The sequence below is a fragment of the Paraburkholderia sp. BR10937 genome, from assembly GCF_040965695.1.
Classification (GTDB): Bacteria; Pseudomonadota; Gammaproteobacteria; order Burkholderiales; family Burkholderiaceae; genus Paraburkholderia.
In genome coordinates, this window is record NZ_JBFRCL010000070.1 from 1 (window position 1) to 46,262 (window position 46,262).

At 59.6% G+C, this 46,262-nt stretch carries 34 protein-coding genes and 12 pseudogenes; 28 read left to right on the forward strand and 18 right to left on the reverse strand.

All coding sequences use genetic code 11. The annotated features are described in order from the left end of the window. The first annotated feature begins 244 nt into the window (after positions 1–244). On the forward strand, positions 245–529 hold the full coding sequence (locus tag AB4Y44_RS36545; RefSeq protein ID WP_342925222.1) for a type II toxin-antitoxin system Phd/YefM family antitoxin: 285 nt from the start codon (positions 245–247) through the stop codon (positions 527–529). Then, the gene (locus AB4Y44_RS36550; protein ID WP_083245687.1) at positions 529–867 is read left to right on the forward strand and encodes a type II toxin-antitoxin system RelE/ParE family toxin; all 339 of its coding nucleotides are present in this window, start codon (positions 529–531) and stop codon (positions 865–867) included. Before AB4Y44_RS36545 ends, AB4Y44_RS36550 begins: the two co-directional genes overlap by 1 nt. A 287-nt stretch (positions 868–1,154) precedes the next feature. Here AB4Y44_RS36550 and AB4Y44_RS36555 read toward each other — a convergent pair whose 3' ends face one another. From AB4Y44_RS36555 to AB4Y44_RS36565, 3 genes are all read right to left on the reverse strand, one after another. Beyond that, positions 1,155–1,433 carry a hypothetical protein gene (locus tag AB4Y44_RS36555; protein ID WP_368661876.1) on the reverse strand — a complete coding sequence of 93 codons (279 nt, stop codon included), beginning with the start codon at positions 1,431–1,433 and terminating at the stop codon, positions 1,155–1,157. A gap of 856 nt (positions 1,434–2,289) precedes the next feature. Further along, positions 2,290–2,628: an integration host factor subunit alpha gene (locus AB4Y44_RS36560; RefSeq protein ID WP_069269036.1), complete on the reverse strand. Its 339-nt coding sequence runs from the start codon at positions 2,626–2,628 to the stop codon at positions 2,290–2,292. A gap of 132 nt (positions 2,629–2,760) precedes the next feature. Beyond that, positions 2,761–3,189, reverse strand: a complete 429-nt coding sequence (locus tag AB4Y44_RS36565) for a hypothetical protein (protein WP_368661877.1) — start codon at positions 3,187–3,189, stop codon at positions 2,761–2,763. Positions 3,190–3,539: 350 nt separating this feature from the next. Between AB4Y44_RS36565 and AB4Y44_RS36570 the strand changes: the two are divergent. Continuing rightward, positions 3,540–3,991 (forward strand): annotated as a pseudogene (locus AB4Y44_RS36570) (IS6 family transposase); the annotation flags it as partial. Between the two features lie 12 nt (positions 3,992–4,003). Then, positions 4,004–4,714: pseudogene (locus AB4Y44_RS36575) on the forward strand (nucleoside transporter C-terminal domain-containing protein); the annotation flags it as partial. A 10-nt stretch (positions 4,715–4,724) separates the two neighbouring features. Here AB4Y44_RS36575 and AB4Y44_RS36580 read toward each other — a convergent pair. Next, positions 4,725–4,883 (reverse strand): annotated as a pseudogene (locus AB4Y44_RS36580) (IS630 family transposase); the annotation flags it as partial. Positions 4,884–5,075: 192 nt separating this feature from the next. Between AB4Y44_RS36580 and AB4Y44_RS36585 the strand changes: the two are divergent. From AB4Y44_RS36585 to AB4Y44_RS36595, 3 genes and pseudogenes are all read left to right on the forward strand, one after another. After that, a pseudogene (locus tag AB4Y44_RS36585) lies at positions 5,076–6,165 on the forward strand (IS5 family transposase). Between the two features lie 725 nt (positions 6,166–6,890). After that, complete coding sequence (locus AB4Y44_RS36590) at positions 6,891–12,332, forward strand: AAA family ATPase (RefSeq protein WP_368661895.1); 5,442 nt, start codon at positions 6,891–6,893, stop codon at positions 12,330–12,332. Positions 12,333–13,096: 764 nt separating this feature from the next. After that, a pseudogene (locus AB4Y44_RS36595) lies at positions 13,097–13,616 on the forward strand (IS6 family transposase); the annotation flags it as partial. Between the two features lie 642 nt (positions 13,617–14,258). On the opposite strand, the gene AB4Y44_RS36600 reads toward AB4Y44_RS36595, so the two are convergent. Beyond that, entirely contained in the window at positions 14,259–14,747 is a 489-nt protein-coding gene (locus AB4Y44_RS36600) for an Lrp/AsnC family transcriptional regulator (RefSeq protein WP_368661878.1), read from the reverse strand. 159 nt (positions 14,748–14,906) lie between these two features. Here AB4Y44_RS36600 and AB4Y44_RS36605 point away from each other — a divergent pair, with 159 nt between their 5' ends. The 4 genes and pseudogenes from AB4Y44_RS36605 (at position 14,907) to AB4Y44_RS36620 (ending at position 19,981) form a co-directional block, all read left to right on the forward strand. Then, positions 14,907–16,043, forward strand: coding sequence for a branched-chain amino acid ABC transporter substrate-binding protein (locus tag AB4Y44_RS36605; protein WP_342950017.1), 1,137 nt, complete (start codon positions 14,907–14,909; stop codon positions 16,041–16,043). A 197-nt stretch (positions 16,044–16,240) separates the two neighbouring features. Continuing rightward, positions 16,241–17,470: a diaminopropionate ammonia-lyase gene (locus AB4Y44_RS36610; RefSeq protein ID WP_368661879.1), complete on the forward strand. Its 1,230-nt coding sequence runs from the start codon at positions 16,241–16,243 to the stop codon at positions 17,468–17,470. A 34-nt stretch (positions 17,471–17,504) separates the two neighbouring features. Beyond that, positions 17,505–18,668, forward strand: coding sequence for a M20 aminoacylase family protein (locus tag AB4Y44_RS36615; protein ID WP_368661880.1), 1,164 nt, complete (start codon positions 17,505–17,507; stop codon positions 18,666–18,668). A 290-nt stretch (positions 18,669–18,958) separates the two neighbouring features. Continuing rightward, positions 18,959–19,981: pseudogene (locus AB4Y44_RS36620) on the forward strand (IS110 family transposase). A 481-nt stretch (positions 19,982–20,462) separates the two neighbouring features. On the opposite strand, the gene AB4Y44_RS36625 reads toward AB4Y44_RS36620, so the two are convergent. From AB4Y44_RS36625 to AB4Y44_RS36670, 10 genes and pseudogenes are all read right to left on the reverse strand, one after another. After that, positions 20,463–21,461, reverse strand: coding sequence for an AraC family transcriptional regulator (locus AB4Y44_RS36625; RefSeq protein ID WP_342950019.1), 999 nt, complete (start codon positions 21,459–21,461; stop codon positions 20,463–20,465). A 121-nt stretch (positions 21,462–21,582) separates the two neighbouring features. Next, a complete protein-coding gene (locus AB4Y44_RS36630; protein ID WP_368661881.1) occupies positions 21,583–21,876 on the reverse strand; it encodes a hypothetical protein in 294 nt (97 codons plus the stop codon). 30 nt (positions 21,877–21,906) lie between these two features. Continuing rightward, positions 21,907–22,056 carry a hypothetical protein gene (locus AB4Y44_RS36635; RefSeq protein WP_368661882.1) on the reverse strand — a complete coding sequence of 50 codons (150 nt, stop codon included), beginning with the start codon at positions 22,054–22,056 and terminating at the stop codon, positions 21,907–21,909. Next, positions 22,010–22,597 (reverse strand): 2Fe-2S iron-sulfur cluster-binding protein, encoded by a 588-nt coding sequence (locus AB4Y44_RS36640; RefSeq protein WP_368661896.1) that lies wholly within the window; start codon positions 22,595–22,597, stop codon positions 22,010–22,012. The genes AB4Y44_RS36635 and AB4Y44_RS36640 overlap by 47 nt, the downstream gene beginning before the upstream one ends. An 18-nt stretch (positions 22,598–22,615) precedes the next feature. Further along, positions 22,616–23,111: pseudogene (gene antB / locus AB4Y44_RS36645) on the reverse strand (anthranilate 1,2-dioxygenase small subunit); the annotation flags it as partial. A gap of 7 nt (positions 23,112–23,118) precedes the next feature. Next, positions 23,119–23,631: pseudogene (locus tag AB4Y44_RS36650) on the reverse strand (anthranilate 1,2-dioxygenase large subunit); the annotation flags it as partial. Positions 23,632–24,007: 376 nt separating this feature from the next. Further along, positions 24,008–25,120 carry a cupin domain-containing protein gene (locus AB4Y44_RS36655; protein WP_368661883.1) on the reverse strand — a complete coding sequence of 371 codons (1,113 nt, stop codon included), beginning with the start codon at positions 25,118–25,120 and terminating at the stop codon, positions 24,008–24,010. A gap of 140 nt (positions 25,121–25,260) precedes the next feature. Further along, positions 25,261–26,406 (reverse strand): aminotransferase class V-fold PLP-dependent enzyme, encoded by a 1,146-nt coding sequence (locus AB4Y44_RS36660; RefSeq protein ID WP_368661884.1) that lies wholly within the window; start codon positions 26,404–26,406, stop codon positions 25,261–25,263. 19 nt (positions 26,407–26,425) lie between these two features. Further along, positions 26,426–27,712, reverse strand: coding sequence for an MFS transporter (locus tag AB4Y44_RS36665; RefSeq protein ID WP_342922293.1), 1,287 nt, complete (start codon positions 27,710–27,712; stop codon positions 26,426–26,428). 48 nt (positions 27,713–27,760) lie between these two features. Further along, positions 27,761–29,173: a M20 family metallopeptidase gene (locus tag AB4Y44_RS36670; RefSeq protein WP_368661885.1), complete on the reverse strand. Its 1,413-nt coding sequence runs from the start codon at positions 29,171–29,173 to the stop codon at positions 27,761–27,763. A 20-nt stretch (positions 29,174–29,193) separates the two neighbouring features. On the opposite strand from AB4Y44_RS36670, the gene AB4Y44_RS36675 reads away from it, so the two are divergent. From AB4Y44_RS36675 to kynU, 4 genes are all read left to right on the forward strand, one after another. Continuing rightward, positions 29,194–30,216 (forward strand): LysR family transcriptional regulator, encoded by a 1,023-nt coding sequence (locus AB4Y44_RS36675; protein ID WP_368661886.1) that lies wholly within the window; start codon positions 29,194–29,196, stop codon positions 30,214–30,216. Positions 30,217–30,360: 144 nt separating this feature from the next. Further along, positions 30,361–31,515: a porin gene (locus AB4Y44_RS36680; RefSeq protein WP_368661887.1), complete on the forward strand. Its 1,155-nt coding sequence runs from the start codon at positions 30,361–30,363 to the stop codon at positions 31,513–31,515. A gap of 95 nt (positions 31,516–31,610) precedes the next feature. Next, on the forward strand, positions 31,611–33,170 hold the full coding sequence (locus AB4Y44_RS36685; RefSeq protein WP_368661888.1) for a methyl-accepting chemotaxis protein: 1,560 nt from the start codon (positions 31,611–31,613) through the stop codon (positions 33,168–33,170). 128 nt (positions 33,171–33,298) lie between these two features. Next, the gene (gene kynU / locus AB4Y44_RS36690) at positions 33,299–34,549 is read left to right on the forward strand and encodes a kynureninase (RefSeq protein ID WP_368661889.1); all 1,251 of its coding nucleotides are present in this window, start codon (positions 33,299–33,301) and stop codon (positions 34,547–34,549) included. Positions 34,550–34,642: 93 nt separating this feature from the next. Here the strand turns inward: kynU and AB4Y44_RS36695 are convergent. Next, positions 34,643–34,866, reverse strand: a pseudogene (locus AB4Y44_RS36695) (IS3 family transposase); the annotation flags it as partial. A 256-nt stretch (positions 34,867–35,122) separates the two neighbouring features. Between AB4Y44_RS36695 and AB4Y44_RS36700 the strand changes: the two are divergent. Beyond that, positions 35,123–35,494 carry a hypothetical protein gene (locus AB4Y44_RS36700; protein ID WP_368661890.1) on the forward strand — a complete coding sequence of 124 codons (372 nt, stop codon included), beginning with the start codon at positions 35,123–35,125 and terminating at the stop codon, positions 35,492–35,494. Positions 35,495–36,165: 671 nt separating this feature from the next. On the opposite strand, the pseudogene AB4Y44_RS36705 reads toward AB4Y44_RS36700, so the two are convergent. Then, positions 36,166–36,617, reverse strand: a pseudogene (locus AB4Y44_RS36705) (IS110 family transposase); the annotation flags it as partial. A 266-nt stretch (positions 36,618–36,883) separates the two neighbouring features. On the opposite strand from AB4Y44_RS36705, the gene AB4Y44_RS36710 reads away from it, so the two are divergent. The 3 genes and pseudogenes from AB4Y44_RS36710 to AB4Y44_RS36720 form a co-directional block, all read left to right on the forward strand. Continuing rightward, the gene (locus AB4Y44_RS36710) at positions 36,884–37,165 is read left to right on the forward strand and encodes a hypothetical protein (protein WP_342922286.1); all 282 of its coding nucleotides are present in this window, start codon (positions 36,884–36,886) and stop codon (positions 37,163–37,165) included. Between the two features lie 397 nt (positions 37,166–37,562). Beyond that, positions 37,563–38,498: a hypothetical protein gene (locus tag AB4Y44_RS36715; protein WP_368661891.1), complete on the forward strand. Its 936-nt coding sequence runs from the start codon at positions 37,563–37,565 to the stop codon at positions 38,496–38,498. Between the two features lie 405 nt (positions 38,499–38,903). After that, positions 38,904–39,103, forward strand: a pseudogene (locus tag AB4Y44_RS36720) (DDE-type integrase/transposase/recombinase); the annotation flags it as partial. Here AB4Y44_RS36720 and AB4Y44_RS36725 read toward each other — a convergent pair. Continuing rightward, positions 39,061–39,312: a hypothetical protein gene (locus AB4Y44_RS36725; protein ID WP_368661899.1), complete on the reverse strand. Its 252-nt coding sequence runs from the start codon at positions 39,310–39,312 to the stop codon at positions 39,061–39,063. The pseudogene AB4Y44_RS36720 and the gene AB4Y44_RS36725 sit on opposite strands and share 43 nt — an antisense overlap. Before the next feature lie 121 nt (positions 39,313–39,433). On the opposite strand from AB4Y44_RS36725, the gene AB4Y44_RS36730 reads away from it, so the two are divergent. From AB4Y44_RS36730 to AB4Y44_RS36770, 9 genes and pseudogenes are all read left to right on the forward strand, one after another. Beyond that, positions 39,434–40,561: a phosphoribosyltransferase domain-containing protein gene (locus AB4Y44_RS36730; protein WP_069269012.1), complete on the forward strand. Its 1,128-nt coding sequence runs from the start codon at positions 39,434–39,436 to the stop codon at positions 40,559–40,561. Further along, positions 40,551–41,309, forward strand: a complete 759-nt coding sequence (locus tag AB4Y44_RS36735) for a trehalose phosphatase (RefSeq protein WP_368661892.1) — start codon at positions 40,551–40,553, stop codon at positions 41,307–41,309. Before AB4Y44_RS36730 ends, AB4Y44_RS36735 begins: the two co-directional genes overlap by 11 nt. Next, a complete protein-coding gene (locus AB4Y44_RS36740) occupies positions 41,302–42,396 on the forward strand; it encodes a cysteine protease StiP domain-containing protein (RefSeq protein ID WP_368661893.1) in 1,095 nt (364 codons plus the stop codon). Before AB4Y44_RS36735 ends, AB4Y44_RS36740 begins: the two co-directional genes overlap by 8 nt. Before the next feature lie 130 nt (positions 42,397–42,526). Then, positions 42,527–42,796, forward strand: a pseudogene (locus AB4Y44_RS36745) (IS21 family transposase); the annotation flags it as partial. 180 nt (positions 42,797–42,976) lie between these two features. After that, positions 42,977–43,138 (forward strand): hypothetical protein, encoded by a 162-nt coding sequence (locus AB4Y44_RS36750; protein WP_368661897.1) that lies wholly within the window; start codon positions 42,977–42,979, stop codon positions 43,136–43,138. 16 nt (positions 43,139–43,154) lie between these two features. Next, complete coding sequence (locus tag AB4Y44_RS36755; protein ID WP_305120855.1) at positions 43,155–43,508, forward strand: ATP-binding protein; 354 nt, start codon at positions 43,155–43,157, stop codon at positions 43,506–43,508. 390 nt (positions 43,509–43,898) lie between these two features. Continuing rightward, on the forward strand, positions 43,899–44,564 hold the full coding sequence (locus AB4Y44_RS36760; RefSeq protein WP_368661898.1) for a tyrosine-type recombinase/integrase: 666 nt from the start codon (positions 43,899–43,901) through the stop codon (positions 44,562–44,564). A gap of 80 nt (positions 44,565–44,644) precedes the next feature. Beyond that, a complete protein-coding gene (locus AB4Y44_RS36765) occupies positions 44,645–45,229 on the forward strand; it encodes a tyrosine-type recombinase/integrase (protein WP_368661894.1) in 585 nt (194 codons plus the stop codon). Positions 45,230–45,271: 42 nt separating this feature from the next. Continuing rightward, the coding region (locus tag AB4Y44_RS36770) for an IS110 family transposase (RefSeq protein ID WP_368702239.1) at positions 45,272–46,262 on the forward strand (991 nt) is incomplete at its 3' end.

The window sequence follows — 46,262 nt, forward strand, 5'->3', positions numbered from 1 at the left end:
TCACCAGCGTCGTGTCCGGCTTCATGGCAGGCCCCGCAGCGGTTGCAGCAGTCTGCCAGCTTGCCAGCGCTCAAAAACACGACATCTGTAAATAGCCAGAACACGACATTAGGACGTAGCCCCCACACATAAAACTGCGATAATGTTAATTATGTTAAATACGCCGGCTGCCAGCCTCGTAACCGGTTGCGATGTGACCGATAACGGTCTATATTTAGTCCTATTAGACCCAACGGAGCGCCCCATGCACCTCGCCGATCACGTCAAGCCGATCAGCTACCTCAAAAGCGAAGCCGCCCAGATCGTCAAGGACCTCACCGACTCGGGAGAGCCGCTCATCATCACGCAGAACGGTGAAGCAAAACTCGTGGTCCAGGACGTGCGAACCTACGACGCGACCCAGCAGACCATCGCGCTGCTGAAGCTCCTGGCCATCGGCCAGAAGCATATCGAGCGCGACGACCATGTCGACGGCGACGAATTCTTCGGGGAGCTCAACGAACTCGACCGCCAGGAAAAACTTCGCTGATGCCGGCCTCGCCGCTGAAGTACCGCGTCCTGCCGACCGCGCGGATCGGCATCGACGAGCTGAGAAGTTACATTGTCCGAACCTTCGGATGGGAGACCTGGCGTCAGACATCGGCGCAGATTCAGGAAACCATCACGCAGATTCGCCAGTATCCCAACAGTGGCCATATTCCTGCCGAACTCGAAGGCTTCGTCGATGAGCGTTTCCGGCAGGCCCTATGCGGCAGGAACCGGATCATCTACCAGGTGCGGGACGACACGGTTTTCATTCACCTCGTGGTCGATACACGACGCGACCTGCCGGCCCTGCTCCAGAGGATCGTCCTTCGACTCATGTGAGCGTCAGGATGACGCAGCAATTATCCGCCGGTGACGGCAATGACGACATCTTCGTCCTCCTGCCTTCCTGTAGATTATTGTGACCGTATCGGAATGCGGGAGCCCGGCCAGCGAGCCGGGGTTGTAGCGCAGTAATGCCCGGGCGGACGCGGGATTCCTAATGGCCGTCGTTATCCTTAGTTATCCTCTTTGCCGCGGTGCAGCCCAGCGCCCTATTTTCGTTGCCTTTTCTTGCACCTGATATGCGCGACTGCCGTCGCGGTAGTCGTCATTCGGGACACCAGTATTCAGCCTCCGTCTTGCGGCATTGCGGAATCCGTCGCGGCGAACACTGGCTTGGGAACTCCGTCCCTGGCATCGCCGCCTGCGTTAGCCCCGGGTGCGCGATTTCGCCGCTCAACGCTGTCCGGATGCAGCACGTCGAGGACTGGCCGCCCCCTTTCCGTCAGGTGCGCGCGACGCCTGCCCACGGAGCCGTGTTCCAGCATCGCCAGTTGCCGTTCGAGGAGCGCGTCCAGTTCGGCGCGGTTCATGTCGAGCTGATCCGCTGCGTGGCGAACCAGCATCAGGGTTGCAAATTCGTGTGGACTGAGCGTTGACCTCTCCCGTCAAGAATGGAACCGTGAACCGGGGCACGGTGCGGAAAAACGAAACGTGCTGAATAGCCGACGCGGGCATTGCTACCCTGCAGAGGGGCGTCTTCACCCGGATGATTCCTGTCGCCTCGTTGATCTCCTTGCCCGTCGCCGGATTGCGGGCCAATTCCATCCGCTGGGCGATCAAAACAACGGGACTGGTTGACTGAGCCCCGTCCCTCAAAGGCTGTCTCGCGCCGCCGTCAGGGTGCCTTGCCTGTTTTCCCACCGACTTCTCCCCCGTTTTTATGAGGGCTCTCCATCTTCCCTTCGTGCGCCTCCACTTGAAAACGTCACGTTCCTGTCCTGTGGCCGAAAACCGGCCGGGATGTACTTGCCTGTCCTGACAGGGGCGGTGCAATACGTTCGCATTTCTGGGGGGAGTTTCACGCGCCGAAGCAGTGGCGATCAGTCTTCAGTGCCCCTGCCGGGTCATGCCTTCAGCCAAGGGCGGCGTTGCGCGTGCGCGCCACCTCCGCTGCCTTGCTGGGTAAGACCCGATGGCCTCAGGCGTGCTGACGCCCAGCATCACCGAAGCGAACGTGCCGTCGCGGTACACCATGAGTGCGTGCGCTGTGGCACCCGGCCTGCCCGGTACGCTTCCACGAGCCCAAGGTAGCGCTCAAGCGTGGCGCCGAGCTCAGACGGGTTTCGTCCGGCTGCCAGTCATTGATGCTGCCCCACCACCGGGTCGTTGCACCGTCAATGAACGCGATCACCCACACAACTGTTCGCCTCAGCACGGGCTGCCCGAATCAGCGCGACCTGGGGGGGGATCTTTCATTCTTCATGCGTCATCCCGCTCCACGCGCGCCTGCAGCTGCGCGCTGGCGCGAAACTTTACGATGCGGCGTGCCGCAATGGGCGCAGCGACGCCGGTCTGCGGATTGCGTCCGGGGCGCGGTGGCTTGTCACGCAACGCAAAGACCCCGAACCCGGCAAGCTTGACCGTTTCGCCGGCAGCCAGCGTGGCGCGTAGGGTCTCGAAAAACGCCTCGATCATTTCAGTCGCCTCCTCCCGGCTTAGCCCCGCACGATCACACAGCGCCGCGATCAGATCAGCTTTCCTGAACGTGCGAGTGCGCGCCGCGTCGGCCGTCCGCATGACGGGCCAGTCGCGCTTCATCGACTTGCTTCGGACTTGAGTTGGCCCGGCCGCGCCGGACGGCTCATTCGCTCCGGCTCGGGCTGAGCGAGCAGTGGATTGGCTGCATGCCCGGGGCGACTTGAAGACAAAACCCCGCGGAACCCATCGCTGCTACTTCGTGCCTGCACTGCAGCAATAGGCGAGCAGGAATGTAGGAATCCCGGGCGTCTCTGCCACGATCGCGCGGATGTCCTTGTTGAGCTTGGCCATCGCTGCGGACACATAGTCGGGAGCCGGCAATTTGTTCGTATTGAAGTCGTGGACAGCCACAACAATGGCCTTGTTGTCTGCCGTCATGGGGTGGGCAAGAGCCCGATCTTGTTCCGAAAACCTTTGCTCGCGCATTGCGACAGCACCGACTCGCCCCACGCAACAGCCGTGGGTGCCCGACATCACGTGAATTGTATGCCCGTCGCCCTTTAGCCCCGCAGCGATCTCCTCAAGAGCCGCCGCGACGTCCCTTACATTGCATTCTCCATGGAACCCCCAAATTTGCACAGCACCAAGGGTGTCATCGGTAATTTTTGCGAGCTCTGCCATATAAATTTACGAAGGAGATATTGGAAACGCGATGTGATGCACCGCCTAACATCAGCAAGGTGCCGAACCATTCCCGAGCAGCTAGTGGCTCAACGACCATACCTGATCCTACTGATTTAAGAGGTGCCGCCCACTACTCTGAATCAATCTTTCAACCATTGGCGAGCCCACTTGGTTACCGCACACTGCCCGCGCGAGATAAAGTTTCGCCTCCTGGGAGGAGAGACACAAGACAATTAACATCAAAATAATTGATATGTAGTTCAGCCAGAACAAACTGTGTGGGGCAGCAGTTTTTTCATGCGGCCCAGTGCAAACATTTCCACTGGCCGCCCCGGCAAGAGCTGGCGGTGGACGAGACGTACGCCAAGGTGCGTGGCCAGTGGAAACACCTTTATCGCGCTGGGGACAAGGCCGGAAAGACGGTGGATTTCCTGCTTCGAGCCCATCGTGACAAGGCTGCCGCCCGTCGCTATTTCGAGAAAGCCATCGACCAGAACGGCGAGTCGGAGACGATCACTATGGATAAGAGCGGCGCCAATCTGGATGCCCTGCACGCCATCAACGCCGAACGGGAAGCGCCCATCAAGATCCGCAAGGTCAAATACCTGAACAACGTTGTCGAACAGAACCATCGCTCCATCAAACGGATTGTCAAACCCATGATGGGCTTCAAGGATTTTCGTTGCGCCCGCATCATCCTGTCGGGCATCGAGTGATGCATATGATCAGGAAGGGGCAGATGAAAGCCGCTGGGATCCAGTTGACTACTGCCGAGCAATTTTATTCGCTGGCCATGTAAGTAATCCTCATTATATCGGGGCTTTCTCGTCCCGCCAACCTGATCGTGACAGAGCCTCTGATCGCGGCGTCTTTCATGACGGGACCGGGCGGTATCCTTTTCGGGAAGATAATCTGCCCGGTTACCGAGATGAATCACAATGAAGTCGACTCACTGGAGTTCAATGAGAAGCTAGCTGCCAACGTCATCGATGCAGTTGCCGCGGGCGGTTCTGTTGGCGTGAAGATCGCAATGCACGTGGCGGCGATGCTGATCACTTTCATTGGTCTCATTGCCCTGCTCAATAACATGGTCTCAGGCATCGCAACCTTCATCGGGTTCCACGATGTAACCTTGCAGTCGCTGCTTGGGCTACTCTTCTCACCACTTGCGTGGGTGATCGGCGTACCTTGACACGACGCATCGATCGCCGGAAACTTCATTGGCGTGAAATTGATCTTGAACGAGTATGTTGCTTATACAGGTTTGGCACCGTACCTGCAAACTACAGCTCAGGTTGCCGCAAGCGGGCTGCAAATCTTGACGCCCAAAACATTGGCGATTGTCTCATTCGCATTGTGCGGGTTCGCCAATTTTTCCTCGATCGCAATCTTGACTGGTAGCTTCGGCGCGATCAACCCGGACATCCGCGGACGCGTCGGCCGATATGGTCTGCGGGCGCTGACTGCGGTCACTTTGTCGAACCTGATGAGCGCGACCATTGCTGGCCTTTTCGTCTCGCTAGTCAACTGCGTCATTGAAATGGCACTGGTCGAATTCGCCGCGATGGATCGTCGTACTTCCATTTAATCGGCTTGGGATTCTTGTTGTGCTCGCGGATACAGCGCATCAGCTTGCGCTCCAGAGCCTTTACCGTGGTGAAGATGCCTCACGCAATCGTGTCGCGCTGGATGACTAGTGAGTCGCGCGATCACGTCGTAGGCCTTGGGTTCGTCAGTCGTGGCGGCCTCACGCGACAAAGTGATGGAGCGCTCGAGACAGGTGGATCAGTTTATAGCTTCCCTAACAGGCTGTTGAATTTGGATCCCGTGTAAAGGGACGAGCGTTATGGATATCGTGTTCATAATCTTTGGTAGCGGATGCGATGCGCGGAATGGATGAGATGCAGGGTCAAGCTGGAGGACTTCGTCCCGGCAGATCACCCATTGCGACCGATCCGGTTGCTGGTGAATGATGCGTTGAAACGACTCAACGGGCTGTTCAGCGTCATCTATGCGGACACCGGCCGTGTCTCGATTGCGCCTGAGAAGCTGATGCGGGCGCTGCTGTTGCAGGTGTTCTACTCGGTGCGCAGCGAGCGCATGCTGATGGAGCAGATGCGCTACAAACTGCTGTTCCGCTGGTTTGTCGGGCTAGCGATTGAGGACGCCGTGTGGGACCACTCGGTGTTCTCGAAGAACCGCGACCGGCTGCTGGAGCATGAAGTCGTGGAAGCGTTCTTCACCGAAGTCATGAGCCTGGCGGACAAGCAGGGCTTGCTGTCGAGAGACCATTTCTCGGTGGACGGCACGCTGATTCAGGCGTGGGCCAGTCACAAGAGCTTCCGCAGCAAGGACGGCCCGGACGATGGTCCGCCGGCCGGCGGTGGCCGCAACGCCAACACTGACTGGAAAGGCGGGCGACGTAGGAATGCCACGCACGAGTCGACTACTGATCCGGAGGCGCGATTGTTCAAGAAGAGCCACAAGAGCCCTGCCATCCTGTGCTACCACGGGCACATCCTGATGGAGAATCGCTCGGGGCTGGTGGTCGGCGCCGTGGTCAGTCACGCAGATGGTTTCGCCGAGCGGGCCAGCGCGTTGCAATTGCTCGATTGCGTGCCAGGCGCTCATGCGAAGACAGTTGGTGCCGACAAGGCGTATGACACCCGCGAATTCGTGAACGATTGCCGCGCTCGCAACGTGACACCGCATGTCGCGCGCAACGATGAGCGTTGGAGCGGCAGCGCAATCGACGGTCGCACTTCGCGGCATGCGGGCTACCGGATTAGCCAGATCATCCGCAAACGAATCGAAGAGCATTTCGGCTGGGGCAAGACCATCGGACGGATCCGGCAGACGGTCTATCGCGGCATCAAGCGCGTCGACCAGCACTTCATGCTGACGATGGTTGCGAGCAATCTGACCCGCATGGCCCGAATGCCAGGGGTGGTGCCGCAAGGAGCGACGCGATGAGCCGACACGGCGCGAAGATTGCGCGCCACAAGGGTTGCATGCGTGCGCATGCCCCGCGCAGATTGCGCGGCGAACCGGTAATTCAGCGGGAAATCACACGCGCAAGCCTCCTGAACATGGCTTCGGTCGTCATGACGGGGCGCTTTTCAACAGCCTGCTAAAGAAGAAAGCCCGTTCTGGCCGCCGATTTTGCCAACATTTTCGGATCAAGGTCGACAAACCTAGCGAGGCCGAATCGTCCACCTTGTACTCGTGCCGCGCCGCTGCCCTCTTGATCCGAGTCCACATGTAACAACGTAGTCCGTCGACGTCGCCGGGGCTGACGCGCCTCGGTGCGTTACCGTGCTACGCGCCGCCGGGTACTGGTCTTTCTCAATCAGAAGCCGGTCGACGCCGTAGACGTGAACGACTTGATACCGGGGCCGGCGGCGACGTAGTCGATAGCCCTCATCGAGCCCCTTCAGGTTCCGCCGTTGGAAGGGACGGCTGTGTCGACCAAGGCCGCGCCACATGGGCTAGCCAGCCAATAAATGAAAGTACTGATTCGGCTCCAGCACGGCCGATTGAGGCGGTTCTAGAGAAGAACGCCTGGCTCTACACGCGTTGCTGACTCCACAGATGTTGCCGTGTAGTGTGCTTGAAGGGCACGTCCGCCGCTGTATGAGCAGACGAATGAGTTGCCTCTCTTGATTGACGGGCACGAGCGCGACGATAAACTACGTCAGATGGACTCCCTACACGGTACCGACGTAAATCGCAGCGCCAGCATACTGCGCGAGGATGGCGAGTTCACGCTCTACCGGGTCCAGCCCACCGGCAGCACCGGCAGTGTGCTGGTGGTACGTCCCGCCGACGAACATCCCCCAACCGCCCTTCTCGAACGCCTCGCTCACGAGTTCGCGCTGAAGGACGTACTCAACAGTCAGTGGGCAGCGCGCCCTTTGAAGCTGGTGCGCGATGACGCACGGATGGTACTAGTGCTCGAGGATCCGCTTGGCGAACTGCTCGAGCGGCAAATCGGCGGACCTGGCGAGGTGGGACATGTGTTGTCCCTCGCTGTGGGCATTGCAGCGGCGCTGGGTAAAGTCCATCAGCACGGCCTCGTGCATAAGGACATCAAACCTGCGCATATTCTGGTGGACTGCGTCGACGGCCACGTGCGGCTCACTGGCTTTGGAAGCGCCTCTCGACGCACGTATGAACGGCAATCGCCGGAACCGCCGGAAACGATCGTCGGTACCCTCGCCTATATGGCGCCTGAGCAGACTGGGCGGATGAACCGCTCGATCGATTCGCGCAGCGACCTCTACGCATTCGGAGTCACGCTCTATCAGATGCTCACAGGGACCCTGCCGTTCACCGCGGCCGATCCGATGGAGTGGGTACATTGCCATGTTGCACGCAACCCGGTACCGCCCGGCGCGCGGGTAGCAAGTGTGCCGGCTGTCGTCTCGGAACTTGTCATGAAGCTGCTCGCCAAGACTCCCGAGGAACGCTATCAGACTGCGGCCGGTGTCGAGCATGATCTGCGGCGGTGCCTGTCCGATTGGCAGCGCCAGCACCACATCGATGCCTTCGTGCTGGGTGAACGTGATACATCCGACAAGCTTCGCATCCCCGAGAAGCTTTACGGGCGTGAGCGCGCGATAGAGGCCATGGTCGCTGCGTTCGAGCGCGTCGTCACGAGCGGCACGCCTGGGCTGGTGCTGGTGTCCGGCTATTCCGGCATCGGCAAGTCCGCAGTCGTCAACCAATTGCACAGGGCGCTTGTACCGCCGCGGGGGCTGTTCGCGTCGGGCAAGTTCGACCAGTACAAATGCGACATACCCTACTCGACACTGGTGCAAGCCTTTCAGGGGCTGGTGCGACCGCTCCTTGGCAAGCACGACAGGGAACTGGCCATCTGGCGCGACACGTTGATCGGGGCACTAGGGCCGAATGCGCGCCTTATGACCGAACTGATCCCGGAACTGAAGCTCATCATCGGCGATCCGCCACCCGTCCCGGAACTCGAACCTCACGAGGAGCGACGCCGCTTCAAGCTCGTTTTCCGGCGCTTCATCGGTGTCTTCGCCCAACGTGAACATCCGCTGGCCCTGTTTCTCGATGACCTGCAATGGCTCGACGCCGCGACGCTGGACCTGCTGGAAGATCTCCTCATCCGCCCAGACCAGCGATACCTGATGCTGATCGGCGCCTACCGCGCAAATGAAGTTGATGCTGAGCATCCACTAATGCGCAAACTTCAAACCGTCAGGACCACAGGCGCAAGGCTTGACGAAATTGCCCTTGAGCCGCTCGCCCGCGAGCACGTGGAGCAACTGATTGCCGAAACACTTTGCTGCGAGCGTGAACGCGCCGCACCGCTTGCCGCGCTCGTGCATGAGAAAACGGCCGGCAATCCGTTTTTTGTGATCCAGTTCGTGCACACGCTTGCTGATGTCGATCTGGTCACCTTCGACCATGACGCGACCTGCTGGCGCTGGGATCTGCCCAGCATTCACAGCAAGGGATATACCGACAACGTAGTGGACCTGATGGTCGCGAAGCTCGCGCGCTTGCCCATCGAAACGCAGCGCGCGTTGCAACAGCTCGCCTGCCTTGGCAACGCCGCCCCCGTCGCGATGTTACCGAAGGTTTTGGGGGTCTCCAGGCAGGCGGTCCGGGCGCTACTGCAGCCAGCGGTCGATCAAGGGCTGGTCGAGCAACTGGAACTTGCCTACCGGTTCGCACACGACCGCGTACAGGAAGCGGCGTATTCATTGATCCCGGAGCACTCGCGCGCCGGCGCCCACCTGCGTATCGGACGCCTGCTCGCGGCGCTAACGCCCGCTGACAAACGTGAAGCGGCGATCTTCGAGATCGTTACACAACTGAACCGTGGCGCAGCGCTGGTGACCTCCCGGCAAGAGCGTGAGCAGCTGGCCGGGTTCAACCTGAGCGCCGGCCAGCGGGCAAAAGCGTCAACAGCCTATGCATCGGCGCTCACCTATCTGAGCGCCGGTGCGGACCTCATGCGGGACGATTGTTGGGAACGCAGGCGCGATCTGGTCTTTGCGCTGCAGTTGAACCTTGCCGAATGCGAATTCCTCACCGGCCGGTTATCGGTCGCGCAAGAGCGACTAGCCGTGCTATCAAGCCGTGCCAGGACCACGGTCGAACAGGCGCAGGTCACGTGTCTGCAAATGGATGTCTATCTGACCCTCGACCAAAGTGGTCACGCAGTCGACGTCTGTCTCGAGCATCTCCGGCGCGTTGGTATCGACTGGTTAGCGCATCCGGAAGAGAGCGACGTACAACAGGAGTACGAAAGCATCCGGTCACGGCTCGGCGGCAGGACGATCGGGACGCTCATCGATCTGCCTCTGATGAAGGACCTGCCGTCTCTCGCGACCGCCAACGTGCTGAGCAAGCTCCAGAGGCCGGCCTGGTTCTTTGACGCGAACCTGGCTTCCCTGGCCATATGCAAGCTGATCAGCCTTAGCCTGGAGCATGGCAACTGCGATGCGTCGTGTTTTGCGTATGTCATGTTCCCGCGGATTGCTGGACCACGCTTTGGCGATTACCACGCTGGAATCCAGTTCGGCCAGCTTGGCTTCGATCTGGTCGAGCGCCGTGGGCTCAAACGCTTCGAGGCGGTGACATATCTCTGCTTCGCCCTCTATGTCGTGCGCTGGACAAAACATGTGTGCGTTAGTAGCGAGGTGCTGCGCCGCGCATTCGAAGCAGCGAGCCGGATCGGGGACGTCCCGTCTGGCGCCTATACGTGCTGCCATATCGTATCAGACCTGCTTTTCGCCGGTGCACCATTGGTCGAGGTCGAGCGCGAAGCCGAACAGGGCCTCGCGTTCGCCAGCAAGGCGCGTTTCGGTCTTGTCGTAGATAACATCACTACGCAACTCGCGCTGATCCGGATGCTCCGGGGCTCGACGCTGAAATTCGGTCACTTCGACGACGAATTTAACGAACTTCGTATGGAACAGCATTTGTCCGGAAACCCCGCGCTCGCAACGGCCGCGTGCTGGTACTGGATCCGGAAACTGCAGGGACGATTCCTTGCAGGCCACCATGTGGCCGCCATCAACGCGGCGTTGATTGCGCAGCAGCTACTGTGGAGTTCGTCATCGCACCTGGAGGAAAGCGAATACCATTTCTTCGGTGCACTGGCACGGGCCGCACATTGTGACCGTGCCCCGGCCGCGGAGCGACAGCAGCACCACGACGCGATCGCCGCACATCACCGGCAGTTGGAGATCTGGGCAGAGAACTGTCCGGAGAATTTTGCAACCCGTGCGGCGCTGGTGGGCGCCGAGTTGGCTCGCCTGAACGGCTGCGATGTCGAAGCAATGCGTCTCTACGAAGAGGCCATGCGCTCGGCGCGTACACATGGCTTCGTACACAACGAAGCACTTGCCAATGAACTCGCGTCAGGCTTCTACGCGGCGCGAGGCTTCGACAGGATTGCCCGCGTGTATTTGCAGGACGCACGCCGGGGCTACCAACGCTGGGGTGCCGAAGGCAAGGTACGCCAACTTGAAGCGCTGTATCCGCTTCTCGGGGACGAAGAGCGAGCGCCCGGCCCGGGCAGCACGATCGGCACCCCCGTTGAACACCTCGACCTTGCTACTGTCATCAAGGTGTCGCAGGCCGTTTCCGGAGAGATCGTCCTGGACAAGCTAATCGATATGGTCATGCGCACTGCGATCGAACAGGCGGGCGCCGAGCGAGGATTGCTGATTCTTCCAGACGCGGGCGGACAAAGGATAGTCGCGGAAGCCAAAATCGCGGGGGACACACTCCGCGTGCAACTACGCGATGACCCCGCGAGCCCCAACGTGATACCCGAGTCGGTCCTCTATCATGTGTTGCGAACGGGCCAGAGCGTCATTCTCGACGATGCCACACGCTCGTCCGCGTTCGCTGCAGATGCCTACATCCTCCAGCATCGAGCCCGCTCAATTGTGTGTCTGCCCCTGACGAATCAGGCCAGGCTTATCGGCGCCCTGTACCTCGAAAACAACCTAGTCACCCGTGCCTTCTCGCCAGCGCGAATTGGCGTGCTGCGGCTGCTCGCGTCGCAAGCGGCAACCTCGATCGAGAATACCCGACTGTACCGCGACCTGAAGGAGCGCGAGGCCCGGATCCGGCGACTCGTCGACGCCAATATCATCGGCATCATTGTGTGGAACGCAGAGGGCGACATCCTTGAGGCCAATGAGGCATTCCTGCGCATGGTGGGATATGACCGCGAGGATCTTGTTTCAGGTCGTCTGCCCTGGCGAGACCTGACCCCAGTGGAGTGGCGCGAAAGCAGCGAACGGGCTCTCGCGCAGATCGGGCACCAGGGAGACATTCAGCCGACCGAAAAAGAATACTTCAGGAAGGATGGCAGTCGTGTGCCCGTCCTGGTCGGCCGCGCGGCATTCGACGGCAGTGGGAAGGAAGGCGTCGCGTTCGTGATCGATCTGACGGTGCTCAAGGAGGCGGAGCGCCGCCTGCGCGAGTCCTATGAGATGCTGCGGGAACTCACGTCACATCGCGAAATGGCTCGCGAGGAAGAGCGCAAGCACATCGCGCGTGAAATGCACGACGAACTTGGACAGCACCTCACCGCGCTTCGCCTGCAGGCGTCGGCATTACGTATGCGACTGGGCAACGATCGCCCGGAACTGGTCGAGCAGACGCAGGCGCTGATTGCGCTGGTGGACAAAACCATGCAGGTCGTCAGGGGCGTCATCGCGGCGCTGCGCCCTGCGGCACTCGACACCGGCATTGCAGCGGGGCTCGAGTGGCTTGCGGCCGAGTTCAACCGAAACGGTCGCACGGTATGCCGCCTGCACTTGCCCGACGAGAATATCGTCGTGAGCGAGCCCTGCGCTGTCGTGCTGTTCCGCCTCGTTCAGGAAGCGCTGACCAATGTCGCCCGCCACGCAGCGGCGCCCCATGTGGTCATCATGCTGGAGCGGACAGGGGACTGCTGCCTGCTCGAAGTGCGCGACGACGGTCGAGGATTCGATGTTCAGCCGGCCAAAAAGGGTTCATTCGGACTCGCGGGCATGGAAGAACGCGTTCTGATGCTGGGCGGTCAGATCAACGTTATCAGTTCGCCGGGAGCCGGCACGACAATCAAGGTGAAACTTCCGGACCATCCGGCCTCATCGACATAGCCGTGGCATCGTGGACGCGTATTCGACATGCACCCTTCCACGACCGACAACCCGGAGCGGCCATGTCTACACGGTCGCACGGGCACTCCCCCCGCACGCACGCCGTCGTGCCCGGGCGCGCGAGTCGCCCGTCTCGGACATCGCCGGTATCAGGCCAACGGCAAAGTCGTCTTGATCGAAGTGTCGGCCGCAACCGATTAGTCGAACCCGAATCCGGCCGCGCAGACGATCCTGCTGCAATCGCGTACCCGCGCGCTGCCCCCGGTCGCAGCGAACCTGTGGACAATCAAGGCGCCCGCTCGGTACGGTGGAGGGAGGCAAGGCCTGGTTTTCGCGAAATTGCTTTGCTTTCCACGAAGTATGCACTGCAAAACGCAAGCTCGCAATTTTCGGCGATAATTCGCGCTTCGCGGTTTGCAATCTGGACGACGCAGTTTTCTCCCACTGCTCACGCACCGATGCAAGCCACTGGCGTTGTCTGCGTGTGAGATAGAACGGCCAGAGATCCCGCCTGTCCCCGTTGGGCTGTTGTCGAAAGCGAAAGGCCACCTCGCATCTCTTCGTCATGTGTTCCCGTCCCGCCATTGGCAATGAGGGGTTTGTGCGACCGGGACCCTCGTCAGAGTAGCCGACAGACCACGTTCGCCTTTAGTCCCGCATCGGCTATCCTTTCTGCCACGCCGGACATTTGTTATTCCTTTCGGTTCTATTGCAATAGCAGAGGCTGGTATGCTGCGGGACCTTACCGAATGCTGTGAACGACAATGAAAGCCCTGAGTCCGGCGGTAGCCAAAGTGCTGCAGCGGTTGCACTATCCGCTCGAGATAATGTTGGTGTGCGTGCGTTGGTACGTGGCCTACCCGCTGAGCTTGCGCAATCTTCAGGAGATGAGGGCCGAGCGCGGGATCGCGGTCGATCATTCGACCGTGCACCGGCGGTGCCATCAAGCTTCTGCCGGTACTTGAAAAGGCGTTCCGCCGCTGCAAGCGCCCGGTCGGCAAGAGCTGGCGGGTGGACGAGACGTACGCCAAGGTGCGTGGCCAGTGGAAATACCTTTATCGCGCTGGGGACAAGGCCGGAAAGACGGTGGATTTCCTGCTTCGAGCCCATCGTGACAAGGCTGCCGCCCGTCGCTATTTCGAGAAAGCCATCGACCAGAACGGCGAGCCGGAGACGATCACTATGGATAAGAGCGGCGCCAATCTGGATGCCCTGCACGCCATCAACGCCGAACGGGAAGCGCCCATCAAGATCCGCCAGATCAAATACCTGAACAACGTTGTCCGAACTTATCGCGACAGAGCCTTGGCGCCTACCGCCGCATGCCTCCTGTCGAACTTCGTCCGGCGTGTCAACGTGCTCTTTTCACGTGGTGAATTGCGAGGTATGAGCCATGGACCGCGATCTGGAGGAGTTCTTCATGGGCTCCGCACGACGCTCTTTCGGGGGCCTGGCGGCCAATGAGTCGGACAACAATGAGCCGGACAATTCCGCAGACATCCGCATGCTTGCGAGAGCACTCAACGAGGCCACGTACCGGTAGCTCACGTAACAGGTAGTCCTGCCTATGGCACAGGGATATGTTGACGCCTCGCGTGTAGTTGAGCGGCACGTACCGAGCGAGAGGTACTTAATTCTTCAATCAATCTTTTTTCAAACTTCGTCGGCCGCCTGCGTAAGCGCGTTTGGAAATCTGGTTGCATGGATAGCGCGTTGAACATCGCGTACACGCGGGAGCAGAAGCACCGTCACACCGTCTACGGACGCAAGACTAAGGGTATCGGCCAACTCAGTGTGCCAAGTGGTTGGTCGTATTGCCGAAGCTCGTGCAGTTCGTGTTGACGGGCCTATTCGTTGCGTAGATAGCGTACCTTGAAGAAGAGATGTGCACTTCTGGGCGGGTGGTTGAGCAACCGGGAGACAGGCCTACTGCGCCCGACCGAGTGGCACATCGAGCGTTATTTTGACCCGCTCCATCGCGACAAAGGTACGGAAGCTTCGAACGTTGCCCTCCGCGAAGAACAGCGCCCGCGTTAGGGCCGTGTACTCCGCCATGTCCCGCGTGCAGAAAATCAGGATGAAGTCGACGTCGCCGGTCACGTAATAGCACTGCTGGACTTGCTCGCAGGCATCGAACCGTGCCTTCATCGCATCGAGCAACTCTATCGCCTCACTCTCCGCGGAAACGTGAGTGATTATCGTGACCCGGGAACCGAGCGCATCGGGATTCAGTAAGCTGCGGTCCGCAGCAATAACGCCAGCACTTCTAAGCTTCTGGAGCCTTCGCGCCACGGACGGGACGGACAGGTTCACTTCATGCCCGATCTCACGATGGGGCAGCTGATTGTTCCGTTGCACGATTGCGAGGATCCGCAAATCGAAAGCGTCTAGCTCGACATCTCGAAGATTCGACATGAGAATTTTTCTCGAAACGTGGGCGCAAAAGAATAAATACTAACGGTTTACTCGCAATAAACTGTTCATGTCAAGTGCTTTCGGTCACCGCTGCTAGAGCAGCTGACGGCTGGGGACTTCGGCACCCTCCCACCCCGTTTCGTATTCCCACCGAAGATCATGAAAACCAGACAACTTTTCAACACGTTGATGGCGGTCTCAATTGGCGCATCTGCATCGGCGGCCGACGCGGACGTTACCGTCAAAATTGGCCAAGTTTCGCCTCTGACTGGCGAGCTCGCACACATCGGAAAGGATGACGAGAACGGAGTGCGGCTTGCAATCGAGGACTTGAATACCAGGAAGCTGAAAATCGCCGGCCACTCGATCACCTTCGAGCTAGATTCGCAAGATGACGCCGCCGACCCGAAGACCGCAGTGACGGTCGCGCAGAAGCTAGTAGACGACCGTGTTGCCGGCGTCGTGGGGCATGCCAACTCCGGCACATCGATTCCCGCTTCGAGGATTTACGCAGGCGCTGGAATTCCGATGATTACCGAATCGGCTACTAATCCATTGCTGACCCAGCAAGGACTCAAGTCGGTGTTTCGAATGGTCGCAAACGATGTCCGCCAAGGCTCGGTCATCGGAACTTATCTGGTACGAGACCTGAAAGCTCCCAGGGTTGCAATCGTGGACGACCGTACAGCGTACGGCCAGGGCCTCGCTGACCAGATTGAGAAGGCGGTGCAGTCCGCCGGCGGTACCGTCGTCGACCGCGAATTCGGGACCGACAAGACAACCAACTGGATGGCGGTTCTCACGACGATCAAAAATCGCAGACCTGATGCCGTTGCTTTCACGGGTGGCGACACGCAGGCGGCCGCCTTTATACAACAAATGCGTCGACTCGGAATGAAGGTCAAGTTCATTGCCGGCGACGAAGCGTGCACGCCGCAGTTCATTGCCCTCGGCGGCTCATCAATGACCAACGATATGTATTGCACACTCGCCGGCGTACCGCCTTCTCAGATGCCACAAGGCCCGGCATTCTTCAAACGGTTCGAACAAAGGTTCAAGACGCCGGTTCAGCTTTACGCTCCCTATGCATACGACGCAGTCATGACCATGGCAGCCGCTATGCAAGCAGCCAACTCTACCGACCCGAAAGTTTACCTGGCGCAATTGCGGTCGGTGAAGGTTGACGGGGTGACGGGCCCCATTCAGTTCGATGAAGCAGGTGACATCCGCAACGGTGCAATCACGGTACGGCAGTTTGACAACAACGTCTGGAACGACAAGTCGGTAGTCCGCTAACCCGAACGCGCAGTTGGGTGCGGCGGTGCCATAATGCCTGCAGCACCCCATGCGAGAAATTTTCTCGATTTGTGCCGAATTTTAGATCCCAAATAAACAAAGCATTGCAATATTATTCCTGCTGTTCCTCCGAGCCAGCACTTGGACTTTGGCAATAGAAATACGGCACATCGGATGCCTCCCTGGAGCTCTTCTCAATGTTGACTGCAAATTCCCGCGCGTCCAAAGGGCCGTACCCAGATGAACTCAAAAGCATTCTGAACATTCGGGCAGCAGACGAAAGCGGCGCCTGGCTAGCCGATTGGGACCAGATCTCTCGTTCAGCGACGCCGCTCTGGGACCTCCCGGACGCCGCGGCAGCATTGGGCGTCGCACGTATCAGCCTGAAGGACGAAGGCTTCCGCTCGCCGCTTGGCAGCTTCAAAGCGTTAGGCGCGCCCATCGCACTCGTGCGGTTGATTCTTCGGCACTGGCACACTCATAGCCTGAATCCGGCCGGCCTTCTTCGCGGGCAATATGCCGGGATGTTTTCGAACCTGACTGTTATCAGCGCCACCGATGGTAATCACGGAAAGTCATTGGCAGCCGCCGCACGCGACATCGGTTGTCGGTGTGTCATCGTCCTTCACGCCAACGTCAGCGTAGAACGGGAGCAGGCCATCGCTTTGTACGGCGCGAAGATTATTCGCATCGCGGGTAGCTACGATGAATCGGTTGAGCATGCGGCAGCACTGGCGGCCCAAAATGGTTGGCACGTTGTCTCAGACACGTCCTACGAAGGCTACGAAGCGATTCCTCGGGATGTGATGCAGGGATATGGCGTGATTGCCGCTGAAACAATACGGCAGCTCGGCAGTTCCACCCTTTCGCAACCAATCACCCACGTATTCCTGCAAGGAGGCGTCGGTGGTCTCGCAGCAGGCGTCGCGAGTTATCTCTGGGAGCACGCCGAAGCGCGGCGTCCCCGATTCGTTGTCGTCGAGCCTCAGCAGGCAGACTGTCTTTATCAAAGCGCCATCGCAGGCTACGCCACGAAAGCGACTGGCTCCGTTGATTCGGTCATGGCCGGCCTCGCCTGCGGAGAGACATCCCCCTTGGCCTGGAAAATTCTCGATCGGTGCGTCGACCATTTCATGACCATCAGTGACGATGACGCGGTGGCAGCAATGCGTTCACTTGCCGCTGGCAGCGACCGTGACGCTCCTTTAGTGGTTGGAGAGTCCGGTGCCGCGGGATTCGCGGGCCTAAGCGTGCTCATGCAAAACCCGTCCCTTGCCCAGCAGGTAGGACTTGGACCCGACTCACACGTGCTGGCCATCAATACCGAGGGTGCCACGGCGCCCGCAGTGTATCGAGACCTCGTTGGCGAGTCGGCGGAAGCCGTTCTTGCGCGCCAGAGCGAGTGGCAAAAATCGCTCGAGCACTGACATCCAATCACCGCCTCAAATCGAGGACCGCACCATGGAAATGTCCCTACAAGAGCGCCTGAAGAACTGGCGACATCAGTTCCACAAGAATCCCGAAACAGGCTTCGAAGAAGTACAGACATCGGACTACGTTGCCAGTGTTCTGAAGACACTCGGCCTCGAGGTTCATCGCAACATTGGCGGAACCGGGATGGTCGCCAACTTGAAGATTGGCAACGGGAAACGGGTTATCGGCCTTCGCGCCGAAATGGATGCGCTAAACATCACCGAGAATGCGCCCGGCAGACCTTACGCATCGTGTATTCCGGGGAAAATGCACGCATGCGGTCACGACGGACACATGGCGATGATTCTCGGCGCAGCGCAACTTCTCGCGGAGCGAAAAGACTTTGACGGCATGGTTCGCTTCATTTTCCAGCCCGCCGAAGAACACGGACGTGGCGCGAAAGCGATGATGCAAGAAGGGTTGTTCGAACGGTTTCCTGTCGACGCCATTTTCGGCGCGCACAACATGCCCGGGATGCCCGCAGGCAGCTTCGCAACACGTCCGAACGGCATTATGGCCAGCGAAGACAACTTCGTCATTCACATCAAGGCAAGAGGCACGCACGCAGCACGGCCTCATATGGGCGTCGACCCCATTGTCATTGCCTCGCAAATTGTGCTCGGTCTCCAGACGATTATTTCGCGCAATTTGGACCCAAGCCTGTCCGCAGTCATCTCGTGTACTGAGATAGTTACGGACGGTCTTAGAAACGTCATTCCTTCGAATGTCATCATCAAAGGCGACACGCGCAGCTACGCCCCAGAAGTGCAGAAGCTGCTGATGATCCGGATGAGGGAAGTCAGTGAGGGCATCTGCCGTACACACAGAGCCGAGTGCGACTTCCAGTACACGCATGAGTTCGTCCCGACCGTGAATACACCAGAGCTTGTTGATGTAGCGGTTTCAGCCGCTTCGCATGTCGTGGGCGCGGAGAATGTGGACGCCAACGTTCAGCCTATGATGATCTCGGAGGACTTCGGTGCGTTTCTGCAGGTTGTACCGGGAAATTTCATCTTCATCGGCAACGGAACGGAGCCCCAAAACGGCGGCGTTCCTCTGCACAACGCTACCTACGATTTCAACGACGACATACTGTCAGTCGGATCGCGATACTTTGCTGAGATTGCGCGACGGCAATTGCCGGCACGCTGACAGCTCGCCACGCGCGGTGGCCGCTAAACACATGTTAGCGGCCACACGTTGGGACGTGTCTCGAAGGGCCGAATCCGCAGTCGTCAAGCGCCTCTCGCTTCGAGGGGAATAGCGCCATTCGCAGGCGGTCACCGCAGGTCGCCGCCAGGGCCGCCGATAATCGTCTGGATCGCCGGCTGAGTTGTGCCGCTAAAGGCGCCTAGGAGGAACCGCCAAATTTTACCGCGATGGACCCGGCGCCTCCCACCGGGAGACACTAACGCACTCACCCAGACGTGCGGAGGTTCACCATGGAAATCGACGTTCTCGGCATTGATCTAGCGAAACAGATCTTCCAGCTCCATGGCGCTGATCGTCGCCGTCGTGTTGTGCATCGGTCGAAGGTCTCGCGCAGCTCGTTCTTCGAAGCCGTACGCGCCTTGAACCCGAAGTTGGTCGTCATGGAAGCATGCAGCACGGCCCACCACTGGGGGAGGTGTTTCCAGTCGATCGGTATCGAAGTCAGGCTGATCAGCCCGCAATATGTCGCACCGTTCGTCAAGACGAACAAGAGCGACCGCAACGATGCGGAGGCGATCGTCGAGGCTGCCAGCCGGCCCACCATGCGCTTCGTGACGATCAAATCGGTTGAGCAACAGGACATCCAGGCGGCGCACCGCATGCGCGCAATCCTGCTGCGTCACCGTACTGCGCTGATCAACCAGATACGTGGCCTGCTCGGCGAGCGCGGGCTGGCCATTTCGCGCTCACCGGAAGCCTTCAGGCGCGCGATACCGGAACTCCTACGTACGAGCGCAGACGAACTGACTTCCTTTTGCCAGACGCTGCTCACCGAACTTCTGCAGCACATGCGCGCCAGGAACGTGTTCATCTCATCGAGGCATCCACCCAGACGTTCATGAAGAAATCCGCGCTCTGCAGGAAGATCGCCAAGATCCCTGGTATTGGCCCGCTACCGCGACGGCCGTTGTCGCCGCGGTCGGGGATGCCAGGCAGTTTCGCGACGGCCGGCATCTGCCCGCCTGGCTCGGCCTCATGCCTCGACAGTATTCGTCTGGCGGCAAGCCTCGCCTGCACGGCAACAGCCGACGCGGCGACACATACCTGCGGACCTTGCTCATTCATGGTGCTCGGCCAGTTCCGCGCTATGCACCCCAAAAAAATTGATCCTCAGAGCATCTGGCTTCAAGAGCTGATGGCTCGACGCGGGCCATAACTGCGCAGAGGTCGCCCTGGCCAACAGGAATGCGCGGATCATCCAGGCGCTGCTCAGTAGCGAAGTGACCTATATGACGAGAAGCGCGGCAACATAACCTCCCAAAGCCGCCGGTAAGGAGCCCCCACCCAGGTTTGCGAAGCTTCTCAAAGCGATGACGAAATAGGTTGAACCAGCATCCTGAAGCCTGTTTTTCGTGCCGGCTGCCACTCGTGGCAAGCCGCGATGTTGCTAAGGACGGGCTGCGCGGATCTCATCAAGGCTGCGGGCGTGCTTCGGCAACCGCCCATCTGGCAAGCCGGATACATGCATGCAGACCGTTTCGGCATCACGAAAAAGAAGCTTGCAAAAGGCGGCGGGTCCACACATGCACGAAAAGGCCGACGACTGCTACCAAAAAATTGACGCTTCCTCGTCCTTGTCCTCGTCCTCATTAATCGCAATGATGATTTTCGAATTCCTCGAGCCAGCAGTACTGGATGACGCCAGAGCGGTCCACGGCGCTGTATACCTCGGAGCGACGTCTCTACTGTCTCTCAGTCATCACAGTTGGCAATCTACACGCAATTAATATTCACTTAGCGTCTTGTCACCCGCTTGAGTGTTTGCGACGGTGTTTCGCCGAAACGCGCCTTGTAGTCGTTGGAAAAGCGTCCGAGATGCGAAAACCCCCAGCTCATCGCAATGGAAGAAACGTTACGCTCGGAGCAGTCGGAAAGAATCTCACGCCGCACTGCTTCGAGCCGATGCCACTTCAGATATGCCATGGGCGCATGCCCGAAGTGTTGCCGAAAGCCACCAAACAGCTTGTAGCGCGACACACCGGCCGCGCGCTCGATGTCTTCGAGCGCAATGTCCTCACGGGCGTTGTCGTGGATGAACTGCTTCGCTCGCAATAGATAGTGCGGACATGAGGGGCCCATGGCCCCCGCGAGCGCCTGCGAGTAGTTGTGCGACTGACAGAGCAACAGCCCCTTGATCAACGCTTCCTCGAGATTTCCGACCATCTGCTCATGATTGAGCAACGGCGCGGCGTGGCCCATCTCGTTCAGCAGAAACTTGACCATGCGCCACCAGGCTGCCTGATCGCCGTCGGCGGCATTCATCTGCGGCTCGAACGTCAACGGGACACCAACCGGCCGTCGCAGAAGATCTTCAAGCACCTGACGCAGGGCCTGGCTCGGGATCGCAACGATGATCTTCCGGCAGTTTCCCATGATCGTAAGGTCCTGCCTCTCATGCGGCGACAACACGAGGCCGTTGTCCCGGTCCGATAGCCACAAACGACCATGCGCGGCCAGTTCCTGCTGCCCGGTAAGCGGCAGACTCAGGCTATAGCAGTTGAGCGGCGCCTCGTTATGTATGGAAACGGTGACATCGGTGCCGTATTCCACGTACCCCAACGAGCTCGCCATCGACCGCAACACCGTGCCCGAATGGTGGAACTGCAGTTTCTTCGGGCTCCGTACCTGCAACCGATGCGGTCCGCAGATCGACGCCATCCATTCCTGCGCGCCTTCGAGGTCGTGACGCAGCGCGTCAATACCTTGGCTGTCGTTGAGAGCAGGCGCGTACATGGCGTGTCACTGAGGGCTGATGGTCACTCGATAGTAACCCCCCCCGGGCGCGGAAAAGAATACAAAAAGACCCTGAATGGGTGCTGCGCCGCCACCTCAAGGGACCTGCTGCGCGCCGTTGCTATCCGCGAATTTGGTAGTAGAGTCGGTGGTCGCCTACGCCTTCGCGCGCAAGCCATGCCCTGATAGCGTCCACCATCGGAGGCGGACCGCACACGTACATGTCGAAGGGGTTTGATTCGATCATCCCGCGGTCGAAATGCTCCGGAATGAGGCCAGTCCTTCCCTGCCACCCGTCAGAAGGTTTCGTCACCACGATGTCGCACGCGAAGTTTGCGATGCGTTGTGCGTAAGAGCCCAAACGATCGAGTTCGCACAGGTCGCGCGCGTTCGTCACACCATAGTAGAGATGCACCTTCTGGTCGCCCCCTTGTGAGCGAGATCATCAAGCATCCCGAGAAATGCGGACAGGCCAGTTCCGCCCGCCACCATCACGAGCGGCCGCCCCCACCTGCCGAAGATAGAACGTGCCGAGCGGTGCCTCGAGATCAATCGTCTGCCCTGGCCTGCAGCGTTCGCGCATGTAGTTGCTCATCGCTCCGTCGGGCAGCAGACGAATGAGGAACTGCAACTGGTTGTCGTCGGCGGGCGGGCCGGCTGGCGAACGAATATGAACGCCACACGTCCGTGCCCGGCACCTTCAGGCGGGCGTACTGCCCCGGCAGAAAATCAAGGCGTCCAGCGTGAGCGCCTGCGTCCAGATCCAGGATCGCCGTCGTTTCGGATACCTGCCTGATGCCGGAAACCTGGCCCGTGAGCACCCGCTTCCCCCCCGCGCCGCATAGGCTCGAATCGAAGTCGAAGTAGAACGAGGCGTCGGACTGCACGCGCGTCTGACAGGACAAGATCTTACGCACGGCAAGATCGTCCGGAGACAGTGCTTCTTCACCGACATAATCCTGCGTGTAGCTGCCCGACTCGCAGCGTCCCTGGCAGGTCCCGCACACACCTTCGCGGCAGTCGAGTGGAATGTTCACGCCGCTGCGGAGGGCGGCGTCGAGGAGGATTTCGCCTGAACGGACGTCGAAGAACACCGTTTTGCCGTCGGCAAAACTGAACGCGACCTTATGGATCATTGTGCGCACTCCCGCCTGCAGATGATAGAAGTCGAGCACGGCGTTGATCGTGTCGTTCAGCAGCAGCACGTGCTTGCGTGCGATCTTCCAGCTACCGCCCGCAGGCTGCAGCTGGTAGGTAGCGCGCCCGAAGAAGTGTTCAGCCACGCCGTGCCGCGCGTAAAAGGTCGCCCAGTTGGCCTTCACTTCCAGTTCCCCGTGCTCACATTCGGCGATACGCACGTTGGTGATCTGATGCAGGTGTACGTGGCAGCGGCGTGGAGGCCGCAGACTTGCCAGTGCGCAGCCGAAACACACGGTCCTCGAGCCCCGTTCGGTTCGCGTAGTAGATCAGCGACATGCTGCGCCTCGGGTCGGTCGTGTACACGTGCTCGGAGTCCCATTGAGGCACGTGAAATGTGCTGTTTTCGTCGAAGAGCTCGAGGTACTCGTCCCAACTCTGCGCATCGCAAAGCTCGGCCTCGCGATACAGAAATTGCTCGACCGATTGCTGTAGCGTTTGCGTGACGGCCATGATTCATGGCTTCCTTCCCGACGTTCGATTGTTGTGCGAGGCCCCTCATGAGAAACGCCTGCCAGGCGCCATGCTGATTGACGTAAAGCCCCTCCTGCGTCAGCTCCGTGCCGCAGAGCACAGGCGCAATGCCGAGCAAGCGCGTATTCGCCGTTTCACCTGACACCCACTTGTGGTAGCCGCGCGAGATGTCGCTCCGGCGCTCGAGGCGCGCCTGGAAGCCCCGCTGCTGCTCACGGAATTCCACGAGATCGTCCGGCGCGCCCATTCCCGAGACATTGAAAAAATCTTCGAACTGACGAATGCGGTTTTCGCGATCCTGATCCGATTCGCCTTTTATGCCAATGCACTGGCTGATGACTTCCGTCTTGTTCCAGGCGACTGGACGCACGATGCGCAACTGAGAGCTGATCTGATCCATGAAAACGAGGCTCGGATAGACGTTCAGGTTGCGCAGCCGATGCATCATCCACTCGGCTTTCTGCTGGCCGTATACCTCGACGAGGCGCGGCATGACGGTGGCATCTTCCTCGCCGTCCGGATGCCAGAGACGGTCGGCCGCTCGTATCGAGCACGCTCCGCAATAACGCCAAGGTGCGCGAAGGGGACACCGTCGCGGCGAGCATGTCAGGCATGAACGCGTGCGGCGCAGTGAAAGCGTTTGGTGTCGCAACGCCGAAGTAATTGACTTCCATTTCGGCCCGCACATCGTCAGTATTCTGCACCGCGATAAACGACCGCAGGCGGTTCATGCGCGCACATTGTTGACAGGCAACGCGAGACCCGAGGCGGAACGCGCAGCGTAGCCACACCCTCCCCCCCGGTCACATCGAGCGCAACGGGAATCACGCGCTCAAACTACGGCGACGATCTCGTGCTCGAACACGAGCGACTGCTCACGCGAGTGAGAAGTCGGCTGGCAAGGTCACTTCGAGCAGTTCCAAATCGGCGCTGCAGTGCTTAAACGCATAGGGAAGCATGCCGGGGATCGCAATGCTGTCGTCTGCTCGAAGATGCCATTGGTCGTCGCCTTGCACGACATCGAGAGTTCCTGCGAGCACGAAGAAAAAGCAGAACTCCGTATCGTGCATGCGCGAAACGACCTTGCCCTCGCCTTGCGGGCGCACCACGCGCACGCCCGCGAGGCCGTTCGTTGCCGCACCGATACCCGTGTCCGTTACGACGAAACCCGGCGATTTCCACGGACTCCACGTGCCGTTCTTTGCGACATGCCGAACAAAGCGCTGACCGTTGAAATCGTGGGCGGGATCATAGACAGCCGAAGGAAGCGCCATATCGTGGTCGGCCATCGTGATATGTTCGGCCGGACTACCGATTTCGATCACCTCTGCCCCGGCCGAACTTTCCAGCACGCGGTGCCGGATCTCCGGCGGCTGAAGCACGCAATCGCCCGCTTCCAGAATGAACGGATCGCCTTGCCCCTCGTAGACGACCCGAACCCAGCCCTTGCGGCAGAAAATCGTCTGAAAACGGATCTTGTGGAAGTGCACGTAATCGGGAACGGGGCCGCCACCGAGGATCCGAATATGTGATGCGATAAACGCACCTCCGTGCCGGTTTGGCAGCAGGTCGCGGTAACGCAGGCCCGCACGACCGACGGTCCACGGTGCCCCATCCTGCGCACGAGACAACACGAGTTCCTGTCTGTTGACAGGCTGCTTCATGCGAGGCTCGGCCGGGACGAGCCTGACCTCGACGCCGTTCGGCGCGGTCAGTGTTCGCGTATCGTCGCCGAGTTGAAACTCGTCGTCGCACAGCACGTCGAGCTTCGTCACCCCGCCGACGAGGTCTACACTGAGGCGCAACCTGATATTGCAGCCCGACAGGATCGCCGTGCGAGGACTGTCAGCGGGAAAAATGGCATCGATGCGGAAGCCGAGATGTTCGATAAAGAACTGCGTCGTCGCGGCCAGATCGGTACACGACATCGGGACGAGAAAGCCGCGAATACCGGTCAGCGGAGCGGGAAGAAACGATGGACTGGTCATGATCATGATCCTGAGCTGAAGAGCGGGGTTTCACAAATGCAGCGGTGCAGCAACTGGCATCCGGGGCGGCCCCGTCAGGACGCACGACACGCCTTCTGCGCGCGGCGCATTTGACCGCACTACATGCGGCGCTTTCGCTTTCATCGCGGCAGCCGCGCAGCGAGACGTTCGATGCCCGCCACCGTCGTGCACGCACCGGGCGACAGACGCAACGTGCGGCCGCGCGAGTCGACCAGGATATGCTGCGAAGCGAGCTTCGCCACGACCTCCTGAGGATCCAGATGTGCGGGCGTCCGCACCATGACACTGCCACCGCGAGATGCATCGTCGCGTGGCGACAACAGCGCGTAGCCGAGACCGTCGGTGATTTCGACAAGTTGATGGCACAACGACAGGTTCTGCGCGCGCAGCTTGCCCGGCGGCTGCGCAAGCAGCCAGTCGAAGCCCGGCTTCGATGCGACGAACGGCAGCAGCGACGGTGTGCCCGTGTCGAACCGGCGTGCGTCGGGCGCATACGAAAACGCATCGAGGTTCCAGTTGAACGGGTCGGCCTGACTGAACCAGCCGCGCACGCAAGGTGTGACGGCGGACGTCAGCAGATGCGGCGCGACATACCCAAGACCCGATCCCGGCGCGCCGCACAGCCATTTGAGCGTGGAGCCGCAGACGAAATCGAACGGTATCTCACGCAGATTGAACGGCAGGATGCCCGCGCCCTGCGTGATGTCGACCGCGACAAGGCTGCCCGTGGTTCGCGCGTGCGCAGCGAGCGCGGCCAGATCGACGCGTTTGGACGTCAGCGACGATACCCACGTGATCAGCGCAAGCCCAACATGCGCATCCCACGCCGCGACGAAGTCCTCGTCGCGAACGTAGGCTTCACCGGCGCGCACCGGCACCGTTTTCAACGTGAAGCCGCGCCGTGCCGCAACACCGTTCAACAGGAAGTGCAGGCTCGGAAAACAGTCGGCGGCAATCAGCACCGTGCGTGCGCGCAAGGCCGCATCGTCGAGACCGTCGATGAAACGTGCGAAGACGTCGGTGACATTTTGCGCGCCGAATACGTGCGCGGCGTCTGCGCCGATCAGCGTCGCCCAGTTCGACAGCAGCGCGTCACGCGCACCGAGCCCGACGCTCCAGCGTCGTTCGTCGGGTGCATACCAGTCGGATGTGAAGCGTGCGAGCGCCGCCGTCACGGCCTCCCGTTGGCCGGGGAATACACCAACCGAGTGGTACATCATCCAGCCACTGAAGTCACTGTCCTGCGCGGTAGAAAATAAAGTCATGTCAGCGCTTCGCTTCGAACTAGATGTGTTTGACGATGAACCGATGATAGATGCCGATGCATACGAGGCTGAGCACGGCGCAGCCCATCAGATAGATGCTCGGCGATACGGGATCATGCGTCCAGCCGATCATGGCCGTCACGAGCCACGGCGTGAATCCTCCAAACACCATGACGCCGATGTTATAGCTGAAGCCGAGTCCCGTGCTGCGCAGCGAGGCGGGAAAGAGCGACGACAGCACCGCTGCGAGCGGACCGAAGTAGATTGCCTTCAACACGCCCGCCAGCATCATTATCGACATCAGCACTGACAGAGAGGGCGCCGCCAGTAGCCATCGGAAGCAGGGATAGATGGTCAGCAGCGTGAGAAGCGCGGAGACCGTCATCATCCGGCTGCGTCCATATTTGTCGGCGAGATGCCCCATGAACGGCGTTAACACCATCAGGATCGCGCCCGTCAGCACCGTCGCCGCAAAACCCGTCGACGCTGGCAGATGCAACTGCTTCACGGCATACGTCGGCATAAAGAGAATCATCAGATAACTGGCCGCCGTGGACACCGCCATGATGCCTGCCGCAAGCAGGACGCGCCCCTTGTGACTCACGAGCAGATCTCGAATGGGCGCTGCATGTTTCGCCGCTGAAGGCTGCAGCGTGTCGTCAATGTGACGGCGAATATAGAGACCGACGGGCGCTACCAAAAGGCCGAAAGCAAATGGAACGCGCCATCCCCACGCTTCGATCTGATCCGTCGAAAGCTGGCTGCTGAGTGCGAGGCCCGCGAACGAAGCAAGCACTGTGGCCATACCCTGGCTCGAAAACTGCCAACTTCCAAGGAAAGACTTTCGTGTGGACTTCTGTTCGATCATCAGCGCGGTGCCGCTGCCGAACTCGCCGCCTGTCGAAAAGGAGATCAGCACGCGCGCCAGCATGAGGCCAATGGGCGCGCCCAGGCCGATGCTTGCGTAGGTCGGAATCAGCGCACAGATCAGCGTGCCGAGCGTGGTGAGCCAAAGCGATGCGAGCAGTCCCGCCTTGCGGCCGTGCCGGTCCGCATAGCGTCCGAGAACCAGCGCGCCGAGCGGACGGAAAATATACGAAAGCCCGAACGTGCCGAAGGTCAGCAGCAGCGACACCGTTTCGTCATGCGCGGGGAAAAAGAGCTTCGACAGCGTGACGGCGAAGAAGCCATACGCTGCGAAGTCAAACCATTCGAGCGCGTTGCCGACGCTGCTCGCGACGATAAGGCGCTTCAGTGGCCGGTTGTCCTGGCGCACAGCACGTCCTTCAGTAGCAACAGATTGCATGATCTTGAGACCCGGAAGAAAGACTGCTTGAGAGTGGGACTACTGCCATTAGCGCTTCGTCGAAGCCCGGAGCGTCTCGCGAACCGTGTGCCCCGATTCCCCCATATCCCAGAACAGGCCGGCCATGATTTGCAGCGACTCGTGCGCAACACTCCCCAGCAGATGTTCATCGGGAGCGTGCTGGCGGCAGTTCGGATAAGAGTGCGGGATCCAGACAGTCGCGAGACCCAGCGTCGTCGCGAAGCACTCGTTAGGGATCGTGCCGCCGAGATTCGGCAGGATGGTCACCGGCTTGCCAGAGGTTGCTGCAATCGAGGCTTCCGCCCACTTCGACCACGGATGATCAGGATCGAGCCGCGTCGCGCTGCCCGACGCTTCGATCGTCACGTCGACGTTCTCGAAACCTTCGCGGCGCAAATGCGCGATCAGCAATTCGCGCGCGTTCAACCAATCCGTGCCGACCACGAAGCGCAACTGGCACACCGCTTCCGCGCTGCCCGGAATCGCGCTGACTGGCCGGCCGACGTTGCCTGCCTGCATCGCCAGCACTTCCAGCGTGTTCCATGCGTACACCCGCTCCGCATCACTAAGACCGGGTTCGCCCCACCCCTGTGACAACGGCGGATCGCCTTCGTCGGCACCCACTTCGAGACTCGCGACGAGCTCGCGCACGCGCGGCGGAATCGGCGGCGGCAACAGGCCGTTGACGCGAATCCGGCCACTGCCATCAACAAGGCTCGCAAGCGCATTCGCCAGCACGGTCGCGGGATTAGCCAGCACGCCGCCCCAGTTGCCCGAGTGACGCGCGCCAAATGCATTCGACACGCGCAGCCGGAAATGCAATGCGCCTCGCGACCCAAGAAACATCGTCGGTGCAGCAGCGCGTTGTCGCGGTCCGTCGGAGGCGATGAGCAGATCGGCAGCCAGCCGGTCCGCATACCGCGCGCATACCGCGTCGAGTCCCGGCGACCCGACTTCTTCCCCCATTTCGATGATCACCTTCGCGTTGAAGCCAAGCCTGCCGCGCGTGGCAAGTACCGACGCAAGAGCCGCCAGATTGATCGAATGTTGCCCCTTGTTGTCTGCCGTGCCGCGGCCGTACCAGCTGTCCCCGTCTGTGCACAGCTCCCACGGGGAACGCGCGTCTGTCCAGTTGGCTGCGTCGCCGTTGACTACGTCGCCGTGACCGTAGATCAGCACCGTGGGCAGTCCGACCGCTTCCACGCGCTCGCCGATCAGCATCGGCGGCATGCCTGCTTCAGGGTTTTCCACGATGTCGCACGTGAATCCCATAGCGCCTAGCGCGGGAGCGATCTCGTCGGACAAATAGCCAGTCAGCGCAGCCTGTGCATCCGGGTTCTGGCTCTCCGTGCGAAGGCCGACGCGACGGCGCAATACCGCTTGGAACGCTCCGCTTTCGAAGTGACGGGAGACGTGCGAGATGGCTTCTGAGCGGCTCATGTTCTGGAATCAAAGAATCGATGTCCCCAGAGTACCCGGGTAAACAATCTTTTGTATTCGCAATCAATCAACGTATATTTGCGGAAATCGCAACCCTGTATGCCAGGTCCGAAATGCGCAACCTGCTGGATTCGTCGCTGTATTACTTCTCAGTCGTGGCACAGAGTGGATCGCTGACGGCTGCCACCGAAAAGCTCGGCGCAACTGTATCAGCGTTGAGCCGCCATATCGCGAAGCTCGAAGGCGACGTCGGCGCGCCGCTTTTCGAACGACACGCGCGTGGCATGGTGCTGTCTGACGCTGGCCGAATGCTGTTGCGCTATGCGCAAAATAGCCTTACGGATGCCGAGGCCGTGATGAGCGCGATTCAAGGCGACCAGAGGCGGCGACAGCGCAAGATCAAGATTGCATGCACCGAAGGCTTTGCCCTCGATTTCCTGCCGAACTCGCTCGCAGCGTTCTACAAGCTGTACCCAGAGGCCGTGGTCGTGATCGAGGTCACATCGTCTGATAACGCAAGCCGCATGCTGGTCGATGGGGATGCGTCGATCGCGCTTTCGTTCAGCCTGAAGCCCGAACCGGATGTGGTTGCTCGTCTTACGCTTCCCGCGCCCGTCATGGCGCTGATGTCGAGAGACCACCCGCTTGCGGGTCAAAAATCGCTTACATTGCCAGACCTCCACCTCTACCCGGTTTTGTTGCAGGACACCGGTACGACGGTTCGCCAGTTGTTTGACATCGCCTGCAACGTTGAAGGATTTGAGGTTGTGACACCGATCACGAGCCGCTACGTCGCGTCACTGTACCGGTTTACCCAGGTGATTCCGAACGCCATCATGCTGACTGGCTTTGTCTCGGTCGCGAACCGCATGGATTCCGACGGTCTGGTCGCAATCCCGTTCGCCAATGCACTGCTGCAACAGCGTCGCCTGCAGGTCAAAACGTCATCGACGCGCCCATTGACCGGGCTCGCCACCCTCTGTCTCGATCATCTGGTCGCAGACCTGCAGCGGACAAACGATCGGCATCCCCCCACGGCATAGCAAAGCTTTGCGAAAGGCGCAAAGCGAGTTTGTTTGATTTCGAATACGCCAGGAGAACAGAGGCGGTAGAGTGCGCCAACGCTGACATCGCGGGTCACACGCGAAGCGTCTATTCCGTCTGTTCAAATTCACCTGGAGATCACTGTGAGAAAGAGTCTGCTTGCCGGCGCGGCAATAATGTCCTTATTTGGTCACGCCTACGCACAAAGCAGCGTATCGCTGTATGGCATTGTCGATGCGGGCTTCGCTTTCAATAATAATTCCGGCGGTCAAAAGCTCTACACGCTGGCGAGCGGCAACATGCAAGGCAGCCGATGGGGGCTGCGTGGCGTCGAAGACCTCGGCAATGGACTCAAGACGCTGTTCACCGTCGAGAACGGCTTTAGCGTGACCAACGGAAAACTGCTGCAAGGCGGAGACCTGTTCGGTCGCCAGGCCTACGTCGGACTGGCATCGGATCGCTTCGGCTCCGTCACACTGGGCCGCCAGTACGATGCGGTAGTGGATTACACGGCGCGCTTTGAATCCGCTGCACAGTGGGCAACGGGCTATGGCGCGCACCCCGGTGATCTTGACAACCTCCAGAACACCAATCGGGTGAACAACGCAATCAAGTTCAGGAGCGTCGACTACGCAGGCCTGAAATTCGGCGGACTGTACAGCTTGGGTGGCGTTGCCGGCCACCTTGGCACCAACCAGATCTGGTCCCTCGGCGCAGGTTACGACAACGGTCCGCTTTCCTTCGGCGCAGCATACCTGAATGTGCGAGACCCGAACTTCTCGTTCTTCGGCAACAATTCGACGTCCAGCACGACAGCGTCGAACATGACTGCCAGTACCGTCTATTCGGGCTATGCGTCAGCGCGCACGCAGCAGATCATTGCAGCGGGCGCAGCATATCAGCTAGGACAGGCCACGCTTGGTGCCATGTACACCAACACCCAGTTCCGGGGTCTTGGCGCACTAAGTGCCCTGAATTCGCTACACTATCATGGCAACGCCGCGTTCCACAATGCTGAGGTCAGCTTCAAGTATCTCGTGACCCCCGCGCTGAATCTGGGTATCTCCTACGACTATACGAAGGGCTACGGCGTCAATCACGCGGCCTATCACCAGGTCGACGCAGGTGTCGATTATTTCCTGTCGAAGCGGACCGACGTCTATATTTCCGCGATTTACCAGCATGCGACGGGAACGGACTCTACTGACAAATCGGCGGTCGCGAACATCACGGGTTTCTCAGCCTCCTCAACGGGTAATCAGTTCGTGGCGGTAACGGGAATCCGGCACAAGTTCTAGGATGTCTTCCGCAGAAGCTGGAGGAATCGACCGGGAATGGCACCATCGGTCGTGGACTCCAGCGCTTTTGCATTTTCGCTCAGACAGATCCCGTTATGCGAAACCTTCTTGCTAACGTCCGAATTGGCGTCCGACTTGGCGCTGGCTTTGCGCTCGTGCTAATCCTTCTTTGCGTGACAGGCTCCGTCGCCCTGTTCCAGACAGCTCGGGTGCACAACGGGGCAGTTCAGTTTGCCGATAGCTGGCTGCCGAAAGTCGCTGTGCTTGGGGACATTCGTACATGGGCAAACAACGTTCGCAAGTCAACGCTACGAAGTGTGCTTGAAACGGATCCCGTGCAAAAAGCATCCCAGCGCATCATGAGGGACTTTGCGCTTCGCACACTCGACGCGAAAATCGAAGCATATGGGCGACTCATCTCGTCAGCGAAAGAGGATCAGCTCAACCAGCAAACCCGGAAGGCGTGGAAATCCTATCTGGAAATGGATAACAGACTGCTTTCGCTTTCCGAACAGGGTGAGGGAAGTTTTGCCTCGGCCCGCTCGCTCGCGACGGGGGGGGCTGCCGATGCGTTCACCGCTGTCGCCAAATTGATCGAGGCGGAAGTCCAACTCACCAGCAACGGAAGCCAAATTGCTCGAACCACTGCAGCAGAGGACTACCGGCTGGCCGTAGAAGTCACAATTGGGTTGATTGGACTAGCGCTTGCGACGGGCTCTCTCACCGCATTCTTGATCACGAGGACCATTGTCCTTCCCCTGCGTAAGTCAGTCTCCGTGGCGGAGACCGTCGCGTGCGGAGACCTGACCTCACGTATCGAAAGTTACGGCCGGGATGAGGTCGGACGTTTGATGCAATCATTGCGGAAGATGAACAGCCAGCTAGCGAAATTCATCACTGGCATCCACGCGACCACCGATGCAGTAACGGTAACGTCGCGAGAGATTGCTAGTGGTAATGCTGATCTATCTGCACGTACCGAGGCTCAAGCGGCGTCGCTCGAAGAAACGGCTGCCAGCATGACGCAGCTGACGGAGACAGTCAGACAGAATGCTGACAACGCGTCGCAAGCCAATCATCTCGCAATGAAGGCAGCCGTCATAGCCGACGAGAGCAACGATGCTGTGCAGGATATGGTCCGTGCGATTGGAAAGATGAACAGCAGCTCGATGCAGATTTCGGAAATTACGGCTGTTATAGAAGGGATTGCCTTCCAGACCAATATTCTTGCGCTGAATGCTGCAGTGGAGGCGGCGCGCGCCGGTGATCAAGGTCGGGGCTTCGCCGTCGTTGCGAGTGCAGTGCGCGGCCTTGCACAGCGTTCGGCTGCAGCCGCGAAGGAAATAAAGGAGTTGATCGATTCATCGGTCCAAGCGATTGACCACGCGGCGAAGCAGGCAAGCGCGGTCGGTGTGACGATGGATGATGTTAAGCAGGCGATCAAGCAGGTCTCAGGCATCGTCGGTGAAATCGCTATCGCGTCGGAGCAGCAAAGCCGAGGCATCGAGCAGGTGAATCAGGCGGTCCTGCAGATGGACGAGGTTACCCAGCAAAATGCTGCGCTGGTGGAGCAGTCCACTGCGGCGGCATTTTCCCTCGATGAGCAGGCCACCAGGCTGCAGGACGCCGTGTCGGTATTCAAGATTGCGAGGTAACGGGGATGGTGTTTTTCCGGCGTCATTTGTGCAACAAACCTGCGGTACGCAGGCATTGAAACCAATGCAACCGCATCACCGCGTTCCGCACGAACGCGCCCTCTTTCGAATGACAAGAGCGGACTATCATGAATCAACGTGAAGAAGCACTCGCACTCGATGCGGCCGACCCCCTCGCACTCTTGCGCGACCAGTTCGCGCTCTCTCCGAACGTCATCTATCTGGACGGCAACTCGCTCGGCGTGCCGCCCGTCGCGGCTGCACAGCGGGCGCAGACCGTCATCGGCGCCGAATGGGGCGAAGGGCTAATCCGCAGCTGGAACGCGGCTGGCTGGTTTTCGCTGCCGCGGCGACTGGGCGACAAGCTTGCGACACTAATCGGTGCAGCGCACAACGAAGTCGTCGTCACCGATACGATTTCGATCAACTTATTCAAGACGTTGTCGGCAGTTCTGCGGATGCAGGACAAGCGCGACCCGAAGCGCCGCGTGATCGTGTCGGAACGCTCGAATTTCCCGACTGATCTGTATATCGCGCAAGGGCTGATCAAGCAGTTGGATCGCGGCTATGAACTTCGCCTCGTCGACGATCCGTCCGAGCTGTCCGCGGCGATCACCGACGACGTCGCCGTCGCGATGATCACTCACGTCAACTACCGCACTGGCTACATGCACGACATGGCCGCACTGACGAAGCTGGTTCACGACAGGGGCGCGCTAGTGCTGTGGGATCTCGCGCACTCGGCGGGCGCCGTGCCCGTCGATCTGAATGGTGTCGGCGCGGATTGCGCGGTCGGCTGCACATACAAGTATCTGAACGGCGGTCCCGGTTCGCCTGCGTTCGCGTGGGTGCCGCATCGTCATCAGAGTGAGTTCGAGCAGCCGCTGTCAGGCTGGTGGGGGCATCGTGCGCCGTTTGTGATGAACCCGACATATATCGCCGACGACGGCATCGGCCGCTTTTTGTGCGGCACGCAGCCGATGGTTTCGATGGCGCTGGTCGAATGTGGACTCGATGTATTCCTGCAAACCGACATGCTGGCGATCCGCCAAAAGTCGCTTGCGCTGACCGACCTTTTCATCGAACTGATCGAGACGCGTTGCAAGGAATTTCCGCTCACGCTCGTCACGCCTCGCGCGCATGCGCAACGCGGGTCGCACGCGAGCTTCGAGCATCCGCACGGCTACGAGGTGATGCAGGCGTTGATCGCGCGCGGCGTGATCGGCGACTATCGGGAGCCGCATGTGTTGCGCTTCGGTTTTACACCGCTGTATACGCGCCACGTGGATGTGTGGGATGCCGTTGAGCATCTGCGCCAAGTGCTTACCGAAGAAACCTGGCGTGCGCCTGAATTCGCCACGCGCGGCGCCGTGACCTGAGCGACGGCTACGTCGTCGAGATGATGCCCCGTAAGAGTTGCATTGTTAAGTCGCGGTGTGAGTGGCGGCACGTCCGCTGTCTTGATGCATGGGTCAATAAATTTCGGACAGGCAGATAGCTTCTTTCGCTGTCGGTTTCGCCTCGCAGGCGGCGGGCGACAGATAACCCAGCGTGGAGTGCAAGCGCACTGGATTGTAGAAAGCGATGATGTACTGGTTGATATCGCGCCGAGCCTCATCGTGATTGGCGTACTAGCGCTACCACACACGCTCCATTTATTGTCCCAACAATTTCCCTTGCTCATGCTGCATACCACGTGAAGTCTTTTTTCAACCACGCACGGTCGTTCTCGCTTGCATACTGGGGGCCCCGTGATTTTGATGCCGTTTACCGGGTTAGCGGGCTCCAGACCTGACAAGGCTTTGCGGTCTAGCCCTTTATTAAGTCTCCGTGAAATCAAGAGCTTGCTGTTTGTCTTCCCCGGAGGCCCGCAGTGCCTCGCCCCCAACTGCCAAGGCGATATTGTTGGCATACGCTGAGCGGTTCCCCTTTCGGCTGCGGAGCGGACGGCGATGGAACACTGGCGGCAGACCTATCTCGGGATGCGGTCCATCCTGTTGCCGCGCGATCGCACCTTGCGGGAACTGATCGTGCAGGCCATCCAGGACGTCGAAGCCACACTGGATCGTTGGGGCAAGCTGCTGCCGAAGCCCCATGGCGAGGCATCGAGCCTGCAGAAATGGCTGTGGCCGGTGCCGCTGCGCAATTCGACGCGACAGATGAGCGAACTCTTGCTCAAGCTCGACTATCTGGTCGAGCTCGGTGTACGGGTGCAGTGCCCCGACACATGCAACGAAGCTATCGTCCGGCATTATGCGCGGCGCTGCGCGGACCGCAAACCCTCGGTGAGCCACCGCATCCAGCCGGCCATACGGCGGCTCTAGGCCGCCTGCTTCATGCGCTACGCGTTGTGCTCGGCAACCGACCAGCTCCTGTCGATGCTCGGCGACTGGGTCCGCAAGGCGATCAGGATAGCCAACGATCGGGGCGCCGCCTCGCGCCCGGATCTGAAGGCGCAGCTGCGCGAATTTGCCACGGCAGTCAAGGCGCTCGCAGGCAACAGGGACCTGACACGCGATGTGCTTGCCAGGCAATTGTGCGAATTGGCGGACACAGTCCTCAAACAGGATGCGCCCAGTCGGACCCGCCTGATGCGGGCACAGCTCGTCTCGAAGCGGCACGTGGCGCATGCACTGCTTGCACAGCTGCTGGACCTGCCTTTCCAGGCGCAGACCGCCCATCCCGTCATGGATGCGCTCGCCTTGCTGCGCGAGCGCTACCCGAACAAGGCGGTCGATCTGCCGGCGGACACGCAGATCCCGCTTGGACGGGCCTGGCAGCGGATGATCGCCATGGCGCGCTGCGCGCTGCTGTCTTGCTTCACGTGCGTGGCGACCTGCGCGTCGCACCAGGCGATTTGCTGGTCGAGGGCCTGCAGGTGCTCCCGGCCTCGTGCCAGCGCAGTGCGCGCGACATCGTTCAGTTCAGCGGCCCCGTCCTCCAGTGCCTCGACGAAGCGGGCACGAAATGCATTGATGCCTTGCGGCAGGAACACGCCGAACTCGACGAGTTCACCGCGCAACCGGTTGACGAGCGCGGTACGCTCCTCGACGAAACCGTTTCGCATCCGGTGCAGCAACAGCACGTTTTGCTGGTCTGCCGTTTTGACGGCCACGAAGCGCATATGCGGTCGCCCCGCGGCCTCACAGATGGCCTCGGCATCCAGCCTGTCGTTCTTCACGTGCTTGCCGCCCTTGCAGTATGGCGCAGCGAATTGCGGCGCAATCAGGCGAACCTCGTGACCAAGTCGCGCAGCTTGCGCCCCCAGTAGTGGGCTGCGCTGCACGCTTCCATTGGGACCAGACATGGCGCAAGGTTGGCAAACCATTCGAGAAACTTCTGCCGTGAGATGGCTTTCCTGACCACCACGCGTTCCATGCTGTCCACGCCGTGCACCTGGATCAGGTTCTTGGCCAGATCCACGCCGATACGAGTAATCTTGTCCATGACTTTCCCCTTCTCAGATGGGTTGTCCAGCACCAACCATCCTGGCATATCGCTATGCCACGAGATCGGGAAAGTCCTTGCTAATTCGGGTCATGTACCTGCTCGACGACACGCCGGAGAACCGGCCCAGCCCGAGCCGGAAGAAGATGATGTTGCCATGCATTCGGACGACGATGCCGATAACTGACACTCGCCGGGCCTGACACGGCGACTGCGCCCGCTACGGAAGTGTCGCCGGGGCTTCCGCCCCCTCTTTGAGAACAACAATGAACAACACACCAACAACCGTCAATCTAGATTTAGGCACTCTTCTCGACGCAGATCCCCTGATTCTTGCGGCAGAAACGGAAGATGATATTGGGTGCATCCTGCGTCTTCATCTCCAGGTCGAGCAGATGCTCGACTTCTATCTCAACAGAAAGCGCACGGCCGACATCGCTCCATTTGTCAGGAACCTCGCGACTTCAGCGGAAAGCTGTCTATTTCTGTCGCTTTGGGCTTGCTTATACCCTTTGCATTCGAATGGCGCACTCTCTTCGCCGCACTAAGTAGTGAGGAGATCGTACGGCTAAGAGTTGGCTGTGTACGTGAAGAAACATCGATAGGGCAACCAGGTACACCAATGCCGGATGCTCGACGTTCCGGTTCACAAGACCGGAACTGCATTTACCAAACCGATTGACTCGGTCGTCGGAGAAGCAATATTGGCGTGGGAGCGAGTACGTCCCGTACAACCGGCTGCGCTCGACGTCAAAACCGGAGAGCAGGTTGACTTCCTCTTCTCGTATCGTGCAAGGGCGATACCACGCCAGTACCTGAACCGACATCTCATCCCCTTGCTTTGTCGGAGGGCAGGCATTCCTTGCGTGGATGCTCGCGGACAGATCAGCAGCCACAGGGGCACGCTCGACCATCGCGAGCCAGCTCTTTAACGCGCGGGAACCAATGTCCCTGTTCGAACTGCAAGCGTGGCTTGGTCATCGGTCGCCAGCAACGACCCAGCATTACGTCGCAATCACGCCCACAAAGCTGGCCAGAGCTCATTCTGAAGCACAGTACTTCCAGCGCAACCTTCGAATGATGGAGGTGCTCATTGACCGGCAGGCGATCGACGATCGGCACACGGACCAGCCGTGGAAGTACTATGACCTTGGTCACGGGCTGTACTCATATGAGTTCTTCGATCAATGTCCACACCGCATGGCGTGTGTGCGTTGCGACTTCTACGTTCCGAAGAAATCGTCCCAAGCCGACTTGCTCTCTTCGAAGACGGGCATGATCCGGATGTTGCAGGAAACTCCTCTCACTGATGACGAACGCGCTGCAATCGAGGGCGAGCAGGAAGCTGTCGATCGTCTGCTTCGGTACCTCGAGGGGTACCGACACCCGACCGCCGCACCGCCCCAAAGAGTAAGAAACAAAGGTAGAAAAAAACGCTCAATTCCATACAACCTGAACGATTTCCTGCCGCTGCGAGCAATGACGATCGGTTTTTCATCGTCATTGCAATCCTGCGAATTTGGTTCCGTTATGCTATCGCCTTGCCTGCAGGGCCGGATATCGCACCCGTTTTCTCAAGCTGGTTGCGAACCGCACCAGACACCCATCGGGTTCAAGGACGCAGTGATGGAACTCACGCCTGCCCTGGCGGTTAGCCGCCCCAGAGAAACGTTGGTGCCGAACAAGGTCCAAGGGGATTTCGCAGAACCATGGCTGTTGCGTGCGCAACGCCAGTCAGGAATGGCTCGTTGTCTTGTCCATTATGGTACCGCCATAATTTGGATAGCAAATACCAATCGACTCCATCAGCTGTCGAGAAGGGTCTTCGCGAGTTGCTTACCTCGCAGGTCCCGGCCTATTCGGCGATTTCCTGGCGGATGATGAGGAGAGCAGCCCCGTGCTGAACCGAAACTAAGCAACAATGCACCCATGCAATCAAGCGTTCATTGGTCACCTTACCTTATCCCGTTGAATTGCGTTGCAATATCTCCGAAATTGTCCGATCCGCGACAAATGTTGGACATTTGCAACAGGCAGTTCGGAATTGTGTTGTGTCAATATGACCGTCCGTCCGGCGCGAAAATTGCATCAGTCATTTCCGGAAGTCCATCTCACACGGAGGTGAGGATACGAGTCCCAAAGACGGACGATCTGACCAATGAGGCAGAACCTGAATCCCGCAGTGGCGAAGGTGCTCAAGCGCCTGCATTATCCACTTGACGTAATCCTTCTATGCCTGCGCTGGTACGTTGCCTATCGGCTGAGTCTGCGCCACCTCGAGCAGACCGCCAGAACAAATGCCTGAACAATGTTGTAGAGCAGGACTACCGTGCCATGAAGCGCCGCACTCGTCCTATGCTGGGATTCAAAGATTTTCGCTGTGCACGCATCTTATGGTTGGCATTGAAGTCATGCATTGGCAGATGAAATGCATTCGCGGCACTCAATCATCTGCCGTTGAGCAACTGTATTCGCTGGCGAAATAAGCAATCCCGTGATATTGCGCTTTGCTATGACCGTTGCCATTATCGCGAAAAAATCCTTCAACTGACAATGCTGCTAGCAACATGAGCCAAGTGGCCGGAATAGTGACGGCGGTGCCGCAAGGACAGCGCAATGAGTCGCCCAGGCGCCGCCACCGCGCGAAAATGCGCTGGCTGGCGCACTCGCCTGTGGTGCAATCCGGACGCTCCATCTACAACTCAGCGACGAATTGCATACCATCATTTTAAACAGTGCCGCGGTTGTCACAACGGGGCAATTTTCAACAGCCAGTTAGGTCCTCGACGACCTCGCATCAAACTAGGAAGCAGTTCATGGATAGCAATGTAGTACCCACGTTCCTACGCGCTAAACTGAAGCGGGGACTGCTCGAGGTCAAAGTCGACGCCGCCACCTTGCCTGCGGCTAACCTGTTCGGTTTCGCGGAGCGCCGGAATCCAAAGCGGGCATTTCTCTTTGTATCCAAAGTTCTGGGACGCTACATACCGGCGCGCCCATCGATCATGGCTGCCAGTTTCGAGAGCCTCGTCAGCGAGATCCCAGCGAACCTGCCCGGCCCAGTGCTGGTAATCGGCGTGGCCGAAACCGCAGTTGGCCTCGGTGCCGGCGTGTACCGTGCTTATAGTGCAACGCGTTCCGATAGCGTGTACCTCACCAGTACCCGTCATCCTTTGGGTACCGACCTCTTTGCTCGATTCGAGGAAGAGCACAGTCATGCCAGCACCCACTTAATCCACCTGCCGGTCGATCCCGAGGTTCGTGATTTGATGCTTCAGGCCCGATCCTTAGTCCTGGTGGACGATGAGGCTTCTACCGGCAAGACCTTTCTCAACCTGCACCGCGCACTAATCGAAGCCGGCCTGAAGAAGATCGAGCGAGTGGTCACGTGCGTCCTGACGGACTGGTCTGCGGGTGCTGTGAGTAAGGCCATCGGAGAGTCGACCACCGCCGTATCCTTGTTGAGCGGGTCGTATCAGTTCCACGAAGATCAGTCCGCGCCCCTGCCGGATATGCCAGGCGTCGGTGCCGTTTCTATAGGCGAATGGCCTCTCTCACCCCGCAATGACTGGGGGCGCTTGGGCGTTCGCCGCGTGGAGGACACGCTCGCACCGGACATTCAAATCCGGCCCGGCGAGAACGTAGTCATAGTTGGTACCGGTGAGTTCGTCTGGCGTCCCTTCCTGCTGGCGGAGCGTGCGGAGCGAGCCGGGGCAGACGTCTACTTCAGCTCCACCACGAGATCCCCTGTGGCCCTGGGCCACGCGATCGAGCACGTGCTGTCGTTTCCTGACAACTATGGCCTCGGTATTCCGAACTTCCTCTACAACGTGAAGCCCGGTCAGTTCGACCGAGTTCTTATCTGCACGGAAACCCCGGCGCAAGCGCTCCCTGCAGAACTGGTTGATGTCCTGAATGCGGAGATAATTTTCGATGAGCAGTAACCGTCCGCTGATATTCGTCGATCTCGACGACACCCTGATCCAGACCGCAGGCAAGATGGAGGAGGCCACACCACGAATCATCGCCACTCTGGACGTGCATGGGCAGCCCAACGGGTACATGAACCCGGTCCAGAACTTCTTCATCAACTGGCTGCTGGCCTCAGCCGATGTCGTTCCGGTTACCGCACGCAGCGTGGAGGCCTACAACCGCGTCAAGCTTCCTTTCACCGAAGGCGCAATTTGCTCCCACGGTGGAGTGATACTCCGCCCTGACGGATCGCCTGACCAGACCTGGCACGGACAGATGGCCGCGTCGCTCCGGACCTTTCAAGACCGGCTGTCGCCACTGAGCGAAGCCACCCTGCAAATCGGCAAAGAACTGGGCTACTCCGTGCGCAGTTGGGTAGTTGGAGAGAAAGGTCTGCGCCACTACGTCGTGACCAAGCACAACGAGTCCAACGACTCGGTGCTCACCGAGTTGCTGACCGAAGTTCAATCTCGACGCATGTTGGAATGCATGCACACCCATGTTAACGGCAACAACCTCGCCTTCCTGCCTGAGGGTTTGGAAAAGCGCTTCGCCGTTCAAGAATGGTTGCGTCGCGACCGTGAGATCCACGGCGAGCGGCCAGTCCTAGGCTTCGGTGACAGCATCTCCGACCTGGGGTTCATGGACCACTGTCATATGTGGTCGACGCCGGCGCACAGTCAACTGGCGACCGTAGTGAAGGGGCTCATCAATGACTAATCTTCTCGCCACACTGAGCACCGTCGGCAGCGGCAGCTACGCCCCTGAAGATGTGCATTTCCTTTTGCAGCGCGTGCCGCTGAGCGTCACTAACGTTGACGAAAAGGAACTTCTGATCCAGACGAATCAGAAACATTACTCCGAGATGATAAGCTTGGAGCAGGCTCCTACCGACGTGCACAAGCGTTTCCACACCCATGTCCTGGCGCAGAACGGCGCTCGTATGGCTTCCAATGTTCAGTCCCTGGCCTTGGCATTGAGTGCCGCTTACACCGGGCCGAGCATCGCCCTGGTTTCATTTGTTCGCGCAGGCGTACCCCTCGGCGTCCTGCTGCGCCGGGCACTCGTCGAAATGGGCCGCGATGCTCACCACTACGGCGTCAGCATCATTCGCGATCGCGGTATCGACACGGTGGCTCTGGAAGCCGTCATCCAGCTGCACGGTCCCGAAAAGATCGTCTTCGTGGATGGTTGGACCGGAAAAGGCGCAATCTCCGGTGAGCTCAAGCGCACCTTGGACGACGACAAGCGCTTCCCAGAAGATCCTCGCCTCGTTGTTCTGGCAGACCCCTGCGGCCGCGCTTGGCTAGCTGGCTCTGCAGAGGACTGGGTAATTCCGTCTGGCATCCTCGGCGCGACCGTGTCCGGCCTAGTATCCCGCACCATCTGGCCGACTCAAGGCGGGCTTCATGGTTGCGTGACATACGACCACCTGCCTAAGCATGATGTAACCCGAGAGTTCATCAATAAGATCGAGGCCGAACGCGGGGCGCTGGGCGAGGTTCATCCCGCAACTCCATGGACCAACGAACAGCGATTGGAACTCCAAGCGTCCGCTGATGACGCGGTGTCCTCGCTGGCAACTCGCTTTGACATCTCCAACTTGAATCGCGTGAAGCCGGGTATCGCTGAGGCAACCCGAGCGGTTCTGCGTCGTGTGCCTGATCACGTTCTGGTACGTGATCGCAACGACAGCGACGTGCAGTTGTTAATTCATCTCACTGACCGCGCGGGCGTGGCCGTAGAGGAAGCTGGCGCGGACCTGGGTCCGTATCGTGCCGCGACAATCATACGGTGTCCGATCTGATGGGCACCATTTCTCCGTTCGCCGTCTGGGCGACTCTGTACATGCCGACCCGCGGTGACATCCTGGACGTGGATTTCGGCACCAAGATCTCAGAATTGCGCTCACCTGTGGTGTGCCTGGAAGACGCGCGGCTTACCGCAGAAACTGGGAGCAACTCGATGCCCGCCTGTCACAACGCGACGCATGTAAGACGATGGTCGGCCTGCTTGAGCTCGCGGGCCTGCATGGCGCGCAGGCCGTACTGGCCGGGCAGCTTGATGCGATGCTGGAAACCGGCGAGCTTCCCGATCTCAAGGCGCTGCGTGACCGATACGCACCCCGTGAGGCGCAATGTCCCGATGTCGAGGTTCAGATGCCGCCCGTTGCCGTCTATCACGAACTGCTCGAAAAGGTGGCCAGCGTGAACGCGCCCGCGCATGATGGTGGCCGCCTGGCCCTGATGCTCAACGAGGTGCGTTTGCCAACGATCGGCAGGTTGTGGCCCGAGTTTGCTGAGCGCTCGGATAAGGAAGCCTAGCCGGCCGCACGCCTGCTCGGCGCACTGCTAGAGCACGAGCTGGCCGAACGCGCTAAGCGACGCATCGAGCGGCACCGTACCGAGTCGCATCTGGACCCGACCAAGACGCTCGCCGCCTTCGACTTCGGCGCCGTGCCGATGTTCTCAAAAGTGCATGTTACAGCGCTGGCCACCGGAGAGTCATGGCTGGAAAGGCGCCACGGTTCTCTTGTTCGCCCCCCCTAGGATCGGAAAAAGCCACGTGGGATCGGCTATCGGTCACGCATTGATCGACGTCGGCTACCGCGTGATGTTCACGCGTACCAGCGAGCTCGTTCAGAAGCTGCAGGCCGCGCGCCAAAGCCTGCAGTTACCTTCCGCGCTGGCCAAGCTCGATCGCTCCGATTTGATCATCCTCGACCTATGTGCAGGACCTCGTTATGTAGAGTCAACTGCCTGGACCCTCGGCCGATGGGATTTTGAGGCGGCGGAACTACACATAACTGGAACGAGCTATTGTGATTCCTCCGTTCACTTGAATGGGAGATTCACATGCTGGAATTTCTCTTTCCCCGCGATTGGCCGCTTTATGCTGCCGGCCCGCAAGGACCGCTAGTCCGCAAATTTTCGGCGTGGGTCGTCGAGCCCGGCTATACGCGCATTTGCGCACGGCACCACGTACGCCGTTTCCGTGAGGTTCTTGTCTATAACCATGTAGCGGCTGGCACCAGCCTACCGATTACTTCGACTGCGCTGTCCCGCTGGTTCGCACCGTGGTCGCACGACACCTTATACCTCGCCACGCAGCGAGCGGCAGAACGCTTTTTATGCGATCGAGGTCTCTTCGTTCCGGTGGCTAAACCGAGCCAGTTCGACTCGCTCATTTCGCAATACCGATCCCATCTCATTGATCTGCGCGGACTCGCTCCTGATACAGTCGAGCACCACCTGAGGACGGTTACCGGCGTCCTGTCGAGCGCCTGTTCGAAGCGCCGCCTTGAGCGCTTTGTCGACCAGACCAGCAAGCATCTTCGCCGCCAGACTCTTCAGCGTACTCGAACTTGCAGACACGCGTCAGGCCACGGCGACATCGCCACTAAGGCCGTATGTCCTCCGCCTGGCGCTTGTGCTGCTGTGCACCGCCGGGCTGAGGCGAAGGGAGTTGCTACGGCTAACGTTGGCCGATGTAGACGCGCACGCTGGAGTCCTGCACATACGCGAATCAAAGTTTCACAAATCGAGATGGGTTCCGCTTTCGTGCGGTGCCCGGCTAGAACTGCGCCGCTACCTCACGCGCCGCCTCGCTACCCCTCTCGACACTACGCCGTCGTCACCGTTACTGTGCAATATGCACCATGGTCTGCGGGGCTACCCTGGAACGGGATTGCATGAAGGTATCACGGGATTACTGCAAGAAGCAGGCTTCCGGGATGCCGACGGGCGGGTTCCCCGTATTCGCGACTTTATGCATTCCCTTGCAATTGAAGCCCTGATGCGATGGTATCGTCACGGGGCGGACGTCCAGTCCAACCTGCCAAAGCTCGCACTCTACATGGGTCATGTATCAATCGTATCGACTGCCTACCATTTGCACTGGATTCCGGAACTCCGAGAGCTGGCGAGCGATAGGTTCGCGAAACGATTTGGCTATCTTGTTCAGGGAGAGCAATGATGAAACGGCGTCCTTGCTCCGGTGAGCTCGGACGGAGTCTTGTCCGATTCTTCCAGGATTATCTACCTACGTTGCGAGGGATGAGCCGGCACACGATCCATAGCTATCGCGACACGCTGGTGCTTCTGATGCGATTTCTTAGTGCGAAGCGACACTGCGGCATTGAACGTCTGGATCTTGCGGCGATCACCGCCGAATCGGTCGGACAGTTCCTGACACCTCTCGAGCGAGACCGGCACAACGGCATTGCCACGCGTAATGCCCGGCTTGCCGCGATTCATACATTCGCGCGGTTCTTGGCAACTGAACGTCTTGAACATCTGGCGGTGGCGCAGGCAATCCTCAGCATTCCATTCAAACGCGGGGCGCGGTCAGCGCCGATCGAATATCTCGAGCAGGACGAGGTTGAGGCGCTGCTGAATGCGGTCGATCGAACGACCGCCGCCGGTCGGCGTGACTACGCGTTGTTTTCACTGATGTTCAATACCGGCGCAAGGGTGCAGGAGGTACTCGACCTTCGTTTATGCGACCTGCGCATGCAGCGGCCGTGCCAGGTAAGACGAAGGCAAGGGAAACAAGGTCCGCGTCGGACCTATCCGAATGAAAGGGACTTCCCCGTCCCGAGGCTGCGGCGGAAGCCGCGAGTCGGCATCGAAGTGCCATGATGGAGTGTCGAACTACATCAACGCCAACAGGAGGGGAAGTCCATGCCAATTGTCACCGTCGGGATCGATCTTGCCAAGAACGTGTTTGCCGTCCACGGCGTGGATGACGCCGGCAAAGCGGTGCTCATCAAACCTCGTGTATCTCGCGACCAGCTGAGTGCATTGATCGCCCAATTGCCGCCGTGCGTAATCGGTATGGAAGCGTGCTCGGGAGCACACTACTGGGCACGCGTGTTCCAGAAGTGCGGCCATACAGCGAGATTGATGGCGCCAAAGCTGGTCGCTCCCTACCGGATGTCCGGCAAGCGCGGCAAAAACGACGCGGCTGATGCGGCCGCTATTTGCGAGGCGGTGACGCGACCCAGCATGCGTTTTGTGCCGCTCAAGGACGAGCATCAGCAGGCTACGCTTTGCCTGCATCGGACGCGACAGGGATTTGTCGAGGAAAGAACAGCGACCTACAACCGGTTGCGTGGCCTGCTCTCGGAGTTCGGAGTGGTTCTACCGCAGAGCCCGGAAAAGCTACGGCTAGACATCGCGACTCACCTTGACTCGTTGCCCGGCTGGGCGCGGCGGTGCATCAGCGATTTGCTCGAGCATGCTGGCGACATCGAGGACCGGCTGGGCGAATATGACCGCGCGATTGGCGAGATTGCCCGGGAAGATGAGCGCAGCAAGCGGCTGATGCAATTACGTGGCATCGGTCCAACCACGGCCAGCGCTTTGCTGGCCAGCATTGGTGCCGGGCATGACTTCCGGAATGGCCGACAGGTCGCGGCGTGGCTTGGGTTGACACCAGGACAGCACAGCAGTGGCGGCAAAGCCCGGCTGGGCAGCATCACGAAAACAGGCGACGCGTATCTGCGTAGTCTGCTGGTCCTGGGAGCTCGTGCCGTGATGGCCAACCTGGGCGACAAGCAAGACCGGTTCAGCAGGTGGGCCAGGAACCTGGTGGAGCGCCGCGGTTACTGGCGGGCAGCAGTCGCCATCGCAGCCAAGAATGCGCGGATGGCCTGGGCAGTTCTGAAGTACG

What these genes read in the sequence shown, in the direction of transcription:
- AB4Y44_RS36545 (WP_342925222.1), top strand. Translation starts at nt 245, where the DNA reads ATGCACCTCGCCGATCACGTCAAGCCGATCAGCTACCTCAAAAGCGAA.
- AB4Y44_RS36550 (WP_083245687.1), top strand. Translation starts at nt 529, where the DNA reads ATGCCGGCCTCGCCGCTGAAGTACCGCGTCCTGCCGACCGCGCGGATC.
- AB4Y44_RS36555 (WP_368661876.1), bottom strand. Translation starts at nt 1,433, where the DNA reads ATGCTGGTTCGCCACGCAGCGGATCAGCTCGACATGAACCGCGCCGAA.
- AB4Y44_RS36560 (WP_069269036.1), bottom strand. Translation starts at nt 2,628, where the DNA reads ATGAAGCGCGACTGGCCCGTCATGCGGACGGCCGACGCGGCGCGCACT.
- AB4Y44_RS36565 (WP_368661877.1), bottom strand. Translation starts at nt 3,189, where the DNA reads ATGGCAGAGCTCGCAAAAATTACCGATGACACCCTTGGTGCTGTGCAA.
- AB4Y44_RS36590 (WP_368661895.1), top strand. Translation starts at nt 6,891, where the DNA reads ATGGACTCCCTACACGGTACCGACGTAAATCGCAGCGCCAGCATACTG.
- AB4Y44_RS36600 (WP_368661878.1), bottom strand. Translation starts at nt 14,747, where the DNA reads ATGTCGAATCTTCGAGATGTCGAGCTAGACGCTTTCGATTTGCGGATC.
- AB4Y44_RS36605 (WP_342950017.1), top strand. Translation starts at nt 14,907, where the DNA reads ATGAAAACCAGACAACTTTTCAACACGTTGATGGCGGTCTCAATTGGC.
- AB4Y44_RS36610 (WP_368661879.1), top strand. Translation starts at nt 16,241, where the DNA reads ATGTTGACTGCAAATTCCCGCGCGTCCAAAGGGCCGTACCCAGATGAA.
- AB4Y44_RS36615 (WP_368661880.1), top strand. Translation starts at nt 17,505, where the DNA reads ATGGAAATGTCCCTACAAGAGCGCCTGAAGAACTGGCGACATCAGTTC.
- AB4Y44_RS36625 (WP_342950019.1), bottom strand. Translation starts at nt 21,461, where the DNA reads ATGTACGCGCCTGCTCTCAACGACAGCCAAGGTATTGACGCGCTGCGT.
- AB4Y44_RS36635 (WP_368661882.1), bottom strand. Translation starts at nt 22,056, where the DNA reads ATGAGCAACTACATGCGCGAACGCTGCAGGCCAGGGCAGACGATTGAT.
- AB4Y44_RS36640 (WP_368661896.1), bottom strand. Translation starts at nt 22,597, where the DNA reads ATGATCCATAAGGTCGCGTTCAGTTTTGCCGACGGCAAAACGGTGTTC.
- AB4Y44_RS36655 (WP_368661883.1), bottom strand. Translation starts at nt 25,120, where the DNA reads ATGACCAGTCCATCGTTTCTTCCCGCTCCGCTGACCGGTATTCGCGGC.
- AB4Y44_RS36660 (WP_368661884.1), bottom strand. Translation starts at nt 26,406, where the DNA reads ATGACTTTATTTTCTACCGCGCAGGACAGTGACTTCAGTGGCTGGATG.
- AB4Y44_RS36665 (WP_342922293.1), bottom strand. Translation starts at nt 27,712, where the DNA reads ATGCAATCTGTTGCTACTGAAGGACGTGCTGTGCGCCAGGACAACCGG.
- AB4Y44_RS36670 (WP_368661885.1), bottom strand. Translation starts at nt 29,173, where the DNA reads ATGAGCCGCTCAGAAGCCATCTCGCACGTCTCCCGTCACTTCGAAAGC.
- AB4Y44_RS36675 (WP_368661886.1), top strand. Translation starts at nt 29,194, where the DNA reads ATGTCCCCAGAGTACCCGGGTAAACAATCTTTTGTATTCGCAATCAAT.
- AB4Y44_RS36685 (WP_368661888.1), top strand. Translation starts at nt 31,611, where the DNA reads ATGCGAAACCTTCTTGCTAACGTCCGAATTGGCGTCCGACTTGGCGCT.
- kynU (WP_368661889.1), top strand. Translation starts at nt 33,299, where the DNA reads ATGAATCAACGTGAAGAAGCACTCGCACTCGATGCGGCCGACCCCCTC.
- AB4Y44_RS36700 (WP_368661890.1), top strand. Translation starts at nt 35,123, where the DNA reads ATGGAACACTGGCGGCAGACCTATCTCGGGATGCGGTCCATCCTGTTG.
- AB4Y44_RS36710 (WP_342922286.1), top strand. Translation starts at nt 36,884, where the DNA reads ATGAACAACACACCAACAACCGTCAATCTAGATTTAGGCACTCTTCTC.
- AB4Y44_RS36715 (WP_368661891.1), top strand. Translation starts at nt 37,563, where the DNA reads ATGTCCCTGTTCGAACTGCAAGCGTGGCTTGGTCATCGGTCGCCAGCA.
- AB4Y44_RS36725 (WP_368661899.1), bottom strand. Translation starts at nt 39,312, where the DNA reads ATGGAGCGTCCGGATTGCACCACAGGCGAGTGCGCCAGCCAGCGCATT.
- AB4Y44_RS36730 (WP_069269012.1), top strand. Translation starts at nt 39,434, where the DNA reads ATGGATAGCAATGTAGTACCCACGTTCCTACGCGCTAAACTGAAGCGG.
- AB4Y44_RS36735 (WP_368661892.1), top strand. Translation starts at nt 40,551, where the DNA reads ATGAGCAGTAACCGTCCGCTGATATTCGTCGATCTCGACGACACCCTG.
- AB4Y44_RS36740 (WP_368661893.1), top strand. Translation starts at nt 41,302, where the DNA reads ATGACTAATCTTCTCGCCACACTGAGCACCGTCGGCAGCGGCAGCTAC.
- AB4Y44_RS36765 (WP_368661894.1), top strand. Translation starts at nt 44,645, where the DNA reads ATGAGCCGGCACACGATCCATAGCTATCGCGACACGCTGGTGCTTCTG.